This window comes from Allokutzneria sp. A3M-2-11 16 (assembly GCF_024213555.1).
Classification (GTDB): Bacteria; Actinomycetota; Actinomycetes; order Mycobacteriales; family Pseudonocardiaceae; genus Allokutzneria.
Map to the genome: position 1 here is coordinate 113315 of NZ_JANAVO010000006.1, position 56761 is coordinate 170075.

At 69.8% G+C, this 56761-nt stretch carries 53 protein-coding genes (2 of these 53 cut by a window edge); 23 read left to right on the plus strand and 30 right to left on the minus strand.

The genetic code is table 11. The annotated features are described in order from the left end of the window. Together NLX83_RS28325 and NLX83_RS28330 are read left to right on the plus strand one after the other, a co-directional pair. Positions 1–139 carry the end of an EamA family transporter gene (locus NLX83_RS28325; protein WP_254238254.1) on the plus strand. It extends 713 nt beyond the left edge of the window, so 139 of the gene's 852 nt are visible here — the last part of the coding sequence; its start codon lies beyond the left edge, outside the window; the stop codon is at positions 137–139. Positions 140–167: 28 nt separating this feature from the next. Beyond that, on the plus strand, positions 168–1061 hold the full coding sequence (locus NLX83_RS28330; protein ID WP_254238255.1) for a PfkB family carbohydrate kinase: 894 nt from the start codon (positions 168–170) through the stop codon (positions 1059–1061). Here the strand turns inward: NLX83_RS28330 and NLX83_RS28335 are convergent. Both NLX83_RS28335 and NLX83_RS28340 read right to left on the minus strand, forming a co-directional pair. Beyond that, positions 1048–1971 carry an NADP-dependent oxidoreductase gene (locus NLX83_RS28335; RefSeq protein ID WP_254238256.1) on the minus strand — a complete coding sequence of 308 codons (924 nt, stop codon included), beginning with the start codon at positions 1969–1971 and terminating at the stop codon, positions 1048–1050. The genes NLX83_RS28330 and NLX83_RS28335 overlap by 14 nt on opposite strands. A gap of 41 nt (positions 1972–2012) precedes the next feature. Next, positions 2013–2519 (minus strand): hypothetical protein, encoded by a 507-nt coding sequence (locus tag NLX83_RS28340; RefSeq protein ID WP_254238257.1) that lies wholly within the window; start codon positions 2517–2519, stop codon positions 2013–2015. A 142-nt stretch (positions 2520–2661) separates the two neighbouring features. Between NLX83_RS28340 and NLX83_RS28345 the strand changes: the two genes are divergently transcribed. Beyond that, a complete protein-coding gene (locus NLX83_RS28345) occupies positions 2662–3486 on the plus strand; it encodes an SAM-dependent methyltransferase (protein WP_254238258.1) in 825 nt (274 codons plus the stop codon). A 254-nt stretch (positions 3487–3740) separates the two neighbouring features. Then, entirely contained in the window at positions 3741–4943 is a 1203-nt protein-coding gene (locus tag NLX83_RS28350; protein ID WP_254238259.1) for an MFS transporter, read from the plus strand. A gap of 206 nt (positions 4944–5149) precedes the next feature. On the opposite strand, the gene NLX83_RS28355 is transcribed toward NLX83_RS28350, so the two are convergent. After that, the gene (locus NLX83_RS28355; RefSeq protein WP_254238260.1) at positions 5150–5569 is read right to left on the minus strand and encodes a hypothetical protein; all 420 of its coding nucleotides are present in this window, start codon (positions 5567–5569) and stop codon (positions 5150–5152) included. A 228-nt stretch (positions 5570–5797) separates the two neighbouring features. Between NLX83_RS28355 and NLX83_RS28360 the strand changes: the two genes are divergently transcribed. After that, a complete protein-coding gene (locus NLX83_RS28360) occupies positions 5798–6157 on the plus strand; it encodes a YciI family protein (protein ID WP_254238261.1) in 360 nt (119 codons plus the stop codon). Positions 6158–6180: 23 nt separating this feature from the next. Here the strand turns inward: NLX83_RS28360 and NLX83_RS28365 are convergent, their stop codons facing one another. The 4 genes from NLX83_RS28365 to NLX83_RS28380 form a co-directional block, all read right to left on the minus strand. Continuing rightward, positions 6181–7389 carry an RNA polymerase sigma factor gene (locus NLX83_RS28365; RefSeq protein WP_254238262.1) on the minus strand — a complete coding sequence of 403 codons (1209 nt, stop codon included), beginning with the start codon at positions 7387–7389 and terminating at the stop codon, positions 6181–6183. A 140-nt stretch (positions 7390–7529) separates the two neighbouring features. Beyond that, complete coding sequence (locus NLX83_RS28370; RefSeq protein WP_254238263.1) at positions 7530–10811, minus strand: error-prone DNA polymerase; 3282 nt, start codon at positions 10809–10811, stop codon at positions 7530–7532. Positions 10812–10885: 74 nt separating this feature from the next. Then, a complete protein-coding gene (locus NLX83_RS28375; RefSeq protein WP_254238264.1) occupies positions 10886–11047 on the minus strand; it encodes a hypothetical protein in 162 nt (53 codons plus the stop codon). A 724-nt stretch (positions 11048–11771) separates the two neighbouring features. Then, positions 11772–12161, minus strand: a complete 390-nt coding sequence (locus NLX83_RS28380) for a hypothetical protein (protein WP_254238265.1) — start codon at positions 12159–12161, stop codon at positions 11772–11774. Positions 12162–12179: 18 nt separating this feature from the next. On the opposite strand from NLX83_RS28380, the gene NLX83_RS28385 reads away from it, so the two are divergent. Together NLX83_RS28385 and NLX83_RS28390 are read left to right on the plus strand one after the other, a co-directional pair. Further along, complete coding sequence (locus NLX83_RS28385; RefSeq protein WP_254238266.1) at positions 12180–12896, plus strand: helix-turn-helix transcriptional regulator; 717 nt, start codon at positions 12180–12182, stop codon at positions 12894–12896. A 30-nt stretch (positions 12897–12926) separates the two neighbouring features. Then, positions 12927–14207 carry an APC family permease gene (locus NLX83_RS28390; protein ID WP_254238267.1) on the plus strand — a complete coding sequence of 427 codons (1281 nt, stop codon included), beginning with the start codon at positions 12927–12929 and terminating at the stop codon, positions 14205–14207. Here the strand turns inward: NLX83_RS28390 and NLX83_RS28395 are convergent. The 3 genes from NLX83_RS28395 to NLX83_RS28405 form a co-directional block, all read right to left on the minus strand. Beyond that, positions 14198–15598, minus strand: coding sequence for a DNA polymerase Y family protein (locus tag NLX83_RS28395; protein ID WP_308209394.1), 1401 nt, complete (start codon positions 15596–15598; stop codon positions 14198–14200). The genes NLX83_RS28390 and NLX83_RS28395 overlap by 10 nt on opposite strands. Positions 15599–15730: 132 nt before the next feature. Further along, positions 15731–16315, minus strand: a complete 585-nt coding sequence (locus NLX83_RS28400; RefSeq protein WP_254238268.1) for a hypothetical protein — start codon at positions 16313–16315, stop codon at positions 15731–15733. A 236-nt stretch (positions 16316–16551) separates the two neighbouring features. Continuing rightward, complete coding sequence (locus NLX83_RS28405) at positions 16552–19683, minus strand: NACHT domain-containing protein (RefSeq protein WP_254238269.1); 3132 nt, start codon at positions 19681–19683, stop codon at positions 16552–16554. 335 nt (positions 19684–20018) lie between these two features. Between NLX83_RS28405 and NLX83_RS28410 the strand changes: the two genes are divergently transcribed. Next, a complete protein-coding gene (locus NLX83_RS28410) occupies positions 20019–21002 on the plus strand; it encodes a BtrH N-terminal domain-containing protein (RefSeq protein WP_254238270.1) in 984 nt (327 codons plus the stop codon). Positions 21003–21237: 235 nt separating this feature from the next. Here NLX83_RS28410 and NLX83_RS28415 read toward each other — a convergent pair whose 3' ends face one another. Both NLX83_RS28415 and NLX83_RS42020 read right to left on the minus strand, forming a co-directional pair. Further along, positions 21238–21576 (minus strand): DUF5313 family protein, encoded by a 339-nt coding sequence (locus NLX83_RS28415; protein WP_254238271.1) that lies wholly within the window; start codon positions 21574–21576, stop codon positions 21238–21240. Between the two features lie 9 nt (positions 21577–21585). Then, positions 21586–22428, minus strand: a complete 843-nt coding sequence (locus tag NLX83_RS42020) for a helix-turn-helix transcriptional regulator (protein ID WP_254238272.1) — start codon at positions 22426–22428, stop codon at positions 21586–21588. A 79-nt stretch (positions 22429–22507) separates the two neighbouring features. Between NLX83_RS42020 and NLX83_RS28425 the strand changes: the two genes are divergently transcribed. Beyond that, positions 22508–23365 (plus strand): NADP-dependent oxidoreductase, encoded by an 858-nt coding sequence (locus NLX83_RS28425; protein WP_254238273.1) that lies wholly within the window; start codon positions 22508–22510, stop codon positions 23363–23365. Here the strand turns inward: NLX83_RS28425 and NLX83_RS28430 are convergent. Then, positions 23326–24306: an MsnO8 family LLM class oxidoreductase gene (locus tag NLX83_RS28430; protein ID WP_254238274.1), complete on the minus strand. Its 981-nt coding sequence runs from the start codon at positions 24304–24306 to the stop codon at positions 23326–23328. The genes NLX83_RS28425 and NLX83_RS28430 overlap by 40 nt on opposite strands. A 137-nt stretch (positions 24307–24443) precedes the next feature. Here NLX83_RS28430 and NLX83_RS28435 point away from each other — a divergent pair, with 137 nt between their 5' ends. The 3 genes from NLX83_RS28435 (at position 24444) to NLX83_RS28445 (ending at position 27217) form a co-directional block, all read left to right on the plus strand. Beyond that, a complete protein-coding gene (locus NLX83_RS28435) occupies positions 24444–26009 on the plus strand; it encodes a DHA2 family efflux MFS transporter permease subunit (protein ID WP_254238275.1) in 1566 nt (521 codons plus the stop codon). After that, entirely contained in the window at positions 26002–26346 is a 345-nt protein-coding gene (locus NLX83_RS28440) for a YybH family protein (protein ID WP_254238276.1), read from the plus strand. Before NLX83_RS28435 ends, NLX83_RS28440 begins: the two co-directional genes overlap by 8 nt. A gap of 115 nt (positions 26347–26461) precedes the next feature. Then, positions 26462–27217 (plus strand): NPP1 family protein, encoded by a 756-nt coding sequence (locus NLX83_RS28445; RefSeq protein WP_254238277.1) that lies wholly within the window; start codon positions 26462–26464, stop codon positions 27215–27217. Here the strand turns inward: NLX83_RS28445 and NLX83_RS28450 are convergent. After that, positions 27201–28415 carry an MFS transporter gene (locus NLX83_RS28450; RefSeq protein WP_254238278.1) on the minus strand — a complete coding sequence of 405 codons (1215 nt, stop codon included), beginning with the start codon at positions 28413–28415 and terminating at the stop codon, positions 27201–27203. The two genes, NLX83_RS28445 and NLX83_RS28450, sit on opposite strands and share 17 nt — an antisense overlap. Before the next feature lie 44 nt (positions 28416–28459). Between NLX83_RS28450 and NLX83_RS42025 the strand changes: the two genes are divergently transcribed. Continuing rightward, a complete protein-coding gene (locus NLX83_RS42025; RefSeq protein ID WP_254238279.1) occupies positions 28460–29452 on the plus strand; it encodes an ArsR/SmtB family transcription factor in 993 nt (330 codons plus the stop codon). A 176-nt stretch (positions 29453–29628) separates the two neighbouring features. Here NLX83_RS42025 and NLX83_RS28460 read toward each other — a convergent pair whose 3' ends face one another. The 3 genes from NLX83_RS28460 to NLX83_RS28470 form a co-directional block, all read right to left on the minus strand. Next, on the minus strand, positions 29629–29793 hold the full coding sequence (locus NLX83_RS28460; protein ID WP_254238280.1) for a hypothetical protein: 165 nt from the start codon (positions 29791–29793) through the stop codon (positions 29629–29631). Then, entirely contained in the window at positions 29790–30536 is a 747-nt protein-coding gene (locus NLX83_RS28465; protein WP_254238281.1) for a hypothetical protein, read from the minus strand. Before NLX83_RS28465 ends, NLX83_RS28460 begins: the two co-directional genes overlap by 4 nt. A gap of 126 nt (positions 30537–30662) precedes the next feature. Next, on the minus strand, positions 30663–31595 hold the full coding sequence (locus NLX83_RS28470) for an NADP-dependent oxidoreductase (RefSeq protein WP_254238343.1): 933 nt from the start codon (positions 31593–31595) through the stop codon (positions 30663–30665). Between the two features lie 82 nt (positions 31596–31677). Between NLX83_RS28470 and NLX83_RS28475 the strand changes: the two genes are divergently transcribed. Next, positions 31678–32619, plus strand: a complete 942-nt coding sequence (locus NLX83_RS28475; RefSeq protein WP_254238282.1) for a GlxA family transcriptional regulator — start codon at positions 31678–31680, stop codon at positions 32617–32619. Positions 32620–33452: 833 nt separating this feature from the next. Here NLX83_RS28475 and NLX83_RS28480 read toward each other — a convergent pair. From NLX83_RS28480 to NLX83_RS28490, 3 genes are all read right to left on the minus strand, one after another. After that, on the minus strand, positions 33453–33638 hold the full coding sequence (locus NLX83_RS28480) for a hypothetical protein (protein WP_254238283.1): 186 nt from the start codon (positions 33636–33638) through the stop codon (positions 33453–33455). A 147-nt stretch (positions 33639–33785) separates the two neighbouring features. Next, the gene (locus NLX83_RS28485) at positions 33786–36755 is read right to left on the minus strand and encodes an AfsR/SARP family transcriptional regulator (RefSeq protein WP_254238284.1); all 2970 of its coding nucleotides are present in this window, start codon (positions 36753–36755) and stop codon (positions 33786–33788) included. A 171-nt stretch (positions 36756–36926) separates the two neighbouring features. Continuing rightward, a complete protein-coding gene (locus tag NLX83_RS28490; RefSeq protein ID WP_254238285.1) occupies positions 36927–37337 on the minus strand; it encodes a hypothetical protein in 411 nt (136 codons plus the stop codon). A gap of 342 nt (positions 37338–37679) precedes the next feature. On the opposite strand from NLX83_RS28490, the gene NLX83_RS28495 reads away from it, so the two are divergent. Further along, positions 37680–38474, plus strand: coding sequence for a polysaccharide lyase (locus NLX83_RS28495; RefSeq protein ID WP_254238286.1), 795 nt, complete (start codon positions 37680–37682; stop codon positions 38472–38474). Positions 38475–38876: 402 nt separating this feature from the next. Beyond that, positions 38877–39224, plus strand: coding sequence for a histone-like nucleoid-structuring protein Lsr2 (locus NLX83_RS28500; protein ID WP_254238287.1), 348 nt, complete (start codon positions 38877–38879; stop codon positions 39222–39224). A gap of 429 nt (positions 39225–39653) precedes the next feature. Here NLX83_RS28500 and NLX83_RS42315 read toward each other — a convergent pair whose 3' ends face one another. The 3 genes from NLX83_RS42315 to NLX83_RS28510 form a co-directional block, all read right to left on the minus strand. Beyond that, on the minus strand, positions 39654–40178 hold the full coding sequence (locus NLX83_RS42315; protein ID WP_374118822.1) for an ankyrin repeat domain-containing protein: 525 nt from the start codon (positions 40176–40178) through the stop codon (positions 39654–39656). Between the two features lie 446 nt (positions 40179–40624). Next, the gene (locus tag NLX83_RS28505) at positions 40625–41023 is read right to left on the minus strand and encodes a GNAT family N-acetyltransferase (protein ID WP_254238288.1); all 399 of its coding nucleotides are present in this window, start codon (positions 41021–41023) and stop codon (positions 40625–40627) included. After that, positions 41013–41729, minus strand: coding sequence for a GNAT family N-acetyltransferase (locus tag NLX83_RS28510; RefSeq protein ID WP_308209395.1), 717 nt, complete (start codon positions 41727–41729; stop codon positions 41013–41015). The genes NLX83_RS28505 and NLX83_RS28510 overlap by 11 nt, the downstream gene beginning before the upstream one ends. Before the next feature lie 110 nt (positions 41730–41839). Here NLX83_RS28510 and NLX83_RS28515 point away from each other — a divergent pair, with 110 nt between their 5' ends. From NLX83_RS28515 to NLX83_RS28525, 3 genes are read left to right on the plus strand one after another with little or no spacing between them, the layout of a single operon-like run. After that, the gene (locus NLX83_RS28515) at positions 41840–42007 is read left to right on the plus strand and encodes a hypothetical protein (protein WP_254238290.1); all 168 of its coding nucleotides are present in this window, start codon (positions 41840–41842) and stop codon (positions 42005–42007) included. A gap of 20 nt (positions 42008–42027) precedes the next feature. Then, positions 42028–42225 carry a RidA family protein gene (locus NLX83_RS28520; RefSeq protein ID WP_254238344.1) on the plus strand — a complete coding sequence of 66 codons (198 nt, stop codon included), beginning with the start codon at positions 42028–42030 and terminating at the stop codon, positions 42223–42225. A gap of 54 nt (positions 42226–42279) precedes the next feature. Further along, positions 42280–43467: an ROK family protein gene (locus NLX83_RS28525; RefSeq protein ID WP_254238291.1), complete on the plus strand. Its 1188-nt coding sequence runs from the start codon at positions 42280–42282 to the stop codon at positions 43465–43467. On the opposite strand, the gene NLX83_RS28530 is transcribed toward NLX83_RS28525, so the two are convergent. Both NLX83_RS28530 and NLX83_RS28535 read right to left on the minus strand, forming a co-directional pair. After that, positions 43358–44404 carry an ROK family protein gene (locus NLX83_RS28530; protein ID WP_254238292.1) on the minus strand — a complete coding sequence of 349 codons (1047 nt, stop codon included), beginning with the start codon at positions 44402–44404 and terminating at the stop codon, positions 43358–43360. The genes NLX83_RS28525 and NLX83_RS28530 overlap by 110 nt on opposite strands. Then, on the minus strand, positions 44401–45009 hold the full coding sequence (locus NLX83_RS28535; protein ID WP_254238293.1) for an SIS domain-containing protein: 609 nt from the start codon (positions 45007–45009) through the stop codon (positions 44401–44403). The genes NLX83_RS28530 and NLX83_RS28535 overlap by 4 nt, the downstream gene beginning before the upstream one ends. A gap of 94 nt (positions 45010–45103) precedes the next feature. On the opposite strand from NLX83_RS28535, the gene NLX83_RS28540 reads away from it, so the two are divergent. The 3 genes from NLX83_RS28540 (at position 45104) to NLX83_RS28550 (ending at position 49073) form a co-directional block, all read left to right on the plus strand. Then, positions 45104–46786, plus strand: a complete 1683-nt coding sequence (locus tag NLX83_RS28540) for an alpha-amylase family glycosyl hydrolase (RefSeq protein WP_254238294.1) — start codon at positions 45104–45106, stop codon at positions 46784–46786. Between the two features lie 215 nt (positions 46787–47001). Further along, complete coding sequence (locus NLX83_RS28545) at positions 47002–47439, plus strand: hypothetical protein (RefSeq protein ID WP_254238295.1); 438 nt, start codon at positions 47002–47004, stop codon at positions 47437–47439. Between the two features lie 611 nt (positions 47440–48050). Beyond that, positions 48051–49073, plus strand: coding sequence for a CehA/McbA family metallohydrolase (locus NLX83_RS28550; RefSeq protein ID WP_254238296.1), 1023 nt, complete (start codon positions 48051–48053; stop codon positions 49071–49073). Positions 49074–50018: 945 nt separating this feature from the next. Here the strand turns inward: NLX83_RS28550 and NLX83_RS28555 are convergent. After that, positions 50019–53048 (minus strand): NACHT domain-containing protein, encoded by a 3030-nt coding sequence (locus NLX83_RS28555; protein ID WP_254238297.1) that lies wholly within the window; start codon positions 53046–53048, stop codon positions 50019–50021. 112 nt (positions 53049–53160) lie between these two features. Here NLX83_RS28555 and NLX83_RS28560 point away from each other — a divergent pair, with 112 nt between their 5' ends. After that, positions 53161–53367, plus strand: a complete 207-nt coding sequence (locus NLX83_RS28560; RefSeq protein WP_254238298.1) for a hypothetical protein — start codon at positions 53161–53163, stop codon at positions 53365–53367. Here NLX83_RS28560 and NLX83_RS28565 read toward each other — a convergent pair. The 4 genes from NLX83_RS28565 to NLX83_RS28580 form a co-directional block, all read right to left on the minus strand. Further along, positions 53337–53894, minus strand: a complete 558-nt coding sequence (locus NLX83_RS28565; protein ID WP_254238299.1) for a CGNR zinc finger domain-containing protein — start codon at positions 53892–53894, stop codon at positions 53337–53339. The genes NLX83_RS28560 and NLX83_RS28565 overlap by 31 nt on opposite strands. After that, on the minus strand, positions 53891–54469 hold the full coding sequence (locus tag NLX83_RS28570) for a GNAT family N-acetyltransferase (protein ID WP_254238300.1): 579 nt from the start codon (positions 54467–54469) through the stop codon (positions 53891–53893). The genes NLX83_RS28565 and NLX83_RS28570 overlap by 4 nt, the downstream gene beginning before the upstream one ends. Positions 54470–54843: 374 nt before the next feature. Further along, positions 54844–55653, minus strand: a complete 810-nt coding sequence (locus NLX83_RS28575; RefSeq protein WP_254238301.1) for a CPBP family intramembrane glutamic endopeptidase — start codon at positions 55651–55653, stop codon at positions 54844–54846. Between the two features lie 408 nt (positions 55654–56061). Further along, positions 56062–56761: the final stretch of an AAA family ATPase gene (locus NLX83_RS28580; RefSeq protein WP_254238302.1), read on the minus strand. The gene runs 2069 nt beyond the window's last position; the window shows 700 of its 2769 coding nt (coding positions 2070–2769); the start codon falls outside the window, past its right edge — the gene reads right to left on this strand; the stop codon is at positions 56062–56064.

The window sequence follows — 56761 nt, forward strand, 5'->3', positions numbered from 1 at the left end:
GCCGGTCATCGCGCTGGTCACCGGATTCGTTGTGCTGCACCAGGTTCCGAGCCTCACCGCGCTGGCCGGGGTCGGCTTCGTCGTCGTCGCGTGCATCGGTGCGGAGCGCACGGGCGATCGCGCTCCGGCGGTGGTGTGAGGGGTCGCGGCCGGGGTAACCGCCAGGCGTGGACAGTGTCGTTGTGCTCGGCCAGATAGCCCGTGACCTGGTGCTCACCCTGGACGGCCTGCCGGAGCCGGGGAGCGGGGCGCCCGTGACCTCGCGGCGGGAACTGCTCGGCGGGAAGGGCGCCAACCAGGCGGTCGCGCTCGCGCAGCTCGGCGCGGAGGTCGCCCTGGTCGGCGCGGTCGGTGCGGACGAGGTCGGCGAAGACCTGCTGCGCCAAGCCATCGCGGACGGCATCGACGTGTCGGCGGTCGTGCGGCGCGGCGAGGACAGCGCGCTGATCGTCGACGTCCTCGAACCGGACAACAGGTGGCGCTACTTGGAGCACATTCCGCGGGAAACCCTTGTGGCGGAAGAAGATGTGCTCGCGGCGGAGAAGTTGATCTACGATGCGGGAACCGTGCTCGTGCAGTTGCAGCAGCCCGTCGCGACGTGCCTGACGGCGGCTCGGCTGGCGCGGACGGCCGGAGTGCGCGTGGTGCTGGACGGCGCACCACCGACGACCGGGACGCACGGGGCGGAACTGGTCGAGGAAGCGCACGTGATCCGTGCTGATGCCCGTGAAGCGGAGCAGTTGACGGGTTCGCGCCTCGACGACACCGACACCGCGTTCGCCGCCGCGCGAGAGGTGCTGCGGCGAGGGCCGGAACTGGTGGTCCTGGAGGTCTCCGGCCAGGGAAATATGTTTGCCACCAACGAGGACGAGTTTTTCGTGCCGTTGGCGGACGCGCCCGTCGTGGACACCACCGGCGCCGGGGACGCGTTGATCGCGGCGCTCGTGGTCGGCCTGCACCGCGGCGATCCGTTGCCGGAGATCGCCGCCGCCTCGGTGGCCGCCGCCGGGAAGACGGCGGGCCACCCCGGCGGGCGCCCTTCGCTGGCTAGTCGACGGTGAGGACGATCTTGCCGCGGGTGCGCCCCTCCTGGTTGAGCTGCCACGCCCGCGCGGCCTCGGCCAGCGGCAGCGCCTGGTCCACGTGCACGGTCAGCTTCCCGGAGTCGGCCAGGTCGGCCAGTTCGGCGAGACCCGCGCTGTCCGGCCGCACCCACACGTAGTTGCCGCCCTTCGCGAGGACCTGAGCGTCCACAATGGACGCGATGCGGTCCGCCCGCCGCACCAGGGGCAGTGACTCCTCGACCGCGTCCCCGCCGACGAGGTCCAGCACCGCGTCGACCCCGTCCGGGGCGAGTTCGCGGACCCGCTCGACCAGCCCGGCGCCGTAGGTGACCGGCTCGGCGCCGAGCTCGCGGAGGAAGCCGTGGTTGCGCTCGCTCGCGGTGCCGATGACCCTGACGCCCCAGGCGAGCGCGATCTGGGTGGCCAGCGAGCCCACCCCGCCCGCCGCCGCGTGCACGAGCACGGTCTCGCCCGGCCGCACGTCGACGCGGCGCAACGACTGGTGCGCGGTCAGCCCGGCCAGCGGCACCCCGGCCGCCTGCTCCCACGACAGCGCCGAAGGCTTGCGGGCCAGCATCCGCACGTGCGCGGACACGAACTCCGCGTAGGCCCCGAGGTGCACCTCGTCCTTGCGCACGTACCCGAAGACCTCGTCGCCCACCGAGAACTCCCCGGCGTCCAGGCCGACCCGCTCGACGACCCCGGCCACGTCCCACCCCGGGACCACCGGGAACCGCGTCTCCATGAGCCCGTCCAGCGCCCCGGCCGCCAGCTTCCAGTCCACCGGGTTGACCCCGGCCGCCCGGACCCGGACCAGGACCTCACCGGGAGCGACCTTCGGCTCGGGCAGCTCGGCGAGCCGCAGTTGGTCGGGACCGCCGTACTCGGGCAACACGATCGCTCTCATACCGGGTGGAACAGGGGGGCGGCCCGCCTGGTTCCCGGGCCTCAGCCGCGGCGGTAGGCGGTCAGCTGCGCGCGCTCGTCCACGTGGCGCGTCGGCACGCCCAGGAAGATGTCCTTTGTGGACACCGGGCCGAACGCCAGGTTCAGCGTGTCCAGGCTGTAGTACCAGGGACCGCGCCCGGAGTACCTGGCCTGCCGGTAGGTGATCTGCCACCGCACCCACTCGCCGGGGCGCAGCCGCACCGCGGGCGGGCGACGCCGGATCGCACCGGGCATTCCGCGCGGTAGCAACATGATCCGCAGCAGACCATCGGCTTCCCGCAGCTGCACGTCGGCGCGGCTGGGCGGACCGTGCAGCACGGAGAACCGCGGTTCGAAGTCGTGTTCCCATTCCCGTTGCGTCACCGTGTGCACCAGGGGCGGGGTCGTGTCCGGTAGGGTGAAAGCCACCGGGAGGGCATTGCGCCGCGCGGCGTCCTCACCGCTGCGGGACTGCTTGGTCCACGACGTCCGCACCCACTGCGCTGTCACATCGACGGTGGCGTTCACGGTCGCAGCATGCCAGGCCCCGCCGCAGGTGAGCGCGATTTTTTGCGGTCGCGGTGTTCAAGTGCGACCGTGGGAAATGACCTTCCACTGTGCACAATGACCGGCCTCGACCCGTTGTTCCTCAGTTCGCCGGAGCACAATCATGACGACCCCCGAGCCGATTCCCGTGCAGCAGACCGCTGACTGGGTCGCCGCGCGGCGCGCGATGGAGTACGAGGAACCCGAGCCGTTCATGCGCGACCCGCTCGCGGCGCTGCTCGTGCCCGCGGGGGCCAGGGCCGTGATCGTCGGCATGCACGGCAAGGGCATCTCCAGCAACGCCGCCGTCATCCGCGGCAGGCTCGGCGACGAGGCGGTGCTGCGCGCGGTCACCGAGGGTGGCAGGCAGGTAGTCAGCCTCGGCGCGGGCTCCGACACCCGCGCGTTCCGGCTGAACCTGCCCGCGGACCTCGCCTACTTCGAGGTCGACCTGCCCGGCCAGCTCCAGGCGAAGTCCCGCCGCCTGGAGTCGTTCGCCCCGCGGTGCCGTTACGTGATCGTGGAGGCCGACCTCACCGAGAACTGGGTTCCCGCGCTCGTCGACGCCGGGTTCCGCGCGGACCTGCCGACGCTGTGGATCGTCGAGGGACTGCTCCAGCACCTGCCGCTGCCGATGTGCGACTGGGTGCTCGCGGGCCTCAGCGGGGCGTCGGCGCCGGGGTCCCGGTTCATCGGGGACGCCTTCGACGCGGAGTTCTTCACGAACCCGGGCAACGCGCCCGTCGTGGAGCTGGTGCGCTCCATCGGCCGGTCGCTGACCGCGATCGACGATCCCGGCGCGTGGCTCGCCGGGCACGGATGGTCGGCCCAGGTGCACCGGGCGGACCGGCTGGCCGACATGGGCCACCCGCTGCTCGACGAGCCGATCCCGGCGCGCCTGGCCGACGCCCAGCCCGGGTTGAACTACCTGTACGCCTCCTTCGGGTGATCGTCGGCGGTTTCGTGCGTTGTCGTGCAGCAGGCCGAGGTCGCGAAGACCCTCGCCGGGCAGTGCGCGCGGTGCACGACCTCGCCTGCTGACGGCGACGCGGTCCCGCCTGATCGAGCAACGGTCATCGCCTTCTTTGGCAAATCGGGCCGATCGTCGCATTCAAGTAATTGGGCGCTCGGTGCGGGGAGGCTTCAGGTTGTAATCGATCCAGGAGCCTTGGAACAAGGCGTGAAGAGTTGCCGGGAGTTTTCGTGGTGGTGCTTCAACGTGCCCGGGTCCGGCCGCGGCTCGGGCGGCAGTTCCGAGCTCTGGCCACCTGTGAGGTCGTCTCGACGGTGGGCGACCAGCTCGCCAAGATCGGGGTGGCGACGCTGGTCTACGAGCGGACGGGATCGGCGGCGGCAGCGGCTGTGGCCTTCGCGGGCACCTACCTCCCCGCGCTCGTCGCCGGTCCCGTGCTGTCGCCGCTGGCCGACCGCTACCCGAGGCGCGGCGTCATGGTGGTCTGCGCGGTGATCCAGGCCGCGGCGGCCGCGGCCATGGCCCTGCCGGGGCTCGGGGTCGCCGGTATCGCCGCCCTCGTCGTGGTGATCGCGGCCGCGACGGCGCCGTTCCGGGCGGCTCAGGCGGTCGTCGTGGACCAGGCAGTGCCGGAGGAGCGGCGGGCGGTCGCGCAGGGGCGGATCAGCATCGCCCGCGAGATCGGGCAGCTCGCCGGGTTCGGTGTCGCGGCCGTGGTCGTCAGCCTGGCCGGGCCGGTGTGGGCCCTGCTGCTCAACGCCGGGTCGTTCCTGGTCGTCGCGGTGCTGACGGCCGCCCTCGTCGATCGTTTCCCGCCACCCGCGTCCCCGCCGCGAGCCCAGGCCGGGCAGTCGTGGTCGGGCTGGCGGGAGGTGTGGCGGACGCCGAGGCTGCGCCGCCTGAACAGCCTCATGTTCATCGGGGCGCTGGCCGTGGCACCTGAGTCGATCATGGTGCCGCTGGTCGCCGAGTCCGGTGCGCCGTCCTGGTCCGTCGGCGTGCTGATGGCCGCCGACGTGGTCGGGTTCCTGCTGGGGGTGGCGCTGCTGGAGCGCGTCCGGGGCGAGGACACCCGGGTGTGGCTGGTGGGGCCGATGCTGGTGCTGTCGCTGGCACCGCTGGCGCTGTTCGCCTTCCACCCCGGCCCGGTGCTGATGGCGGTGGTGCTGCTGATCGGCGGCGTCGGCGCGGCCTACCTGCCGACCGTGCGGACCCTGGTGCTGCGCGTGGCCGAGCCGGATCGGCAGGCGCGGGCGATCGGCTGGACCCGGACCTCGTTGCGCGCGGGCCAGGGGGTGTCCGTGCTGGCCGTGGGGGTCCTCGCCGACGCCCTCGGTTCCGCAGCCTCGGCGGTGGGCGTGCTCGGCGCTGTCGGCGCAGCGGCCGCGATCGCGTGGACGGTCAAGGCGATCACGGCCGCGCCGCCTCAGTGATCGTGCGCTCAGTATTCGCGGTCGCGCATGCTTTCCTCCTTTCGTCGGCATTTCGATCTCCAGTATGTGTTTGTCGTGCGCCGGAGCGGTGTCACTGAAATGCGCGACGTGGTGGAAACAATTCTTATGCGGCGCAATGGCCACATGTGGTCATTGCGGGATGAAGCCGCGCAGGAGGGCTCCGGTGATGACCGGCTGTGCGCGGCTCATGTCTTCGGCGCTCGTGGTCCCGGACTGTGGGGCGGAAGCGTGAAGACGTCGTCACGAAGGCAGTTGCTCCGGGGGCCGGGCGCCAAGGGAGCCGGTTCGTTGATCACGACCTCCGCGCGCCACCCACCGACCGCCAGCCCGTTGGCGGCGTGATCGGAAAGCCGGTTCTCGGTTGTGTCGCCGAGCAGGCCGGCATCCTCGAGGATGACGTACAACGCGTCCGCGGCGCAGGTCACCATCCCGGCGGCCTCGGCGGCGCTCGTGTTCGGATTGAGTTGGCGGTAGATGCGTCGGGCGGCCGCCAGGAGACCGTCGGCATCGGTCACGGTGAAGTCGCGTCGCAGCCGCAAGGACAGGGACATCCCGTTGACAAGCGGATCGTCCCCCTCCACGAACACACTGTCATCGCCAGGCATGCGCACACGGTATACAGCCCGCCGAATTCATGGTCTGCCGTTCGGTCAGGCCGGAGTACGACAACGGGCCGTCGTCGGTGAGCCGCGGACGATCACGCGATCGGGGTCCTCCGGGCCGACACCTCGGCCGCCGAAACTTCGGCAAGAAACTCGGTGGAAGTTGTCGAGAACCGGTGCCGCCCGTTCGTCACCCGGACGACACAACCCTTCCAACCATGAGGAGCAACCATGAAGTACGCGATGCTGATCTGCGGCGACGACCGCCAGTGGGCCGCGTTGTCCCCGGCTGACGAGGAGGACGTGATGAAGCAGGTCTACGCGTGGTTCGAGCGGTGGCAGCCGACCGGCAAGGTCACCGAAGGCGGCATCGAGCTGCAGCCCCGGGACACGGCCAGGACGGTGCGCGCCGGCGCGAACGGCGAACCGGTGATCACCGACGGGCCGTACCTGGAGCTCAAGGAGGTCGTCGGCTCGGTCCTCGTGCTGGAGTGCGACGACATCGACGAGGCCGTGCGGATCGCGGCCACCTGGCCGCTCGCCCCGGGGGTGAGCGCGGTGGAGGTCCGTCCGGTGATGAGCCGCGAGTAAGGGGCGGCGCCGGGGCGCCGGCCTCACCGTCGGCGCCTCAGCTCACCCACCCGGCGCGACATCAGCTCGCGCTCGGCCGGGTTCGTGGCCAGTTCCAGGGCCCGTTCCGCCGCCGCCAGGGCCTCGGCGGTCCGGTCGAGGGTGGTCAGCAGGTCGGCCCGGGCGGCGTGCCACAGGTGGTAACCGGCCAGCCGGTCCCCGAGCGCGTCGACCTCGTCCAGCGCTGGGGCCGGGCCTACCGCGAACCGCGTGGCCACCGCCCGGTTCAGCAGCACCACTGGCGACGGGTCCAGCGGGTACAGCCGGTCGTAGAGCGCTCGGACGTCGGCCCAGTTGGTGTCCTCGTAAGAGGCGGCCAGCGCGTGCAGCGCGGCGATGCCGGCCCGCGCCTGGTACGGCCCGGGCCGGCCCAGGCGCACCGCCGCCCGCAGCCGCAGCGCCGCACGTTCGATCGCCGCCGCGTCCCACAGCCGCCGGTCCTGCTGGTCGAGCAGCACGATGCGGCCCCACGAGTCGAACCGCGCGGCGGCGCGGGCGTGATGCAGCTCCAGCAACGCGGCAAGGCCGGCGACCTCCGGCTCGCGAGGCAGCAGCGCGGCGAGTTGGCGCGCCAGCTCGACCCCCTCGCGGGCCAGCTCTCGCCGCTGGGCCGACCGGCCACTGGACAGATAGCCCTCGTTGAACACCAGGTAGATCACCGCGAGCACGGCGGGCAACCGATCGGCGTACTCGTGCGGCTGCGGCGGCTCGAACCCGATGCCGCGCTCCCGCAACTGGCGCTTGGCCCGAGACAGCCGCTGCGCCATCGTCGGCAGCGGCACCAGGAACGCGGCGGCGATCTCGGCCGTACTCAGACCGCCGGCGGCGTACAGCGTGAGCGCGACCTGGGTCGGCTCGGCGAGGTCCGGGTGGCAGCACGCGAAAATCATGGCCAGCCGGTCGTCCGCGCACGGTTCCGGCGGTGGTTCCGCGGCCACCCGGGCCGCCTTCTCCCGGCCGACGGCGTCGCGGCGCAGCCGGTCCAGCGCCTTGCGCCAGCCCGTGGTGACCAGCCACCCGGTGGGGCTGTCCGGCACACCCTCGTCGGGCCAGCGCTTGAGCGCCTCGGTCAGCGCGTCCGACAGCGCCTCCTCCGCCCGGTCGAAGTCACCGAGCCGCCGGCTGAGCGCGCCCAGCATGCCGGCCGCGTCGGTCCGCCAGATCCGGTCGACCAGTTCGGCCACGTCGTTCACCGCACCATCGTGCAACACCCGCGGGACCGGGACATCTCCTGCCCCGTCGTGTCACAGAGATCATCGCCAAGGACGCAAAGCGATGAGGCGAGCGAAAATCACGTTCGAACAGCTGCCGCATCGTTCGTGAGATTGCGACATCAGCGGTAGTCACGGGACTCGCCGAGGCCCGCGAGGGCGAGGGGCTGGAGGCGGTCCGCGGTGAGGGTGGCCGCGCCGTCCACCTGCTGCACCACGCCGCGCACCAGGAGCGCCCGCGCGGTCATGGCTTTGCGGTAGCGGGCGATGATCCCCTTGGTGCACACCACGTTGGCCATCCCGGTCTCGTCCTCCACGTTGAGGAAGACCACCCCGCCCGCGGTCTGCGGCCGCTGCCGGTGGGTGACCGCGCCGCCGACGAGCACCCGCGTCCCGTTGTCCACTGTGGACAGTTTGGCGGCGGGCAGCGCGCCGAGCCGGTCGAGGTGGGCGCGGACGAACTCCACCGGGTAGCGCCCCGGCGAGACCCCGGTCGCCCACACGTCGGAGACGGTCTCCTCGAACTCGGTCATGCCGGGCAGCGCCTGCGGGGCCGCGGTCCCGACGGTCGTCCCCGGCAGGTGGGACGGTCGCCGCGCCGCGACCACCCCCGCGGCCCAGAGCGCCTCCCGGCGGCCGATGCCGAAGCAGGCGAACGCGCCCCCGGTGGCCAGGGCCTCCACCTGGGCGGTGCTGAGCCGGACGCGCTCGGCCAGGTCGACCATGTCGGTGAACGGCCCGTGCGCCGCGCGTTCGGCGACGACGGCCTCGGCGAGGTCCTGGCCGATGGTGCGGACCGAGGCGAGGCCGAGCCGCACCGCCGGGGTGGGGTCGTCGGGGCCGAGGGGTTCCAGGGTGGCGTGCGCCAGGCTCGCGTTGATCTCCGGGCGCCGCGCCACCACCCCGTGCCTGCGGGCGTCGGCCACCAGGGACTGCGGTGAGTAGAAGCCCATCGGCTGGGCGCGCAGCAGCGCGGCGCAGAACGCGGCGGGGTAGTAGTGCTTGATCCACGCGCTGGCGTAGACCAGGTGCGCGAAGGAGATCGAGTGCGACTCCGGGAACCCGTAGCCCGCGAAGGCCACGATCTGCGCGTAGATCCGGTTCGCCAGCTTCGTGCCGATCCCGTGCCGGGCCGCGGCGCCCTCCTGGAACCGGGCGCGCATCGCCTCGACCCTGGCGTAGGAGCGCTTCGAGCCGATGGCCTGGCGCAGCTCGTCGGCCTCGGTGGCGGTGAAGCCCGCGACGTCGATGGCCACCTGCATGAGCTGTTCCTGGAACAGCGGCACGCCGTAGGTCCTGCGCAGCGCCCCGCGCATGGACTCGTGCAGCGGGTCCGGGTCCTCCTCGCCCCGGCGGCGGCGGAGGTAGGGGTGCACCGAGCCGCCCTGGATCGGGCCGGGCCGGATCAGCGCGACCTCCACCACGAGATCGTGGAACTCCCTCGGCCGGAGCCGGGGCAGGGTGGCCATCTGCGCCCGGCTCTCCACCTGGAACACGCCGATGGTGTCTGCGCGGCAGAGCATGTCGTAGACCTCGGGGTCGGCCAGGTCCAGCCGCGCCAGGTCGACCTCGACGCCGTGGTGCTCGGCGATCAGGTCCACGGCGTAGTGCAGCGCGGAGAGCATGCCGAGGCCGAGCAGGTCGAACTTGACCAGGTCCATGGCGGCGCAGTCGTCCTTGTCCCACTGCACGACCGTGCGGCCGGGCATCCTGGCCCACTCCACCGGGCAGACCTCGCCGATCGGGGTGCCGGTGAGGATCATGCCGCCGGAGTGGATGCCCAGGTGCCGGGGCCGCCCCTGGAGCTCGGCGGCCAGCTCGCGGACCAGGTCGGGGATCTCCTCGTCGGCCTCGCCCGCGCTCGGGGCGAACCGGTCGGCCTTCTTGCTCCACGCGTCGGCCTGACCGGGGGAGTGGCCCAGGGCCTTGGCGACGTCCCGGATCGCCGAGCGGGCCCGGTAGGTGATCACGTTGGCGACCTGGGCGGCGTGCTCGCGGCCGTAGGTGCCGTAGACGTGCTGGATGACCTCCTCGCGCCGGTCGGACTCGATGTCCAGGTCGATGTCGGGCGGGCCGTCCCGCGCCGTGGAGAGGAACCGTTCGAACAGCAGCTCCCACCGCACCGGGTCGACCTTGGTGACACCGAGGGCGTAGCACACCGCCGAGTTGGCCGCGGAGCCCCGGCCCTGGCAGAAGATGTCCTCCCGGCGGCAGAACTCCACGACGCGGTGCACCACCAGGAAGTAGCCCGCGAGGTCCTTGGCGGAGATCACGGCCAGTTCCCGCTCCAGCTGCGCGTGGGCGTGCGGGGCCTCGGTGAACGTCCCGTAGGCGGTGGTGGCGCCGAGGTGGACGAGCTCGCGGAGGTAGCTGTCCTCGTTGTGGCCCAAAGGAACCGGGTACGGCGGCAGTTCGGGTGCGACCAGCTTGAGGTCGAAGGCGCATTCCCGGCCGAGGGCCGCCGCGGTGCCGACCGCGCCGGGGTGGCGGGCGAACCGCCTGGCCATCTCCGCCCCGGAGCGCAGGTAGGCCATGGGCGCCGCGGGCAGCCAGCCGTCCATCTCCTCCAGCGGGAGCCGCGCCCGGATCGCCGCGACGGTGGCCGCCAGCCTGCCCTGGGCGGGCGTCGCGTAGTGCACGTTGTTGGTGGCCACCACGGGCAGCCGGAACCGCTCGGCGAGGTCGGCGAGCACGTCGTTGACCGTGCTGTCCACCGGCTGCGAGTGGTCGATCAGCTCCACCGCGACGTTGTCCCGCCCGAACAGCGCGATCAACCGGTCCAGCTCCCGCGCCGCCCCGTCGGCCCCCTCCTCCGCCAGCGCCGCCCGCACCGCGCCCTTGCGGCAGCCGGTGAGCACCAGCCACTCACCGCGGCCCGACGCCGCCAGCTCCTCCAGGCGATAGGTCGGTTTTCCTTTCTCCCCTTCGGTTTTCAGGTTGTTCCCGGCATCGCGGAGGTGGGCCGCCGTGACCGCCCCGGCCAGCCGCCGGTACCCCTCCGCCCCGCGCGCCAGGACGAGCAGGTGCCGTCCGCCGGGGTCGGGCACCCCGGGACCGGCCTCGTGCAGGTCGAGGCTCAGCTCGGAGCCGTAGACGGTCCGCAACCCGGTCCCGCGGGCCGCCCCGGCCAGCCGCGCGGCGCCGGGGAAACCGTCGTGGTCGGTGATCGCCAGCGCCTCGATGCCCAGGCGCACCGCCTCCTCGACCAGGTCCTCCGGATCGGAGACGCCGTCGAGGAAGCTGTAGCTGGAATGGCAGTGCAGTTCCGCGTACGGCACAACGGTTTCCGGCCGTCGCGCCGGAGGGCGGGAAGGTGGCTCGGCGGCCCGGCGCGGGTCGGTGGGGTGCCCGGAGAGCAGGCGCTCCAGCGCGCGCCAGGGGATGGCGGGATTGGTGAAGCCCACGGCACCTCCACAGGGGATCGAACATGTGTTCGATTCGGAGTGAAGCTCCTCGCCGCCGAGCAGTCAAGTTGATCTCAGGGCACGAACGTCAGCTCGGGGAACAGCGGGGACGAGCCGTCCAGCAGGCCGGTGTTCTTGCCGCGCAGGTGAAGGTCGAAGAACGCCGCCACATAAGCGCGTTGCGCGGCCACCGAACGCGCGGGGTCGACGGTGCCGATCGCGATCTCGCGTGCCAAACCCCGCCATTCATTGCCCCAAGGGCATCTAGCCTGCGCCCTGCAAGCGACCCCGACGACCGTCCGCCCACCCCCCGCACTCTCCCCAAACATCCCCAGCGCAGCCCAAAATCCCGTTTCGTACTCAAAACGGGTTTTTGGAGCGCTCTTTTTCCCGTTATGAGTACGAAACGGGGTTCTCTAGACGGCGCGCGCGGGGGATGGGGTGTGCGGGCGCGTGGAGTGCATGGGCACAGTTTACTTGGTGTGCGGAGTGCGAGGGACTTGAAGAAGGGCTTGGGCTCTGTGCGGTGCTGAGACGTCTCGTGGCCGCAGCCGCGGTCGTCGCCCTGACTCGGAGCTGGACCGGTGATTCTCGTAGCTGAGCCCGTTAATCGGGTTCTACGACGACGCCAAGCCCGTCACCCTGGAAAGCACCGGCTCGACATCGACTGCATCGCTTCCGGCAGCCGAACTTCTTGCGCGCCAACGACGGCAGGCTTCTGCTGACCTTGTGCGACCGGCATCGGCATCGGCCAGCGGACCACGGCGGCGCTGGGCGAGGACGTCCTCATGCTGGGGTACTGGGAGGCCATGCTCGATCCCACGGCACCGGAGCGGTGGGGCCTACCGCGGCGTCCGCATCGACCAAGAGAGGGCCTATGGCCGTTACGCCGCAACGCTTCCCGAGTACCTCGCCAAGGGGTCCGCGCAGAACTTCGACGAGCGACCGCGCTTCCCGCACCTAGGAATCGTGCACGACTCGCTGGGTCTTCGTGGCGGCAAAGGCTGCTAGCACTCCGAGACCGACGACGTCGATCCAGGCCACCCTGGTCAGCTCGGGGTTCACCGGCCCGCCGATCAGTCCACAGAGGACAAACGAGCCGAAGCTCACCGCGTTCATGGTGATCGCCGCCGCGCGCAGGCGGGGCCGGAACGCGGCGACGGCCAGGGTGGTCCCGACGATGCCGAGCAGGATCGCCCGGTGCCGGAACAGCGTCTCCATATCGGCTCCGGCGATCTCGACGCCGTAGGTGGACCGCGCCAGGTCCAGGGAGATCGCGCCGAGGGAGGGCGCGATGTTGATGAGCGCGGCCACGATGAGCAGCGCCTGGCCGATCCGTTCACGTCGCATTCTGCGATCATCTGTGGCGTGGACACCGCCGCGCTTCCGGAAACGTGCTGTCCGACGCTGTGGTTGCGGCCGGGGCGGGCGGCCTACCTGGGGCCGTCGTTCCGGCTGGACACCCATTCCGGCTCCGTGCACTGCTTCGCGCTCGGTGTGGACGCGCCGTTCGTCCTGCGGTCCGCGGACACCGGGGAACGCCGTGTGCGCAGCGCGCTGATCACCGCGCGCACCCCGCACCACGTCATCGCCGGAGACGGCAGGATGCTGTTCTGCTACCTGGATCGGCTCGGGGAACTGCGCTCCGCCATGACCGAGCGGCACACGTCCGTCGACTTCGGACACCGTGACGAAGATCAGCTCGCCCGTGATCCGCACAAGGCGTTGCGGGACCTCCTCGGCTCGGAGCCCGGGGAGGTCGACGAGCGCATCGCCAAGGCCGTTCTCCTCCTGCACGACCGCAATGCGAGCGCCGCTGACATCGCCGCCGCGGTGAACCTGTCCACATCGCGGTTCCTGCACCTGTTCTCGGCGCAGATGGCGACGAGCTTCCGGCGGTACCGGTTGTGGGCGCGGATGGCGCGCGTCGCCGAGGCGGTGAGCGCGGGGGACAACCTCACCACGGCCGCCGTCGCGGCCGGGTTCGCCTCACCAGGACATTTCAGCGACGCCTTCCGCGCTATGTTCGGGCTGACCGCGAGTGTTTTCCTGGCTTCCGGAACACAGATCATCACCATGGTTTAACCGAGGGGGTGCGGGACTACCCTGCGCTGCATGGCGCCTGAGCTGAAGCGGTCCGTGACAACGCCGTTGCTGTTCCTGTTCATCCTGGGGGACATCCTCGGCGCGGGCGTCTACGTGCTGGTCGGCAAGGTGGCCGGTCTGGCGGGCGGCGCGGTGTGGGCGCCGCTGCTGGCCGCGCTGGTCCTGGCGATGCTGACCGCGGGGTCCTATGTGGAGCTGGCGACGAAGTACCCGCGCGCCGGTGGGTCGGCGCACTACGCGCAGCGCGCGTTCGGGCCGTTCGCCGGGTTCGTGGTGGGTTTCTGCATGCTCGCCGCCGGGGTGGTGTCGGTGGCCGCGCTCGCGCTCGGGTTCGCCGGGGACTACCTGGGCCAGTTCGTCACGCTGCCCACCGTGCTGGTGGCCGCCGTGTTCCTGGCCGCGCTCGCCCTGCTCAACGCCAGGGGGATCAAGGATTCCTTGCGCGCCAACATGATCGCGACGCTGATCGAGGTCGGCGGGCTCGTCCTGGTGATCGTGCTCGGGATCGTGGTGATCGCCAGGGGCGACGCGGACCTCGGGCGGCTCGCGCAGCTGGGCACGGCGGAGCACGGCCCGATGTCGGCGGTGCTGGTCGGGGCGGTGCTCGCGTACTACTCCTTCGTCGGCTTCGAGACCTCGGTCAACGTCGCCGAGGAGACCGTGGACCCGCGCCGGTCCTACCCGCGCGCCCTGTTCGGGGCGCTCGCCTTCGCCGGGGTGATCCACTTGGCGGTCTCGTCGGTGGCGGCCGCGGTGGTGCCGACCGAGGTGCTGGCGGAGTCCAGCGGTCCGCTGCTGGAGGTGGTCCGCGCCGCCGGTGGCGTGCCGACGTGGGTGTTCGGGCTGGTGGCCCTGGTCGCGGTGGCCAACGGGGCGCTGCTGACCGGGATCATGTCCTCGCGGCTGGCTTACGGCATGGCCAAGGACGGCCTGCTGCCCGCGGTGCTGGGCCGGGTCCTTCCCGTGCGGCGGACCCCCTGGGTGGCCATCGCGGTGACCGCGGTGATGTCGTTGCTGCTCGCGTTGACCGGCGACGTGGCGTCGCTGGCGTCGACGCTGGTGTTGTTGCTGCTGGTGGTGTTCCTCGCGGTGAATGTCGCGGTCCTGGTGCTGCGGCGCGACGAGGTCGACCACGAGCACTTCCGCATCCCGGCGGTGATCCCGGTGCTGGGCGTGGGTTCCTGCGTGCTGCTGGCTTCGCAGGTGGAGGGCGAGGTGTGGGTGCGCGGCCTGCTGATCCTCGCGGTCGGCCTGGTGCTGTCGGTCGGCCGGGCGCTGCGTCATTCGTAGATCCCCTCGACCCACCACGCGGAGCCGTCCCCGGCCAGCAGCAGCGCCCGCTCGCCCATCTCGCTGTTCGGCTCCAGCACCACCTGGAGCCGGACCAGCGGCGCCGCGGTCCACGGCCCGGCCCAGCCCAGAATCCGCCGTGGTGAGCCCTTCCCGGCCACTACGGAGTGTGGGGTCGCGGTCAGCTCGTCCCGCTCGTCGACACCCACCTCCGCGCCGCTCTCGTCCAGCACCGCCACCGGGACCGGGCCGGTGGCGAAGCGCTCGGGAGTGGGCGAGGGCACCGCGCCGGGCCACGGCCGTTCGGCGGGCCGCTCCGGGGTGGGCGGATCACCCCAGGGCACCAGCCGCACCCGCTCACCGGGACCGCGTCCGCCGCCGATCACCCCGCGCCACACCGACTCCGGGCCGAGCAGCCCCTGCACCCGCACCAGCGCCCGCCCCGCGCGTTCACCCGCCGAGGTCTCCGCCTCCCCGCTGAGCAGGTCCAGCTGCAATGCGTCGGCGCCGATGACCTCGCGGGGATCGAGGACCAGCTCGGCGATCCCGCCGTCCAGCCCGCCATCGCCCGCCACGCGCAGCCACCCGTCCAGCTGCCAGCGCACCCGGTCGCGGACGCCCTCGGCGGTCAACGGCTCCGCGCACCGCCACACCCGCTCCAGCTCGGTACCGCCCTCGGTGCGCGCGCGGATGCCCAGCCGGACGCAGGCCAGCCCCCGCCGGGCCAGCTCGGCGTGCAGCCGTTCCCCGATCGCCTTGGCGGCGAAGGCGGCGGAGTCCACCCGGGTCACGGGCGGGTCGAACTCCTCCTCGACGGTCAGGTCCGGCGGCGGTCTGCGCCGCGACGGCGCGCGTTCCTCCAGTCCCGCGGCGAGCCGGTGGGCGAGCGCCCCCGCCGTGCCGAAGCGGTTGAGCACATCGGCCGCCGGTAGCTCCGCGAACTCGCCGAGCGTGCGCAAACCCAAGCGCCGCAACAGATCCACCAGTTCGGCGCGTCCGGCGAGGCGCTCGGCGGGCTGGTCCAGCTCGCCGATGCCCAGCGGCGCGAGGAACCCGGGGCCGCCCTCCGGCGGCACGACGAGCCCCCTGCGCGCGGCCAGCGTCGCCGTGAAGAGCCCGTCCGCGACGCCGACCTGGCACTCCACCCCGGCTTCGGCGACCCGGTCGACCAGCAGTTCGGCCACCGCCTCCTCGCCGCCGAAGTACCGGCTCGGCCCGCGCGCGGGAACGGCGACCACCCCGGCGCGGACCACCTCGACGCCCGGCGTCAGCCCCTCCACCGCGGCCGTGACCGGCTCGAACACCCGCGCGTCCCGGTCCGGGTCGTCGGCGACCAGCTCCAGGGCCGGGCACGCCCGCTGGGCCTGCCTGCGCCGCTGCCCCCGCCGCACCCCGGCCGCGCGGGCGGTGGCGGAGCAGGCCAGGACCCTGGTTCGCCGCGACCACCGCGAGCGGGACGTCCGCGGACAGCCCGGCCGTGGTGGCGGCGGCGATCACCGGCCAGTCCGGGCACCAGACCACGATCAGCCGGGCAGGCACAGCTGGACCGAGCGAGGTCGTGCGGCGGCGCCCCGGCCGGTGGCGTGGACCTCGACCTCGCGGTGGGTGAGGTGCCCGTCCCCGGTGCCCGCTCCGTACCAGCGGGCGTTCGCGCAGCGGAGCTCGACGTCCGCGGAAGGCCAGGGCCCCAGGGGAAGCAGCACCGTTCCGCGCTGGCGGACCCGTGCGGCGAGCTTGCGCGTCTGGGCGGCGCCGATCATGGTGGTGCCCGCGAAGGCCACCAGGTCCAGTCCGTCGGCGAGCGCGGCGACCACCTCGCCGAGCTGGGTTCCCGGGCGTGGCACCAACGCCATGCGCTCCACCGCGACCCCGGCCTCGGCGGCGGCCAGCACGCTCAAGCCCGGCAACCCGACGACCGCGGCCCAGGAGCCCTCGGCGGTGGCCGAGGCCAGTATCGCCAACAGCAGCGAGGTCGATCCGCGCAGCGCCACCGTGGCGCCGCGCCGCAACCCCGGCCACGGCAACACTTCCCGCAGCTCCGGCCGTACCGGGAGCGTGCGTCCGGCGAACTCCTCACCGGAGAAGGTGCTGACCCTGGCCAGGGACACCGCCGTCGACCTCCTCCGTGTGCGTGGGCGCGCGAAATTCACGAGCACACCCGCCACGGGGAAGGACGGCGGACGCTCGAACATGTGTTCGACTTGTGCCGCGAGTCAACCCCTTGCCGGTACGGCAAGTCAAGTCAGGGCAGGCCGAAGTGGACTGTCGTGACCAGCGGTTACCGACCGGTCACCCCGTGACTGTGTCCACAGTGGACACAGTGGACCGCGCTCCCGGCCGGATCTCAGAAGCGGCGGCGGCGCCGGGCCCTGCTCAGGAGTTTGCGGTAGCGGGCCGCTTCGCGGTCTCCCGGCGGCAAGTGCTCGGCCGCCCACTCGGTGACCGCCAGCAAGTGCTCTTCCGCCTCCGCCCACCGGCTCGCCCTGCCACAGGCCACGGCCAGTTTGGCGCGGACGTACACGGTGACCGGGTCGTCGGCGCCGAGCTCGGTCCGCGCCCGGTCGTGGAGTTCGGCCAGCTCGGCCAGTTGTCGATCCCAGGGCGCGAAGTCGGTGATCGCGCCGAGATTGCTCCACACCTGCCGCCCCTTGGCCTCCGCGGCTCGGGGGTCGCCCGGTGGCAGACCTGCCTCGGCCATGGCGGCGTGGTGCAGCGCCGCCACGTGATCGCCGCGCTCGTGGAGTTCGGCCGCGCGCAGGTGGGTTCGCACGAGCAGGGGATCCTCGCGCGGCAACCGCTCCGGGCGGGCGGCGAGAATCGCGTCAATGTGGCCGAGTGCGCGCTTGCCGGTCAGCAGGTGGGCCAGCCGCAGGCGGGTGACGACGACATCGCGGTGGCTCGGGCCGAGGCGGGTGAGCTGGTCCCGCAGAAGGCGTTTCAGCCGGGCGAGTTCCCCTTTGCCCCCGGTGGTCGGTTCCGGGTCACCGTCCACTTCGGACGATTCCCAGGCGTCACGGCCACTCGGCTCCTCGGGTGGTTCCGGCCGGGGGGCGGGTGCCGGTGCGGTCCTGGACAGCCAGTCCGCGAGTTCGCCGTGCCGGAAGTGGTACAGGCCGCCTTCGAGCCGGAGCACGTGGCGCTCCCGTGCGTCGTCCAGGAACCGCAGCAGCGCCAAGGGCAGCCGCTTGCGCAGCGCCAGCACCGCCGTCGCGACCAGCCACCAGCTCCACGATCGCAAGGCCAGTTCCCGGAGCACGGCGACGAACAGCCACAGCGCGAACAGGCCGCGCGCGATGTCCGGATGGATCGGCGCGATCTGGGGAGCCAGCAACGGCACGCCCAGGACCGCGGCGGCGAGCACCCGCACGATCGAGGCGCGCAGATCGTCGCGCAGCAGGTTCACCGGGCGCTCGGAGCCGGTCGCCCGCCATTCGTCGGCAGGGCCCGGACCGTGGTGCTCGGTGGCCTCGTCGGCGACGTACCAGATGACCAGGGCGAGCCCGATGGCCGCGCCGCCCAGGGCGGCCTGTCCGGGTGCGCGCTCGAAGGTCAAGGCGAGCATGCCGCCCGCCAGGGCTCCGCCCAGGACGAGGCCGATCACCCGCCGGAGGGGCGGGAAGGCGAGCCGCAGCGCCCCCGGCGCGACCGGGCTGAGGTGGTACCAGGGCAGGGGCGGCTCCCCGCCCCCGCCGGAGTACAGGCCGGTGATCGCTCCGGTGACCGCACCGGCCTTGGCGCCGATTCCCAGGGCGAGCCAGAACAGCGCGCTGGAGCCGTCCCCGAAGGGGAACACGGAACTGGCGACCGCCGCGCTGAGCGCGCCGAGCGCACCACCCGCGGCGGCCGAGAGCAGGGTGCCGGAGCAGACGTCACGGGCGATGTCCTTGCGCGAGCGCTTGACCGCGCCCGATCCCCAGGCGACGCGGTCCCGAGGCCCGAGCAGCGCCCCGGCCAGCCAGCCCGCCGTCACCGCGCCCAGAGCCGATCCGATCGTCACCGCCGTCTCGGCCGCGGACGGAGCCTGGATCCCGTTGAGCGCGCGCACCGAGTTCTCGAACCAGGACTGGAGGATCAGCAGTGGCTGCTGGAAGAAGTCCCCGGTGGTGTACTCCGGGGGATCGGGCGGCAGCGGCCCGAGAAAAGCCCAGGAGAGGTAGTCGGCGACCACGGCGGCGACCAGGCCGACGAGGAGGCCGAACGTGACGGCGAAGCGCCACCGCGGCACCAGCTGGAACAACCGCCACCAGGCGACGCCGTCGCGTCCGGTGTGCGTGGCCAGGAACTCCAGCCAGCCCGCCGCCTGCACGTCTGTCCACTTCGGACGGTCGCCGGGTCGCTGGTACGCGGCGGGCACCAGACCACTGAGCAGACGGCTGGTGATCGACTCCGCGGTCGGGTGCCGAAGGGGGTCGGCCAGCTCCGCGGGGCGGCTGGCCGGGGCTTCGAACACCTTGGCCGCGAGGGTGGCCATCAGCGGGGTGCTCAGCGACGTGGCGACCGGGCCGTCCGCGTCGCGCAGGGCAACGCGGACGGGATGCCATCGCTGCTTGTCCGCCGCGGACGGGAACACGGTGTCCAGCCAGGCGCCGATCGCGTCCGGGGTCAGCGGTTCGAGCGTGATGACCGCGGCGTCGCGCAGCCCGTGATCCGGGTACGCGTCGGTCCTGCTGGTCATGATGACGGCCTGCTTGAGCCACAGCCCGGAGTTCAGTTCCCCGAGCAGCCCGCTCCGCCGCTCCGGCGCCACCTCGTCGAAGCCGTCCAGCAGCAGCACGAACCGGTTCGACCGCAGCAACGCCACGATCAGGCGCATGCCCAACGGGTCCGATCCAGTCGTCACGTCGAGTTCGGGGAACACCCTGCCGACCTGCCGACTCGCCCACTCGGCGAAGGACACACCGCGTGACCACTGGCTCAGGTCGAGCACCAGTGGCACCGGCCCGCCGGAGTCGAGGGCGCCGAGGGCGTAGGTGAGCAGCCAGTCCGTCTTGCCGGACCCGGCCGTGCCGCAGACGACCAGCCTGCCCGAGGGCACCGCCTCGAACGCGTGGACGTAGTCCCGCTCGCGCGTCGCGCCGGAGGGCGAGGTGGCCAGCCAGGTCCCCGGCCTCGAAGCACCGGCCGACCGCCAGAACTGGGGCAGGCGCAGCTCGGGGAACAGCCTGCTGCCGTGCAGCCGCGCCCGGAAGTCGATCGCCGACCTGCCGCGCACCATCTCGATCGCCTGGTTCACCCGGTTCGGTTCGTCCAGCGCCGCGGTCAGCCGCTCGGCCCGCAGGCGGGGGAGGTCCTGCGCGACCAGCAGCAGCGCGGAGACCAGCCACAGCCCGACCGTCACCCAGATGGCGAACGGCTTGATCACGTCGAAGGGCGGGGGAACCGTCTCGCTGGTCATCACGTTGACCGAGATCGCCACCAGGGTGGTGATCCCGGAGGTGATCAGTGTCGCGCCCAGGAGTCTCGGCGGTATTCGCATGGGTTCAGCCACCTCGGTCCACCGGTTCCGACCATTACACCGCACATGATCATCCGAGAACAGCCCGCGGCCGTCGTCCCAGCCCTGAAACCCCCGCCCGCACTCCGCCCACCAAGTAAACTCTCCCCATGCACTCCACCCGTCCGCTCACCCCATCCCCGGCGGGTGCCGTCTAGAGAACCCCGTTTCGTACTCATAACGGGAAAAAGAGCGCTCCAATAACCCGTTTTGAGTACGAAACGGGATTTTGGGCTGCGGTGGGGATGTTTGGGGCGGGCTGGGTCGTCCACTGTGGAGGGTTCGGTGTTGACTCTCCCACCGGGGGAGAGTCCACCATGGCGGGCGTGATGGACATCGACACCCGCGGTCTGCGGCACTGCGAGACGACGGCCCTGGGAGTGCTGCTGCGGCACCAAGGACTCGACCTGTCCGAGCCGATGCTCTTCGGCCTCGGCTCCGGCCTGTCCTTCGTCTACTGGGACAGCAAGAACATGGGTTTCCCCTTCCTCGGGGGACGGGTCAAGCCGTTCGAGCTCACCAGGAACGCGGCCGCCTGCCTCGGGCTGGAGCTCCAGGTGGAGGAGACCGCCTCGGCCCGCAAGGCGTGGGAGAACGTGGCGGCCCCCATCGACGCCGGTCGGCCCGTCGGGTTGCAGCTCGACAGCTACCACCTGGACTACTTCACGTCGAAGGTGCGTTTCGGCGGTCATTTCGTGGCCATGTACGGCTATGACGACCGTGACGCCTACCTGGTGGACACCGACCAGCAGGGCGGAGCGGTGTCCACCAGCCTGAGCGGCCTCGCGCTGGCGAGGGCCGCGCGGGGGCCGATGACCGCCAGGAACCGGTCCTTCACCGTCACCGTTGCGAAGGCCGCTTCGCCCACGCGGAGCCAGATCATTCCCGCCATCACCGCGTGCGCCGACGCTTTCCTCAACCCACCCATCGCCAACCTGGGCCACCGTGGCATCGAGAAGACCGGCAAGCAGGTGCGCACTTGGCTCCAGCGCGCGGACGACCCGCGTCGGGACCTGCCGCAGGCCGCCCTCTTGATGGAGAAGGCGGGCACCGGCGGGGCCCTGTTCCGCAACCTCTACCGCGATTTCCTCGCCGAATGCGCTGACCTGGTCGACAGCGACCACCTGCGCACCGGCCACCGGCTGTACACCGAGGCGGCCGCGCTGTGGACGGAAGTCGCGGTACTGATCACGAAAGCCGGTGAGTCAGGCGATGCGCAGTGCCTCGCGCAGGCGGGCACCGTCCTCGATGACCTCTCGCGAATCGAGCGCGAGGCCATGCAGGCGCTGAGCCGCCTCTAAGCCTTGCCCTGCAAGTCCGCCCGCACTCCGCCCACCAAGTAAACTCTGCCCATGCACTCCACCCGCCCGCTCACCTCATCCTCGGCGGGTGCCGTCTAGAGAACCCCGTTTCGTACTCATAACGGGAAAAAGAGCGCTCCAAAATCCCGACAAGAGTACGAAACGGGGATTTGGGCTGCGGTGGTGATGTTCTGGGGGGAGATCACGATCGGTGGTGCCACGTGCAGGGCACGGGCTAAGCGTCCCGGGACTTCGTCGCGTGGCCGTGCGGGAAGCCGTACTTGGTGAGCCGGTTGTCCGTGCTCTCCGGCGCGTAGGACAGCGAGTAGAACATCCCGACGCTCAGGCCGAGCGCGAGCGCGGGGAACACCACCTCGGGCGGCCCGTCGAGTGCGACACCGAAGACCAGGTACAGCACGCCGAGCACGGGGGAGAGGACGACCAGCACCCGGAGGAAGTGCCGCACCAGCCACGTCCGGCACGTCAGGTCGCGCACCACCCAGTCGCGGTAGCGCATCGGCAGCGTGCCGCCGAACGCGTACCACAGCCAGAGCAGTGGATTCGGTCGCCGCATCCCCCGACCCTATCCCTCGCCGACACCGCCCGGGACGGCTCGGCGGTAACGGCCGGGCGCGACGCCGTGCTCGCGCTTGAACGCTGCGGCGAAGGCGAATTCCGAGCGGTAGCCGACCTCGCCCGCGACCGCGTTCAACGGCGCGTCGGACTCACGGAGCAGCCGCGCGGCGATGGTCATCCGCCACCACGTCAGATAGGTCATCGGCGGTCGCCCGGTCAACGCGGCGAACCGTTGGGCGAACGGAGCGCGCGACAACCCGGCCTCGGCGGCGAGCTTCGCGACTGTCCACGGCCGGGCCGGATCGTGGTGCATCGCCTGCAATGCCGCGCTGACGACGGGGTCGTTGAGCGCGGCGGCCCAACCCGTTGCCGAGCGGGCGGGCTGCTCGGCGAACCAGGCGCGCAGGAGGTAGACCAGCAAGGTGTCCAGCAGCGCGGGAACGAGCGCGTCCGTGCCGAGGTGGGGATGTCGTAGTTCCACGTCGAGAAGCTCGATGGCGGAGCGCAGTTCGTCGCGCGCGGACAGGTGGACGACCTCGGGCAGGTCGAGCAGCATTGGGTGCACGCGCGCGGGAGCGACCTCGTAGGCGCCGCAGAGCGTGACCGTATCTCCTTGCCCGGTAAGCGTGTGCCCTTGCGCGTGCGGCAGGAACACCACGTCGCCCGCGCTCAACACAAGTGGCTCGGTTTCCGGCCGGAGCAGGTGGCACGCGCCGTGCAGGACCACCTGGAACCCGGCCGCACCAGGCACCGGCGCGAACTCCTGACTCCACGGCGCCTGCCAGCCGACGCGCGCCGCCACGGGCTTGCCGGTGCGCATCACCGCGATCACGTCACTGAGCACGTCCACCGCGTCAGAATACGATCGCGTATGAAAGCAGGAGTGTGAAGCATGGATCGTCTCGCAACGGCTGCCTAGCGTTCATCGCATGCAGAGCGCGCGAATCCACCGCCACGGCGATCCCTCCGTCATCCGCGTCGAGGACGTCCCCGTGCCGGAACCCGGGCCCGGCGAGGTGCTCATCCGGGTCGAAGCGACCTCGTTCAATCCCACCGAAACCGCGCTGCGATCGGGTTTTCTGGCCGAGCTGTTCCCGGTGGAGCTGCCCTACGCGCTCGGGTGGGACGTGGCGGGCACCGTCGAGGGCGACCCGGTGATCGGCTGGCTGGACGGCGGGGCGGCGGCGGAGTTCGCGGTCGCGCCCGCAGAACGCCTCATCCCGGCGCCCACCACGATCCCGTTGGCCGAAGCCGCCGCGCTGCCGCTCGCCGGGCTGACCGCGTGGCAGGCGGTCGAGGACATCACGGCGGGCGAGCGTGTGTTGATCAACGGCGCTGGCGGCGGGATCGGCGGCTTCGCCGTGCAGCTCGCCAAGCACATGGGCGCACATGTGATCGCGACGGCGAGCGCGCGCAGCGCGGACGCGGTGCGCGGCCACGGCGCCGACGAGATCATCGACTACACGACCACTCCGCTCGACGCGGCCGGAGAGGTCGACGCCGTGATCAACCTCGTCCCGGTGGCCTCGGAGACCCTGGTTCCCTTGCTGGGCAAGGCAGGGCGGATCATCTCCGCGACCACGCCGGTCCCGGTCCGCGGTCGGCACGTCGTGGCGCGCAACGATCCCGCGCGGCTCGCGGAGCTGGTTCGCTTGGTGGACAAGGGAATTCTGGTGGTCGGTGTGACCGGGACGCGTCCTCTCGCCGACCTCGCCGAGGTCCACCGCGCGAGCGAGGCCGGGCGCGTTCACGGCAAGGTGATCATCAAGCCCGCGAGCCGGCGGTAGGAGTCCAGCACCTCGTCGCGGTCGAACCCGCTCGTGGTGATCATGATCTCGTCGGCGCCCGTGCGGTGGGTCAACTTTTCCAGCTCCGACGCGACTTCCGGTGCCGTGCCGTGGATCTGACCGCTCATGGCGCGCTCGAACAGCTCCCGTTCCCGCGCGGTCATGTCGATGCCCAGCACCTCGTTCGGGTGCACCAACGGCGGGAACACGCCGTGGGTCTGCGAGTAGGCCGTCGACCACGCTTCAGAGACCAGTAGTCGTCGTGCCGCCGCGGTGGTGTCCGCGACCGACACCGCGACTGCCACCACCACGTACGGCGTGGCCGACCACGGCGATGGGCGGAACCGTTCGCGGTAGCGCTCGATCTCGGCTTCCCGCGAGCCCGGGATCACCAAGGGCAAGCCGAGATCGGCCGCCGTGTCCGCCCCGGCGCCCGTGGCGAGGACGAAAGGGGACACGCGCAGGCCCTCGCCGGGGTTCGCACGCACTCCGACCGGAGAGGGGCCGGTGAAGTAACCCAGCAGCTCGGTGACCTGGCCGGGGAAGCCCTCCGCCGCGGCCTTGTCGCGACCGAGGGCGCGGCGGACGCCCGAGGTGAAGCCGACCGAGCGGCCCAGCCCCATGTCGATCCGCCCGGGGAACAGCGACTCCAGCACGCCGAACTGCTCGGCGACCACCAGCGGCTGGTGGTTGGGCAGCATCACCCCGCCCGTGCCGACCCTGATCCGCGTGGTCGACGCGGCCACCGCCGCCGCGAGCACGGTCGGCGCCGACCCCGCGACACCGGGCACGCCGTGGTGCTCGGCCACCCAGAACCGGCGGTAGCCCAGCGCCTCGACCGACCGGGCGAAACGCACGGTCGCGCGCAGCGCGCCGGGACCGTCACCGCCCGCGCGCACCAGCGAACGATCGAGCACGGAAAGCCGGGCGGGAAGCGTCACAACCCTTCCAACGTCGGGAAACGCAACAGATTCCCGAAGTTCACCTTGGGGAAAACCCGTGTCGCCGACGGGCGCGCACCGGTTGACTGTCAGACCGGGATGCCATGCTTCCGCCAGATCCCGATCAAAGGAGAACAGTGTCCGTCGCCAGTGCAGTCGAACCGAGAACCACGCCGCGGGAGAACCCGTGGCGCAGCCTGGTGGTGATCGCGTTCGGCATCATGATGGTCGCCCTGGACAGCACCATCGTCACCGTGGCCAACCCGGCGATCGGCGCCGACCTCGGCGCGACGCTCGCCGAGCTCCAGTGGGTCACCCACGGCTACCTGCTCGGCCTCGCGGTCTGCCTGATCACCGCGGGCAAGCTCGGCGACCTGCTCGGGCACCGCAGGCTCTACCTGATCGGCGTCGTCGGGTTCACCCTGGCCTCGGTGGCCATCGGCCTGTCCTCGGGCACCGGCATGCTGATCGGGGTCCGGGTGGTGCAGGGCATGTTCGGCGCGGCCCTGATGCCCGCCGCGCTGGGCATGCTGCGGATGGCGTTCCCGCCGCACCTGCTCAACCGGGCGCTGGGCGTGTTCTCCGGGCTGATCGGCACCTCGGCCGCGGCCGGTCCGATCGTCGGCGGCCTGCTGGTCTCCTCCTTCGACTGGCAGGCGGCGTTCTTCCTCAACCTGCCGGTGGGCGTGCTCGCGCTGGCGCTCGGCGTGCGCTACCTGCCGAAGAACCGGCCCGCCGACGAGTCGTCCTCGTTCGACCTGCCCGGGGTCGCGCTGCTCACCGTCGCCACCTTCGGCGCCGTGCTGGCGCTGGTGTTCGCCCCCGAGCACGGCTGGACCTCCTCGTCGACCCTGGTCCCCGGCGGGATCGGGCTGGTGTTCGGGGTGGCCTTCGTGCTCTGGCAGCTGCGCGCGCCGCAGCCGCTGATGCCGATGAGCCTGTTCCGCTCGGTGCCGTTGTCGGTGGGCACCGTGGTGTTGCTGATCATGGCGCTGGCGATGTTCGGCGGGATGTTCTTCCTGACCTTCTACGTGCAGGGCGTGCACGGGTTCACCGCGCTGGAGACCGGGCTGCAGCTGCTGCCGCTGACCGCGCTGCTGGCGGTCGGGCCGCCGCTGGCCAGCCGCCTGTTCGACCGGTTCGGCCCGCGCTGGCCGATCCTGGGCGGGCTGCTGTCCGCCGCCACGGCGATGTTCGGCATGGCCACGCTGAGCGTGGACGGCGGCACCGGGCTGCTGTCGCTGTGGCTGACGCTGCTGGGCGCCGGGCTCGGCGTGGTCATCGTCGGCGCCACCGAAGCGGTGATCGGCAACGCGCCGGTCAGCCTCGCCGGGGTGGCCAGCGGCATGCAGCAGACCCTGTTCCAGCTCGGCGGCTCGCTCGGCACCGCGGTCCTGGGCGCCGTCGTGTCCGGTCACGTCGGCGGCAACCTCGCCGACCAGCTCACCGCCGCGGGCGCGCCGACGCCGACCCCCGCCCAGGCGGTCGAATGGCAAACCGTTGTGGCGCAAGGAGGAGCGGTGATCCCCGAGGGCACGGCACCGGCCGTCGCCGAGGCCATCAGGCACGCCAGCAACGTCACGTTCGTCGACGGCATGTCGCTGGCGTTCCTGGTCGCGGGCGTGGCGCTGACCCTGGCCGCGGCGATCTCCGCGCTGCTCAGGCGCGGCGTGCCCGCAGGGGAGCCCGTCGTCCATGTCTGAGCGCGAGCGGGCCCGCGAACCCGAGGACCTCGGCAGGCTCTTCGTCGAGCGCGCCAACGCCGGTGACGTCGAAGGGCTGGTCGCGCTGTACGAGCCCGACGCGGTGCTCGCCGTCCCCGGCGGGCAGGTCCAGGGCTCGTCGCTCATCCGCGAGTTCTACGCGGGCCTGCTCGCCGATGGCGGGCAGTTCGCCCCGGGCGTCGCGCAATCCGCGCTGCGCAAGGGAAATCTCGCGCTGACCTCCACTGTCCTGGCCAACGGCAAAGCCACCGCGGAGGTCGCCCGCCGCCAGCCCGACGGCACCTGGCGCTGGCTCATCGACCAACCTGCCCTCTAGCGGGGCGGGAGTTCGCGGAAGATTCGCCGAAAGGGGGTTTAACCCGGGCCGTTCCGGGCGGCATTGTCGGGGAGACCGCCGCTTCCCTGCCGTCACCGAGCCCGGAGGTCCAGGCATGCACGAACGTAGGAGATCGCGGTTGAGCGCGCTGGCGCTGGCCGTCGCGCTGGTCGCGGCACTGCCGGGAACGGCGCACGCGGAGCCGCCAAGGGCGCTTCCCGGGGCGGCGACGGCCGACGAACTCCGGTGGCAGCCGGCGTTCGACTACGACGGCGACGGCTGCTACCCGACACCGGCGATCGGGCCCGACGGGATGCTGAACCCGGGGCTGAAGCCGAGCGGGGCGCTGAACGGGAACTGCCGCGACGCCGCCGACCTGGACAACACCAACACCTATTCACGGGCCAAGTGCAACAACGGCTGGTGCGCCTACATGTACGACCTCTACTTCGAGAAGGACCAGGCGGTGCCGCTGATCGAGAGCGGTCACCGGCACGACATCGAGCACGTCGTGGTGTGGGTGCGGAACAACTCGGCGCAGTACGTCTCCACGTCCGCGCACGGGAACTACACGACCAGGCCCGCGAACCAGGTGGCCTGGGAGGGATCGCACGCGAAGATCGTTTATCACAAGGACGGGGTGCTCACGCACGCCTTCCGGCACGCGAGCGCGACCGAGCCGCCGGAGAACCACAAGGGCGCCTGGCAGTACCCGCCGCTGGTCGGCTGGAACCACTACCCGCCCGGCATCCGCGACCGGTTCGCGCAGGCCGACTTCGGCAGCGCGAACCTCGGGTTGAAGGACAGCTCGTTCGGCGGGCAGCTGGAGCGGGCCAAGCCCTCCGGTATCCCGTTCAACCCGCACGGCTGACGTTGTGCGGTAGCTGACGGACGGCGGCGGAGCCCAGGGGGAGCAGCACGGCGATCGTGTAACCGACGCCCGCGCCCAGCGCCACCGCGGCGCCCCCGAAGGCGTCCGCCGCCGGTCCGACAGCGAGCTGGCCGAACGGGATCGCGATGTAGGACAACAGCGCGTCGTAGGCGGAGACGCGCGAAAGCGACTCCGTGGGCACGTGTTCCTGCAACGAGGTCTCCCAGCTGATGGCGACCGCGGACGAGCCGAGCCCGGCGACGAAGGCGGACACGACCAGCCAGGTGATCCCCGCCCCGGAACCGAGCACGATCAACGGCAGCCCGCCCAGCGCGCCCAGGACCGAACCCCACCGCAGCAGGTACCGCGTCGCGAAGCGGAACATCAGCGCGCTCATCACGAGCATGCCGACGCCGCGCGCGCTGAGGACGAGCCCCCACGCTGCCTCGCTGCTGATCTGCCGGGTCAGCTCCGGGCCGAGGATCTGCCACGTGCCGGTGTTCACCAGGTTCACCACGCAGAACGCGAGGGCGACCTGCCACACCCACGGGATGCCGCGGAAGGTCCTCCAGCCGTCGCGGATGTCGGCGAGGATGCCCGCGCGCTCGGCCGGGGGCGTGGTGGCCAGGCGCGGGAGCCGGGTGAGGCAGGCCGCCGCGACGAGGAAGCTCAGCGCGTCGAAGGCGATCGCGGGACCGCCGCCCACCGCGACCACCAGCACGCCGGAGAGGGCGGGGCCGATGATCTTCGTGGCGTTGCGCGCCGTGCCGAGCAGCGCGTTGGCCTGGCGCAACCGGTTGGCGGCGACGAGTTCCGGCACGATGCCGCGCAACGCGGGCGTGGTGAAGGCCATCAGCACGCCGTTGGCGAAGGAGAGCGCGGCCAGCGCGGTCAGGTCGTAGGCGTCGGCCAGCAGCAGCGCGGCGACTCCGCTCTGGGTGAGCCCGCAGCCGAGGTTGGCCACCACCAGCACCGCGCGGCGCGGCAGGCGGTCGGCCACCGCGCCGCCCACCAGCAGGAAGCCGAGCATCGGCACCATGTGCGCGGCGAGCACGACGCCGAGGTCGCCGGTGCGCCCGGAGGCGTCCAGGACCGCGAAGGCGAGCGCGACCGGGGCCATCGAGCTGCCGAGCAGCGAGACGAGCTGCCCGGCGAAGAACCAGTGGAACCCGGACCGGGTGAGCAAGGGGGAAGGCATCGGGCGAGTCTGCGGAGCCCCCGCACGGCGCACTATTGTTTCGCGTGGAGGCGAAAGCAATGGCATTGCTGCGGTTGAGCGCGCTGGCGCTGTCCCGGTCGAGGTTCGCGCTGTCGCCGCTCGCGGAGACGGTGGGCTCGCTGCTCGCGCTGAGCAAGCCCTGCGAGGACCCGTGGCTGGCCGACTGGCACGCCCGCCACCGGGCCGCGCTCACCGCACGCCTTGAAGGGAATCCGTTCGCGGCGGGCCTGGTCCGCCTGCTCGGCTCCACGAAGTGGCTGCCCGACCACATCGTCATCCCGCCGCGCGGCGGGATGCGCACCGCGCTCGCCGACGAGCTGGTCGAGGTCGCGGCGGCCGAGGACGATCACGTGGTCGCCCAGCTGACGGTCTCGGTGCGGCGGAGCTGGCGGCGGCACGACCTGAAGTGGTTGTCCGGCAAGGGTTTCGCGGCCAGGACCGCCGAGCTGCTTGACGCGGTGTGGCACGCGCACGTGCTCCCGGACTGGCCGCGCCGCAAGGCGTTGCTGGAGCGCGATGTCACCTACCGCGCGGGATTGCTGGCCGCCTACGGGTGGCCGCGCGCCGTCGAGCGGATGAGCAGGCGCAGCGCGTGGGTCGGCGTCGACGCGATCCGCTTCAGCGACCAGGAGGCGCCGGACCGCGTGGTCGGCGACGAGGGCATGCTCTTCGTGCCGATCAGCGCCTCGCGTGGCTCGTGGCTGTGCGAGGCGCCGCCGGATCGGCACGGGTTGGTCTACCCCGCGCGTGGCCGCGCCGAGCCGGGACGCGAGCGGGTCGACGGCGCGCTGGACCGGCTGATCGGCGAGAACCGGGCGACGATCCTGCGCGAGCTGGAGGAACCCGCGACCAGCAGCGAACTCGCCGCGCAGCTCGGCCTGTCCCTGGGGACGATCGGTGGCCACCTGGCAGTGCTGCGCGACGCGGACCTGATCATCGGCGAACGCGTCGGCCGCCGCGTGGTCTACCGCCGCACCGAAGCGGGCGATGTCCTCACCGCGACCGACCACACCTAGCGCCCCACCACTAAACCTGTCCCGCGCAGTGGTTGTGGCGTCTTCAAGTACACCGCACCCCCGCCCAGCGCGTCTCAAACCGCCACGAACCCTCGTTGCTGCCGGGGGTTAGTCGCTGTTAGCGATCGCTGGAGCGGGGGTTGGGTGTACTTGAAGACCGCCGAACTCGGCTGCCGTCAGGCGAAGGCGTGCACAGTGCCGCGCAGTGCGGCCGTGCCGTTCTCGCAGAACTGCTCGTAGGTCGCGGCGAACGCCTTGACCTTGCCCTCGGCGTCGGTGACCAGTTCGGTGATCGTGAAAGAGCCGCCGAGCTGGTTGCAGCCACGTCCGTTGCCGCTCACGCTGAGCCCGGGGGAGCCGTCGTTGAACGGGTACCGCTTGGCGCCGTGTAGGTGCCCACGGCCAGCTTCTGGCCCTGCGCCGGAGCGAGCTCGACGCGCCAGTCGTCCCGCTGCCCGGACACCCCGAACGAGAGGGCGCCGTCAACGGAACCACCGACCGTGAACACGGTGTTCGCGCCGCGGTAGCTCTTGCTCTTGCCGCCGCCGATGTAGTCACCGGGCGCGCTGACGAACTCGTAGGACAGCGGGAACGCCTGGTAGCGCACGGTTCCCTTGAGCGCGGGGCTGTTCGGCCCCTCGCAGTTCTGGGTGAAGGTCGCCTCCAGCACCGTCACCGCGCCCGAGGCGTCGGTCTCGATCTGGTCGATCGCGAACTCACCCCAGACCTGGTTGCAGCCGCGCCCGGTGCCACCGACGTCCAGGCCGGGAGCCCGGCCCGTGCGGAACGACGCGCGCTCGGCGTCGCGGTAGACGCCGGGGTGCAGCCGCTGCCCGCGCGGGGCGGCGAGGTCGACGTGCCACCACTCCTTGCCATCGGCGGAGTCCACCCGCAGCGTCAGGCCCTCCGCGTTCCCGGACAGCCCGACCTTGTCCTTGGGCGCCCGGTAGGAGCGCGTCGCCCCACCGCCGATGTAGTCCCCCTTCTCGCTGACGAACTCGTAGGAGCTGACCGGGGTCCGCTCCGCGGCCTTCGGTGCGGCCCCCGCCGCCCCGTTCATCACGAGTCCCGCGAGCAAGGTCAATCCAACCAGGACAGTGCCGTTACGGCGCATGCCCGTTTCCCCTCTCATCGTTGCCGGTCCACACCGGCCGCGAGGACGCTATATCGGGGGACCGACAACGCGGAGGGGCATTTAAGCAATCGTGAATCAGCGGACGACCAACACCAATTTTCCTGATGTACGACCGGTTTCGCCCAGCTCGTGCGCCTTCGCGGCCTCGGCGAGCGGGAAGCTGCCCGCGACCACCGGGCGCAGCTCGCCCTTCTCGATCAGCTCGGCGATCGCGGTCATCCCGGCGTGGTCGGCCTCGACGAGCATGGGCACCGCGCGCACGCCGACGCGCTCGGCCTCGGCGATGAGATCTTCCTGTCCCACGGGCAGGATGGTGACGAGGATGCCGCCCTCGCGGAGCGTACGCAGCGACCGCATCGCGGTCTCACCGGCGAGCGAGTCGAGCACCACGTCCACGTCCCGGACCGCCTCGGCGAAGTCGGTCTCGCGGTAGTCGATCACCTCGTCCGCGCCGAGCTCGCGGAGGAACTCGTGCTTGCCCGCGCTGGCGGTGCCGATCACGTGGGCGCCGAGCGACTTCGCGATCTGCACGGCGAAGTGCCCGACCCCTCCGGCTGCGGCGTGGATCAGGACGCGCTGGCCGGGGCGCAGCCGGGCGGTGTCCACCAGCGCCTGCCACGCGGTGAGCGCGGCGAGCGGGACGGCGGCGGCCTGGACGTGGTCGAGGTTGGCGGGCTTGGCGGCGAAGGCCCGCGCGGGACCGGTGACGTACTCGGCGAAGGAGCCCGCCCCGTGCGGGTAGGGCAGCATGCCGAACACCTCGTCGCCCGGCTTGAACAGGGTGACGCCGACGCCGACCGCCTCGACCACGCCGGAGACGTCCCAGCCGAGGACGAACGGCGGTTCGCCGAGCCAGAGGCCGTTGGCGCGGTGCTTCCAGTCGGTCGGGTTCAGGCCCGCGGCGTGCACGCGCACCAGCAGCTGGCTCTGCGCTGGGGTCGGCTTGGGCAGTTCGATCTCGGTCAGCACTTCAGGGCCGCCAAGGGTGTTCTGGCTGATCGCGCGCATCTTCTCGCTCATGGGCACCATGCTGTCGCCGCGGCGTCCTTCGGAAAATGGCATGATTGCCACTCTTCGATAGGATCGTGCCATGCATCAGGTCGCAGTGCTGGCGTTGGACGGCGTCTACCCGTTCGAACTGGGGATTCCCCGGCGGATCTTCGGCGCGCTGCCAGAGCACTACGCGATCCGCACGTGCACCGTCGACGGACGTCCGGTGCGCACCGACGCGGACTTCACGGTCGCCGTCGAGCACGGCCCGGAAGCGTTGGAGTCAGCCGACACCGTCGTGATCCCGCCGTTCGACCTGACGGTGGTCACCGGCGGCCTGCCCGAGCCCGTCGCGGCCGCGCTCGCACGTATCCGTCCCGGCACGCGCATCGTGTCGATCTGCACAGGGGCTTTCCTGCTCGCCGCGATGGGACTGCTCGACGGGCGGCCCGCCACGACGCATTGGTGCCAGAGCGCGCTTTTCCGCACCATGTTCCCGGCTGTGCGGCTGGACCAGGACGTGCTGTTCGTCGACGACGGCGACGTGCTGACCTCCGCGGGCGCCGCGTCCGGGGTGGACGTGTGCCTGCACGTCGTGCGGCGCGACCTCGGCAGCCAGATCGCCAACAGCGTCGCCCGCAGGTGCGTGGTCCCGCCGCTGCGGGACGGCGGCCAGGCGCAGTTCATCGACCAGCCGGTGCCGGACCCCGCGATGACGAGCACGGCCGCCACGCGGCAGTGGGCACTGGAGCGGCTGCACCTGCCGTTGACTCAGTCCGATCTCGCGGGACACGCGCGGATGAGCCTGCGCACCTTCGCCCGCCGGTTCCGCGACGAGGTCGGGGTGAGCCCCGGCCGGTGGCTGATCCAGCAACGCGTCGCGCGGGCGCGCGAGCTACTGGAGGCCAGTGATCTCTCGGTGGAGCAGATCGCCGGGCAGGTCGGCTTCGCGACCGGGACCTCGCTGAGACAGCACCTGCGCGACGCGCTCGGGGTCTCGCCCGTCGCGTACCGGCGGACCTTCCGGACCGAGATGGTGTAACAACGGTGCAGGACCAGGTCACTCGCCTCGGTCACGAACTCGATGATGGCCTCGACCCACCAGAGCTGCTCCGGCAGCACACCGGAGACGACCGGGCCGATCGCCATGGCGACCTGCCTGATGTTCTCAGCGAGTTTCCTTCCCATATAGATACGTCGAACCGGGAGCGCCGGGATCGACATCAGACGGGGCGGAGTGGCGAGAATCTTGGTGACTTCGCTGCTCTTCGCCGGGCACGTCGGGGCGATGGCCTCGGTCTCCGATGAGCTGGTCCGGCGCGGCCCTCGGCCAAGCAAGCCGAGGGCCTCCCGGCGATGTTGGAGTCGGTGCGGGGCTGGCGGTGGTGGGTTGTGTTTTCGCAGTCCGCGTGGGTCGTGGTTGTTGGGCTCCCAATGGCCCCGTGTTCGCCCGCCTTCGAGATGTCCTGGGGGAACGTGCCAGGCCTGCTTCACGTGGTGGGAGGCCTGTTCCACTGATTGCTGATGTGGACGTCGGTGTCGAGGCGTTCGAGAGCTGCCAGCTCCTGGCTCGGGCCGGGTTCACCTTCTTCTGGCATGAGTCCGAGCATGCGCTGAACCGCTCGGGCTGGCCCGCGGCGTTGCCGGGCATGCCTTCGGCGTAACCGCAACAGACAGGTGGAGAGACGCGGGGGTCGGTGAGAGTGGAGAGGAGCCGACATCGATCGAGAAGCGGCGCAGACTGCCCTCCTAGCGGGTGACAGCGAAGGTGTGGACGAGCTGGGTCTGGTGGTGACGGATCCGGGTCCCGGCGTCTAGCAACGCCGCGACGACAGAGAAGTGGTTGGGATCGGCGGTGATCGCCTCGGTGCGGATTCAGTCGTCATAGCGCTCAGGGTGTTGCCACACCACGCGACCGGTGGTGGTGAGGATGTCGGCGCCCGTGTCGAACGAGGTGGTCCCCTGGATGCCTGCTGACCCACAAATGGTGTCGGCCCGCTCGGCCTTAAGGATGTCGGTAAAGGGGCTGTCGACGGGGACGGCCGAGAGGGTGCAGGTCACGGAACAGGGCGCGCAGGGTGACCGCGGGGCTCCACCAACTCCCTTGCCATGGACCAGAAGTACGTCACCGAGTTCCCCAACATCGACTCCGCCGATGTGCGGAACCGCCCTGTAGGTAGCGCCGCGAGGCGGTGGGTTCGCTCGACCTCAGCCAGGACCGGGTGCCAGCTCCGCCAGCTGGGCCTGAAGCTGCTCGCGCCGGCGATGATGCGCTGGGCCGATCGCGTCCAATGCCTGATGGAGAAACGCCTTCGCCTCGTCAGGGCGTTCCCGCGCCACGGCCTCTCGCGCCAGCCCGGCCAACGCTTTCGTCACCGTCAGCGTCCTGCCGTTGTCGGTGGCCGACCGAAGGATCCGGATTAACTCACTCCGGCCGTCGGCTGTTTCGCCTGCGGCCATCAAGCTGTCGGCGAGCCGCAGCCGGGCGATCTCCTCGGAGTTCGTGGAGTGGTTCTCGATGGCACAACGCACCGCCGCACGGTGGGCTGCGACGGCTTCCGGGATGCGGCCGAGGTGCCGGTAGGCGGTGCCGAGGAAGCACAGGGAGAACGTCTCGGTGTAGCGGGCCCCGGTGTGGCGCGCCGCTTTCCGAGCGGCGTCCACTGCGGTGACCGCGTCGGTGTAGTGACCGCGGGCCAGTTCGCACTCGGCGATGCCGTTGAGGATGTCGGCTAGGCCACCGGTCACTCCCAGCTCCCTCTTGACGTCGAGTGCTTCCCGATAGTGTGCCAGGGCCGTGTCGAAGTCCAGATCGTTGCCGGCCAGCAGCGCGTAGATGGTGTGCACACCGGCCAGTGACCTGGGCTCGTCGGCCTCGCGTGCCAAGGCGAGCGCCCGCTCAAGCTGGGGTTGCCAGGCGGTGCCTGGATCGTGCCGGGTCTGGCTGTAGACGAGTGCGGCCAGGATCTGTGCGGCCAGGCCGGGCTCCTCGCCCGTGTCGACTCCGTGGTAGCCCTGCCGCAGGTGGTCGATGCTCTCCTGGACGTCACCGTGGACAAGGGTGAAGCGCCCCAGCACGTATCGGAAACGTGCCTCCCCTTCGGCTGATCCGCCCCTCTTTGCCGCCCGCAGACCCGCTGTCAGGAGACGATCCCGCTCCGGCAGGTCGCCGAACAGGTGAAGGTGCCAGACCGAGCACAGGGCCAGCCGCCATCCGAGTTCGTCATCGCCCGCCCCGAGGATGTCCTGACTGACCGCGAGAACGTTGCGGCCCTCCGCGGTGAGCCAGGCTGAGGCCTTCTCGGCGCCGGACAGGTCCGGGGCGAGATCACTTCGCGTGCTGCGCGCGGAGACGAAGTACGACTGAGCCGCGAGCTGGTCCATCACCGTGCTCATCGCGACGAGGAGGTGTTCGGCCAGCCGTGCGCGGGCCGCAGCCCTGGTGCCTGGCGGGTCCACCGTGTCTAGCAGGGTGACGGCGTACTCGCGGAGCAGGTCGTGAAGCCGGTAGCGCCCCGGCACCGCCTGCTCGACCAGGCTGGCGTCGAGCAGCTTCTCCAGCAGCGGCTCGACCGAGGAGACGCCCAGGTCGGCGAGCACGGCTGCGGCTCGGATGTCCACATCGCGTCCTGGGTTGGCGCCGAGGTGTCTGAGCAGGCGCTGTTGGTCGCTGGGCAGCTGCTCGTAGGAGGCGGTGAAAGCTCCTTCGACGCTGCGGTCGTCGAGGCTCAGCTCCGCCAGTCTGCATGTGTGGTCGGCCAGCCTCACCGCGAGGTCGGCCACCGTCCAGCTCGGCCGATGCCGCAACCGTGCTCCGGCGATCCGCAGCGCCAGCGGCAGGTAGGCGCACGATCGCGCCAGATCACGCGTCGCCGCCTGTTGTTCCTGTGCGCGCCGCACGCCGACGATCTGGGTCAGCAGATCCACCGCATCGTGCTCGTCGAGGGCGCCGAGGTCGATGTGGACAGTGGACTGGACGCTGACGAGCCGCCGCCTGCTGGTGATCAGCACCGCGCAGGTGGGCGATCCCGGAACGATCTGGTTCACGACGGCGCCGTCTCCGGCGTTGTCCAGAATGATCAGCCATCGACCGAGCGCGATCTCCGAACGCCACAGGCAGAGTCGCTGGTCGGTGCCGCGAGGGAGCGGACGGGAGGAAATCTCGGTGCTGGTGAGCAGGTGGTCGAGAACAGCCTCCAGCGTCAGGGCCTCACGGCCGGGGGTGTGCCCGTGCAGATCGATGAAGATCTGCCCGGCCGGGTACTGGCCGGCGAGGCTTCGTGCGGCGTGGACGGCCAGCGCGGTCTTGCCGGTCCCGGCCATACCGCTGATGGTGACGACTGCCGGGGCGCCACGCCCCGTGGCGGTCACGGCGGCGCGGATCTCACCGAGCTGCGCGTTGCGCCCCACGAACAGCGCGTCCTGGTAGGGCAGCTCATTGCGGCCAGCGCCATCGCTGTGCCGAAGCACCGCCAGGTGGATCTTCTGGAGTTCGAGGCCGGGTTCGGTGCCGAAGGCCTCCAGCAAGCGGTGCCTGGCGTCCGCATAGACCGCCATCGCTTCCGATTGGCGGCCGGCGCGGAACAGCGCCCGGACCAGCTGGCCGATCAGCCGCTCGTCGAAGGGGCGCAGCGCGAGCAGCGAGCTCAGCTCCGGAATCACCGCCGTGTGCCTGCCCCTGACCAGATCGATGTCGACCTGGTCGGCGACGACCCGGATTCGCAGCTCTTCCAGCCGGGTCTTCTCGGCCTCCAGACCAGGCAGGCCACCCAGCACGCCACCGCGGAACAGCGACAGTGCCCGCGCGTACCGCTGGGCGGCCTGATCCGGGTGGCTCGCCTCCTCGGCGAGACGAACCAGTCGGGTGAACTCCTCCAGATCGAGATGACCTTCACCAAGGCGAAGGCGGTAGCCGTCGCGACGCCGCTCGATCAACCCAGGATCGGGCAGGAGTGCGCGAATCCGGTAGACGTAGGTCGGGATGATCCTGCTTCCGGACTCGGGCCAGACATCGCCCCAGACAGCCTTGAGTAGGTCTTCCGAGGCCACGACCTCGTTGGCGCGCAACGCGAGCGCGGCCAGCACCGCCTGCTGGCGAACAGGACCGCAGTCGATCGGCCGCCCCGCGGCGGTCACCACGAACGGCCCGAGTACCCCGAAGTGCAGCGCTTCGGTCATGCGGGGCATTGTGCCCGATCACCTGCTCTCACAACCGCCAGGCACCAGCAGGCTGATGACCGTGTGCGCCAAGACTTTCCGCAGCGACGGGAACGGTGACGACGGCGGCCTCGTGACGGAAACCTCGTTCGAACCGAGTCCCGGTACAACCTCGTCTGCGATCCCGGCTTCCTATTGGTGACCTGGGATCGCGCGTGGAACAACAGGGGCGCGCGCACGGCCGGAGTGGACAGCGAGACCGCCCGCTACATCGAGACTGTGCGTGGGTTGGAGGGGCTCCTCCGCTGCGGGTCGTTCTCGACGGGCTACCGGCACATCCTCGGGTGGCACGTTCTCCTGCGGGTAGCCGTACGTCTGGTAGTTCTTGTAGTTGTGGTCTCGACACGTCGCGACCGCGCGGTACTTGCCCGTCCCGCCCGTGCACCAGGCTTGCACGCCCTGCTGAGTCTTGCCCACCACCACGGAGTGGCAGTTCGTCGGCTCCGCGTTCGCCGCGACCGCACCGAAAGCGAGCAGTGATGCCGCGGGGGCGGTGCTCGCCGCGACCGAGCCGGCCAGGCGACCGACGGAAATCTTCTTCATGCCCGCTCCTTCATGTTATGTATCGATTCAACACTGAATCGGTGAATTGAGGCTAGAGCGGAGAGTGGGGTCGGTCAACGAGCGCGGCGATATGAGATTGGGGAACACAAGTACCGATTCTCTTCCTCCTTTTGGGGGACGCGTGTCATCGAGATGTCATGATCGTCAGGGTGGCTTGATGTAATGGGGTCTGCGGGGGACTTGGGTGAACTTGACGGCGGGGCGGGTGTGTGTTCACAATCGGCCCGTATATCGCGTCCTGAGTCGGCCGGCTGGGTGTGGTCGGTTCGCTGTTTCATCGTTTCGTTCTTGCTCGTTGTTCGTGTTCGAGGTGCCAAACCGGTGTTGTCGTTCGTCCTCAATAAGGAGAATCCGTTCATGTCGAGAACTCTGATGACGGTGTTCGCCACGACCGGCCTGCTGCTGGGCTCCTCCGGTCCGGCTCTCGCCGTGCCCCTGGTGCCTGTGGGCAACAAAGTGGTCTTCACTGGCAACTACGACACGGGGAACTTCGGCCAGTGGAGCACCTGTCAGTGGCGCGGCTACAACAGCTCCTGCAAGGACTGGAAGCAGGGGCCCTACATGGCCAAGATCGCCGACGGCGGCCCCGGTCACGCCACGGCCGCGCGCTTCGAGGTACGCGACGGCGACGTGCCACCTTTCGGTGGTGGGGAACGATCGGAGGTATCGGCGGGCGGTTCCGCCGGCGCGGGGGTGAAGGCGGGCGATGAGCGGTGGTATGAGTTCTCGCTGCGCTTTGATGCGAGTTTCACCAACCCGCGAGGTGGCTGGTTCATCCCGATGCAGTGGCACTCCGGCAGCGGGTCGCCGCCCCTGGCACTGGAAGTAGACAATAACGGCACGCTGCACTTCGCCAACAACCGCGTCAACAAGCGCACGGAGATTGGCCCGATCCAGAAGGGCAGGTGGGTCGACTACGTGCTGCACGTCAAGTTCTCCCCAGGCTCACAGGCCCTCGCCGAATCCTGGGTCAACGGCGTCAAACAGCCCGGAGTACACCGCGTACCCAACATGGCCGGTGACAGCAACTACCTGAAGATGGGCATCTACCGCGACGGAGGAAACAGCGACACCGCCATCCTCTGGCACGACGGCCTACGCATCACCGCACCCTAAACCAGTGCGGTCGGGACCCGGGTGGGATTCGAGCGCGCCCGAAAAGCCTGCGGCAATCTTTATTTCGATACTTAACCGCCAACCTTTCGAGTGACGGCACTGGGGTCTGATGGTCAACCGGTCGCGAGATCATGCGGCATCCCTCGTCAACTATTGAACATTCCCTGCGATTGATCACTATCGCTTCCGCCTCCGATGTGGCTGGAGCGCGATCTTGCGAGATGTGGAACTGGGGACACCATGATTGCGCACGATGAGTTGGCTCTAAGATGGGGCGCGTAGAGGTATCGGTTCGGTTCATTCCTCTGACGCGAGGTGGAGGTTCGTGTTGCGTGCGTCGCCGTTTTGCTACTCTCCTCGCCGAGGACGCACCTAATACCTATTGCAGGGGGAGAATCCCGCATGGCTCAGCGCACTATCGTCCAGCTCATTGACGACCTCGACGGCACGGCGGCAGAGGACATTTCACGTATCGAGTTCGGCGCCGATGGCGTGACCTACGAGATCGACCTGAACGAGGACAACGCCGCGAAGCTCAGGGATGCGCTAGCCCCGTTCGCCGCCGCCGCGCGTCGTATCGGCGGGCGGTCCAAGCGGGGACCGAGCTCGCGTGGGGCGAATGCTGGGCGGAGCAAGGACGAGACCCGGGCGATCCGGGAATGGGCCAAGGCCAACGGCCACGAGATCTCCGACCGTGGCCGCATCCCCAGCGGCATCATCGAAGCCTACGAAACTGCCGGTACGGCTTGACCAGCGAAACGTGTCTGTCACCCTCGCGCCCTGATCGCAGGTGCGAGGGTGGCGGACTTCGCCACTACCCGCCGCTCTGTGTGCGAGGAGTTCGCCGCCTCGGCTTGACCAGCTGCTTGATTGCAGGGGAGGGGCCCGGCTCGATTGAGAATATGGCTCGGGGAATTCACTTGGCGAGAGTGAACGATTACAGACTCAGAGATCCATTGATATCTCTCACCTGAGCCAGCGTTCCGTCAGTGGGGCCCTCGACCGAGTTTGTCACGCTCGCCCGATTTTCACTACTCGGGCAACGCTGGCAGTATCTAATCGAACCGGATGGCAGCGGTCTGCCGTTCCCTGGTCGTCTCGTGCCCATTCCCACAGCTGAGGTCGCATCGTGCGGTCCTTTGGTGAGTACGAAGCCACTGCACGAGGTCGTCGGCGCCTTCACGGACGGCTGCGTCGAGCGGGGTGAGGTTTTTCCAGTGGGGGAGCCAGTTCACGTCGGCGCCGCGAGCGAACAGGTATTCCGCGCAGCGTTGCCGTCCGCCGTGGCATGCGCCCCAGAACGCCCACGTGATCTCCTCCGGAGCGGGTGTCGTGGTGGCGAAGCGGGCGTCGATTTCCTCGTGCAGCCCGAGGGTGGCGAGGTCGACGAGCGAGGTGCGGGCCCCCTCGTTCGACCAGGCGCGAGGCCACGTTCCACTGCTTGAACCCGCGGGCGTCGGCCAGCGGGGGGCCGCCGCCGAGGACCGCGCCCGGTGTCTCGATGTCGGCTCCGGCGTCGAGGAGGGCGTCGAGCGCCGCGACGTCGTCGCTGCTGGCCGCCCAGTGCAACGGCGTTTCCTCGTGCGGGCCCCGGAAACGGGCGTTGACGTCCGCTCCCGCTTCGACCAGAGCCTGGATGCTCTCCGCGACACGCGGGAAGTGACCAGGCCAGTCGGTGGCGACGTGCGGCAGGGACCGGGACATGCCCGCGGTGCGTCATCTCCGAGCCTGACCGTGGCCAACCATGGATTCGCGGCCAGCTGTGCGCGTAGCGCGGCGATGTCTCCGGAATGGATGGCAGCACAGACGGCGACCGCCGCGGGATGCTCGGTTCTGAGGGTCTTCATCACGGACAACTCCTTTCGGCTTCACTGCCCATCATGGAATGCGCAGCCGGAGTGGACGAAGTCGACGAGCACCCGGGTGGGAGCGGTGAGAGCGCTGATCTGGTGGCAGAACTGTGAGCGCTCATGGCAGGGGGATTTTCGGAGGACGCCCTCACGACGATCTGCCGGTCGGCCAGGAAGGGGTGAGGAGGTGGTAGTGAGCGGCGTCTTCGAAGCCCTCATCACCGGAGGTGAAGGAGACCGGGTCGGTGAACACGTGGACGAAGCCGACGCGCTCGGCGGCGTAACGGGAGGCGGTGTTGCTCAGGGCGAGGCGTCGTTTGCCCGGCCCTCCTCAGAGCGTGGACGGAATGCCCATGTCACTACGACTTGTAGCGCCTCGGTGAGGACTCCGCGGCCTCGCGAGTCCGGATGCACCGCGTAGTCCACTTTGGCCTCGGTCACGTTGCTTCCTACCAGGTCGAACAGTTGAATATGGCCGACCATGCGGTCGGTGGTACGGTCGGCGATGCACCAGTTGATTTTCTCGCCCCGAGCTTCACCCTCACGTTGGCGCATGATCACGGCTGCGCCGTCGGGCAGGAGACGGACCTCCTGTAGCCGGCCGTTGAAGTGACGAGTGCGGGGATCGAGCATGATCTCGCCGTAGCGGTGCGTGTCGGAATCCTCGACCAGGCGCAATCGCAATTCGTCAGAGGTCATCAACGGGGGGATGTGCCAGGGGTGCCGGGGCCTCGCGCGGATCGTCGGGGCGCAGCGAGCCGATCCATATGTCACGACGCTCGCCACGCTGGCTGCCCAAGGACGTGACCATGCCGTCGAAGGTGAAGCCAGTCGACCAGGCGACCCTGCGCGCGGCCCAGTTGCCAACAGCGGCTCGCCAGAGCACCAGTTCCGCACCGTACTCGCTGAATCCCCAGTCAACCAAGAGCCGGACCGCTCTGCGGCACACCCCGCGGCCACGAACCTGAGGATGCACGCCGAAGATAATCTCGCGCACGCCGTCATGTCGGTGGAGCAGGCCGACGGAGCCGGAGAAAAGCCGAGTACCGTCAGCATGCGGCGCCTCGATAGCGAATAGCGCCTGAGTGCCGTCAGCCCACGCCGACGGCGTCCTCACAGAGATGAAGTCCACAGCGTCGTCACGAGCGTAGGGCGTGGGACCGACGTCCAGCGGATCGTATCCAGGTCCCGACATTGCGCGACAACACCCTCCACATCGGACAGTCGGTGGGCGCGCAGGGGTGACCACGCCGTCGGTGAGCGTCGGAACGTTGACGAGAGGCGGCCCTGTCCTGCTCAGAGGAAGGCAGCGCCTTCCCGAGGTCGACGCGCACGCGCCGAGGAGGGGCGAGCCAGCGGTGAAGCTGCTGCTTGGGGCGCCCCCCCACCCTCCAGTCGAACGCATGTTCGAGAATAGAAGTAAAGTTGGTCGCGCGGTTCAGTCACAAGTCCCGCATGGGACCCGTCCCTCGGGGAAGCAGGGACGGGTCATTTTTCGTTCCCGCGAGACAGTCGATGGAGTTCGTGCCCCACAATCCGACCGAACGCGTCTACGCGGCTACCGATGACTACGTGCACGCCGTGGAGGTCCGAGGCGCCGAGCAGTTGCTGTTCGTCGTCGGCACCATGGGCCTGGGCCCGGCTGGGAAACCTGGGCCAACCTGGAGGAGCAGCTTGACCTGATCTGGTCGAACATCCGCGCCATCCGCGCCTCGGCTGACATGACCGTCGACAACATCGTGCGCCTGACCAGCTACCTGCGAGACCCCGCTTACGTCGAGGCCGACGCTGCCGCCCGAACGGCCGCACTCGGTGGCAGGCGCGTACCGACAACCGCGATCGTCGCGACCACCTTGGACAGCGACTGGCTTGTCGAGATCGAGGCCATCGCCGCGGGGTGACAATCCGGTCGCGTCAAGTGCTGAGGACGGGCGTGGCGTGGATAGTCTCTGGGCGTGAGATCGGCTCGGACCAGTGCCATGTTGCGACAGGACAATTCGGCTCGTGCGCTGGGGCTGGTGCACGCCTTCGGTGAGGCGAGCCGGGCTCAGCTGGCCTCGTGGCTGGGGGTCACCCGCACGACCGCGAAGGCTGTCGCGGAGGGCTTGGTGGCCGCGGGTCTGGTGGTGGAGGAGGAGCGGGCCGAGGCGTTGGGGCGTGGACGGCCGTCACCGGTGGTGCGGCCGGCACCCGGTGGTCCTGTGGTCATGGCGGTTGAACTCGCGGTCAGCCATGTCACGGTGGCGGTCGTCGGGTTGGGGACTCACCTGGTGACGGTCCAGCGCGAGCGGTTGCCGTCGTCCCCGGCGCCGGACACCGTGATCGGGCTCATCGGTGACCTGGCCGGGTCGGCCGCGCGCGCCTCTGGCCCTCTGGCGGGGGTCGGGGTGAGCTTCTACGGGGCGGTGCGGCCGGACGGTTTCGTGTTGCACGCGCCGAGTCTGCGGTGGCGGGAGTTGCCGCTGGCCGACCTGATCAGTCGCGCCGTGGGTGGTGGTGTCCCGGTCCGGGTGGGCAACGACGCGGATCTGGCCGCGATGGCGGAAGCCAGGCGGGCGGGTGATGCGCGGCCACGGGATCTGCTGTACCTGATCGCGGAACGCGGCTTGGGCGCGGGCTTGGTGAACAACGGGGTTCTGGTCGGCGGAGCCACCGGGAGCTTCGGCGAGGTCGGCCACATGGTCGTCAACCCCGACGGGGTTCGGTGCCCGTGCGGGCGAATCGGTTGCTGGGAAACGGAAGTGGACGCCCGGTCGTTGCTGCGCCGGGCCGGGCGGCGGGCACGGGGCGATCTCCAGCACGCGGTCGCCGGTGTGCTCGCCGACGCCGGTACCGGTGATGACCGGGCCCGCGTCGCCCTGGCCGAGTACACCCGGTGGCTGGGGCTGGGCCTGGTCAACATGGTGAACATCTTCGATCCGCCGAGAGTGGTCGTCGGCGGAGTCCTCGCGCGGGTGCTGCCCGCCATTGCCGGGGAGCTCAGCACGGTAGTGGCCCAACAGGGGCTGGTGCGGCGGGAATCCCCGCTGCCGATCACGGCCGCGCGGCTGGGCGAGCACTCGGCGTTGATCGGTGCGGCCGATCTGGCTTTCGCTGATCTGCTGGCCGCGCCGCTGGGGACGGTGCGGGCGTCCGCTCGCTGAGCGCGGCGTCCCTGGCGAACTCCACGGCGCCACGCAAGGCGCTGTCGGCGCCCAACCGGGCTCGGCGGATCGACGGCTGGCACAGGCTGTTGTCCCGGGCCGCCCGCCGCAGCGGTCGCCAGAAGACGGCTCCGGCCTGTGCCACGCCACCACCGATGACGATCAGATCCGGATCCAGCACCAGGCCGATCGTGGCGATGGCACCCCCCACCAGCGCACCGGCGTCAGCGAGGACAGCGCTCGCCACGGGGTCGCCGCGACGAGCGGCGCGATCAACGTCTCGGGCGCTGACGGGTGAGCCGGCGCGAAGACAGCTCGCCTCCCCTGGACGGGCCCGCATGCGCGCGACGGCGCGGCGTGCGATGGCGGGTCCGGAGGCCAGAGCCTCCAGGTGACCGCGGCCACCGCAGGAACACCGGGCCGACCCGCCGACCGGCAGATGACCGACCTCGCCCGCCAACTGGTGCCGGCCTGGGTGCGGACGGCCGCCGATGATGACGGCGCCGCCGATGCCCGTGCTGACGGTCAGGTAGGCCAAGGTGTGCCGCGACTGGGTTCCGAACGCGCGGAGGTACTCGGCGCGGCCGGCCGCGTTGGCGTCGTTGACCACCACCGCCGGGGCCGTGAAGTGGTCGGCCAGGACCGCGGCCAGGTCGATTCCCTCCCACCCGGGGACGTGGCGGGAGCTGACCCGGCCGGAGGGGGTGTCCCAGACCTGGCCGCCGAAGCTGACGCCGATTCCCTCCGGTGGCCCGCCGCTCACTCGTCGGGCGGCCGCGAGCAGGAGCTCCAGCGCGTCCGCGGCGGTGCGGGGAGTGGCCAGCCGCTCGACGCGGCGGTACCGGGCCCTGCCGTCGCGGCCGAGCACCGCCGAGGCGACCGCGATCTTGGTGCCGCCGATGTCGAACGCCAGCAGGGGTGTGCCCGCGTCGCTCACGTACCGCTCGACTCGGCGATCCGTTCCCGAAGGCTGACCGCCAGGGCGTGGTTGAAGATGACGTGGAAGTCCTCGATCTGCTCCATCAACTCCGCGGGGGCGCGCAGCGCGTAGTCCGCCAGGTCCAGCATCGGCGCGGAAGTGGCCCGCGCACCGGTGAACGCGACGGTGGTCGCGCCAACGGTCCGGGCGTAGCGCAGGGCCCGGAGCACGTTGTCGCTGGTCCCTGATCCGCTTACCGCCAGGACCACGTCGTTGTCGGTAAGCACGGGCTTGAGCTGCTCGACGTAGACCTCAGCGAAGTCGAGGTCGTTGGCCAGCGCGGTCAGCAACGCGCCGTTGTCGCTCAAGCCCACCACCCGCAGTCGGCGCCCGCCCCGGACCCGGGCGCCTCGCCCCAGGTCCGCAGCGGTGTTCTTGCCCAGATCGCAGGCCAGGTGGGAGGCCAGAGCGGCGCTACCCCCATTGCCCACCGCGTAGACGACACCACCCCGCCGCCATAACTCCATCAGACAGTCGCCCACTCGACGCAACTCGTCCAGGCACACGCGGTCGATGGCCACGCGAACCTCGGTCAGGTACCGGTCCAGAGCCGGCATGCTCATCGCTACCCCGCGTCCCTTGTGGTGTTCCCAGGCCACCGATTAAGTTAGTGGCATGGACTTAATCGAAGCTAGGTCAGCCGACGGTGAGCTGTCAATGTCGCCGTGGTGGCGCGACGGCGTGCTGTACCAGGTGTACCCGTTGAGCTTCAAGGACTCCAACGCCGACGGTCACGGCGATCTGCTCGGCGTCGTGTCCACATTGGACTACTTGTGCTGGCTCGGGGTCGACGGCATCTGGCTCAACCCGTTCTTCCGATCACCGATGGTCGATTTCGGATACGACATCAGCGACCACTGCGCCGTCGACGGCCGGTTCGGCGACCAGGCCGACGTGGAGGTGCTCATCCGCGAGGCGCACGCCCGCGGCCTGCGAATCGTCCTCGACCTGGTGCTCAACCACACTTCCGACGAGCACCCCTGGTTCGCCGAATCCCGGTCCTCGCGTCGTTCCCCGCGACGTGACTGGTACGTGTGGCGGCCACCGGCGGCGGACGGCGGCCCGCCCAACAACTGGAAGTCCGCCTTTGGCGGCCCCGCGTGGACTTTCGATCCGCACAGCGGCGAGTACTACCTGCACACCTTCCACCGGCGACAGCCCGACCTCAACTGGCGCAACCCGGCGATTGAACGGGCCATGTGGGAGGTGGTCCGGTTCTGGCTCGACGCCGGTGTCGACGGCTTCCGGCTCGATGCCATCCACCACATCGGCAAACACCCGCAGCTGCCGGACAATCCGCCGCGCGAGCCGTCGGCACGACCCGACACGGCTTATCGCCTGCTCGGCGAGTTCGACTCGGTGCTCCACCGGTACGACAAGAACGATCCGTTGGTCCACGACGTGCTTCGCCGCTTCCGGAACCTACTGGACACCCACCGACCCGCCTCGGCCGATGCCGTCCTGACCGAACCCGGGCACCGGTTGTCCGTCGGAGAAGTGCACCTGTTCGACTGGCCGGACTGGCCACAGCACTGGGCCGGCTACTACGGCGCCGAACTCGACGAACTGCACATGCCGCTGAACCTCCTGCTGGTCAGCGCGCCCTGGTCGGCAGAGGCGATCCGATCGGCCATCAGCACGGTCGAATCCTGCCTTCCGCGATCGGCGTGGCCGAACTGGGCCCTGGGCAACCACGACGAAAGCCGCGTCGCTTCCCGCTACGGCCAGCCACAGGCACGCGCGGGGATGCTGCTGCTGTTGACCCTGCGTGGCACGCCGCTGATCTATTACGGCGACGAACTCGGCCTACCCGACACTCCCCTGGCGGCCGGTCAGATCCGCGACCCCTGGGGGCACCGGCAACCCGCGCTCGGTCGTGACCCGCAACGCTGCCCGATGCCCTGGACCTCCGATCCCCACGGCGGGTTCTGCCCACCCGGCATCCAGCCCTGGCTCCCGGCGCACCCAGCCGCGCCGGAGCTGAGCGTGGCCAACCAGCGCGACCGGCCGGACTCCATGCTCACCCTCACCCGGCGGCTGATCGCCCTGCGCAGACACCGGCCGGAACTGACCAGCGGCTCGCTGGACTGGGTCGAGGCCGGCGCGGCCACCGACGTGCTCGTCTACCGCCGGACCCACCGGGACAACCGGAGCTACGTCCTGGTCAACTTCGGTGCTCAACCCGCGACCGTGCGGCTCCCGGAGACCATCACCGTCGCGGTATCCACCGTCGCCCGCTCTGCGGCGTCGCAGGGGCGCCGCGCCCAAGTGCAGTTGGAACCGTTCGAGGCGGTCCTCGGACTGTCCATCACATCCCCAGCCGCCAACGACGGAACGTGAAGGGGATTACAAATCGGCAAGAGTTCCTGAACAAGGCGGTCGAGACGGCACCGACGCTGCTGTCGGCGTCCGCCAAGTCGCTCTGACATCTCAGCCGCCATCGCGACGCCTCGGACGGTGGACCGATCCGGGGCAGCGTTGCGCCGTCAACTCATCACGCATCCGCCGTTCCCACCGATCGAGATCATCGAGGGTCAGAGCACCTGGCCGCTGCCGTGCGCGAACAGCCGGTCATCGTGGTGGCTGGGTCGAACGGCTGCTCGGCCGCCGTCCGCTTCGGGCTGGCTTTCCCGCACCTCGTCGAGAAACTGTTGCTGGCCTGGCCTGCAACTGCCGGAGATTCAGCTGCGGACTTTCGCACTAGCGGCGGCTTGGCCGCTTTCGGTGCCTCGGACCAGATCATCTGCTCGCTGCTGGACGGCCATACGCTGCGAGGTGTCACCGACGGCGAGTTGGCCACCCTCGTCATGCAGATCGGTGTGCTCGCCTCGGTCCCGGAGAATCCCTTCCACCAACGGCACACCGTTGACTTGCTCCTGCGACTGCTGTCCGGCAGCGAGGAACTTCCGGGCAGCCCAGAACCGCCCAGCCCAGGCTTTGCCGTCTACTTGGACCGGCTCCTCGACGCGGTCACCGAGTTCGCCTGCCGTTGAAGTCCAGACCCATTCGGACAGTTCCGATATCTGACGTCGCCAGAGGCGGTCTTCCAGAACGAGCTCATCAGCTCCTACCACGCATACCTGGCCACCCGCCGGGCCAAGCGCCCCGCCGAGGAGTACCGCGAACCAACACCCTCGGAGTGGAGCGAGTTCCAACGGCACTTCGCGCTCCGCAAGGTCGAACTTGGCACATGCGGACGTCCCTATGCCACACCCTGCCCCCACGAGCATGCCTGCATCCGATGCCCGATACTGCGAGTCTCACCCACCCCGCGACAACGTCTGACCGAGATCATCACCAACCTCGGCGAGCGCATCACAGAGGCCCGCGAGAACCACTGGCTCGTTGAACTCCAAGGACTCCAAACCAGTCTCGAACACGCACGCCAGAAACTCATCTCTCTTGACCGCGACACCATCACTCCGGGAGCACGCTCAGTCCACTTAGGACTCCCGGGTATGAAATCGACCGCTTCGGGAACCATGTCACTGCACACGAATTAAGAACTCAGGACAGTAGGCCGGAACGGGCATCGTCAGGTGACGTCAGCCTGGTTCGCGTGGTCGGCTGTCCCAGGGGGCAGCGATCTCATTAGTCTGCTGTCGTGGGCGATGGTGAGGGGATCACGGAGGCGCGGCAGGTGACGATGCCCGTCCCTTCAACGCGGGTGGCCAGCCGTGGCTGGTACCGGGGCGACTGCCACGTGCACTCCGCGCAGTCGCACGCCGCGGACCAGACACCGGCGCAACTGACCGCGGAGGCGCGCGCTCTCGGGCTTGACTTCATCACCGTGACCGAGCACAACACGGCGGCTGCGCACGGAAGGTGGGCAGCCGCCGCCGGAAACGACCTGCTGGTGATCCTCGGGCAAGAGGTGACCACCCGGACCGGACACTGGGTGGCGCTAGGGCTCGCTCGAGGGCAGGAGGTCGAGTGGCGCTACGGCGTCCGCGACGACGTGCTGGACCGGCATCTCGCGCCAGTCCGCGAGGCCGGTGGTCTGTGCGTGGCCGCTCACCCACACGCCCCGTACCCCACTGGCGTGCTGATGTACCCCTTTGACGCCTTCGATCTGGTCGAAGTGTGGAACGGGTTGTGGCGTTCGGACCGGCCGTGGAACGCCGACAACGAGGCGGCGCTAGCCGAGTGGGGCCGTGGCCTTGCCGCAGGCGTACATCGCGGCCGATGGCAGCCCGCGATCGGCAGCAGCGACGCGCACCTGGCGGGCCAGCTCGGCCGCCCGCACACCGTGGTGCTCGCCGACGAGCTGAGCACCGTCGCGGTGCTGGCCGGTCTGCGTGCCGGCCGCAGCTGGCTTGCGGACTCGGCGGCCGTCGAGCTCTCGTTCGAGGTCGTGGCCGGCGATCGCAGCGCCGGCATCGGCGACCGCGTGCACGCCCTCGGCGAGCCGGTCGTGGCACGCCTTGACGTCCTCGGCGTACCGTCCGGCTTGGTGGGCTTCCACACTGAGCAAGGGGTCGCTCATCAGCAACCGTTGCCCGCCCACGGGTCCGAGACGGTCGAGTGGCGCTTCTCGGGCGCGGACACCGGTTTCGTGCGGGTGCAGGTGCGATACAGCGACGGGTCGATGGCCGCGATCACCAACCCCGCGCTCGTGTCGCCCTGACACACGGCACAGCTTCGCCGATCCCGACAGGGCGTGCGAGGCTCGACGGAGGCCCCGTCGAATCTGCAAAGTAGGTCCGGATGACGTCGCCCCTGGCTGTCTGGGCCTACCTTGCGGACCACAGGTCAACAGCATGGCTTTGTAGGCCAGGAGTGACCGCGAAAGTCGGTCAGCGACGACCGCGCCCGTGTTCGGCGAAGGTCGGTGTCGACGAGAAGTGACCGCATGGTGCGGGCTCGTCACGTGCGTGCGTCGACCGGGGCCGGAGTGGGCCCGGCGTTCGGCGTGACACCACCACGGTCGGTAGGTGCGGTCACGTCTCACCGAATATTGATCACGTGCATGATCGACAAGAGCGGCCAGAACCCGTGGACATCCGCGGTCAGCTCCCACCGACACAGCCACGGAGTCGTCGCAGTGAGGCGCCGTGTCGCTCTCACCAGTGCTGACGTCAGATCAATCGACCTACGCTCCGCTGATGGACCTGGACGAAGCAGGACTGCCAGGTCGACCGGCAGTCGCTGGCGGACTTCTTGTGGGGTCGTGCCGCCGTTTCAACGAAAGCACGCCGACCGCGTGAACTCTGCGTGGGAGCGTTACCTCAGCCGGTTCACCGGCACCGCGGGTGCCCACAGGCGAGGCCTGGTCCTCGGCGAAATGCGCAGTGTTCGAGTCGACTGCCCACGGCGAGCACGTACGGCTGGCACTCCAGCGAGCACGACCGTATGTCACCACGCAGCTGATGGACCGGGTGTACCGGTCCTACCCGATCGCATCAGGATCGGATCACGAAACTCCCCGGGCATGCCCGACCGGCCCCACGTGCTCAGGACAGCCCAGCAGGTCGGTGAGCGCAGTAAGGCCGACCTTTCTCCACGAGCACGTTCTGCTCGGACGTCACGGCGGGTCATTCAGCTTTGCGGAGGCCTTGCCGTGACTGAGGCTCTAGGTGCGACGGACGTCGCCCTTCAGGCCCTCGATGCCGGTGTAGGTGATGTCGCGGTCCAGCACGACGTGCGAGAGATCCAGGACGGATAACGGGCTGAGGTCATTGTTGAATTTGACACCGGTGCTGATGGCGAGCGTGCTCAGCTTGGTCAGTCGCCTGAGTGGAGCGATCTCGTCGAACTCCGAGACCTGGATCCACAGGTGCTCGATCGACGTCATTTGGGCCACCGTCACCAGGTTCAACGGGCTGAAATTGCCCAGAATGAGGCCTTTCGCTGATCGGAATACTCGTGCTGCGTGCTCCAGTCCGGCGCCCTCAGGTTGGAAGAGGAATAGCGCTATAACCCCATTCAGCTCTGGTAAGCCGGACAGCGCTTCATCCCGATAGTTAGTCAGCCCGACGTCCATCAGCGCGGGAAGGTTCGCAAGTGGCGAAAGGTCTTCCGTCGCCTGGAGGCCCTGCAGCCAGAGCCGTGCGAGTCGCCGGTGTTCAGTAAGCAAGCGGAGGTCGTGCGGCACATCGCCTCGCAGCTTCACCATCAGTGTTTCCACCGCGGGCAGCCCGGCGAAGACCTCAAGCCCTTCCGCTTCCTCGTGCACGTCCATCTCGATGTGGAGCGATGTCAGCGCGCGGAGGTGCCGGACGTAGGGCAGGTGGATGCGCGATCGCACCACCCACTGTCCGTTGTGCAGCGGTGAGTTCGCGAGCACGACTTCGGCGAAGCGCTCGGGGTCGAAGTAGTGCCAGGCCGTTTCCAGCTGGTGGTGGACTTCGGGTCGTCGATCTTGTGCGTAGGAGGCAAGCAGGGGCAATGCGTCTGTGGTACCGGCCAGTGCGGCGGCGCGGACGGTTGCCGCCGCTTTCGCGGTGGAGAGATCTTCCAGGCTGTCGGGCAGGTATCGGAGGATGCGGTGGCCGATGGACATCAACGAACGGGTCTCTTTCATTCTGCGAGGCGGGATCAACTTCTCCCGGACGATCGCGTCGACACGGGCGCTGACCTCCGGTGCGATGTCGCGCACCGTCTCCAGACAGGCCGCCGCCAGTAGACGGAGGTGGCGTGCCTTGGTCGGTTGTTCCTCGGCTCGGTCCAGGATGCCGGTCAGCAGCTGCGTCGCTTGGGTGGTGGTGGCGTGACCTGCGGCCATGACGAAGGTTTCCCACCAGGTGTCTTGGTGGGCGTGGGCGATCAAGGTGCCGAGGTGGTGCTGCTGGATGGCTTCCTCGGCGGCGAGGTACTCCAGGAACGTCCGGTGCACGAAGTCGACCCGGCCCGGCACGGGGTCGCGTAAGACGCAGCTGCGTTCGAGCAGGTGCTTGAAGATCACCATCGCGTCGATGTCGGCGTTCGGTATGCCGGTGAGTTTGCGGGTGATGTGCCCGAGTGCTTCGGAGGCTGGGAGTTCGACCTTGTTCGCGAGCGTCAGCCGCCAGGCCAGGTCGCGCAGGAGGACGCGTTTCTCGGTATCGCTGAGCAGTGCGGGGATTCCGCGTTCGGCATCGCGCAGGTGCAGCAGCATGGCGAAGGCTTTGGCGTACAAGTCCATCCGGTTGCGCGGCAGCTCCGAGCGGTGGCTCAGGTTCAGTGCGCACAGCATCGCGCACAGCAGCGGACTCGCGGCGAGCTGACGCAGATGCGGACGTTCCAACTGGCTGCGCAGCCGGTGCTCGGCGTCGGCGACCTCCGCGCCGGAGAGCTCGGCTGCGTGGTGCCATCGCTGGACGAACTCCAGGATGTTGCTGGGGTTCATCGGCTCCAACGTGACGGCCCTGAACTCTTCCTCGGCCAGCCACCGGCTGTCGGCGGCGGCGGTGCGCGCGGTGACCACCACGCGGGTGTCGGGGAACGCTGTCAGCAAATCGCCTAGCCACGTCTTCACCACTCGTCGCCGGGCTGCGGGTACCTCGTCGACGCCGTCGACGAGCACCATCGCGCGTCCGGCCTGGAGCAGCCGGTGCACCCAGCCTTCCGGCATGATCTCGGCGATCATCGGCGCGCTCTGGGCGACAAAGTGCTGCGGCGCCGGCAGGTCACCTTCGGCGAAGGTGCGTAGGAGGATGACGAAGGGCACGCAGTCGTTCCACTTCGCCAGCGCCCCGCTCAGCTGCGCTCGTGCCGCGCGGACCGCAAGCCAGTGCAGCAACGTGGTCTTGCCCGATCCCGCATCGCCGCGCAGCAGAACCCGAGCCTCGCTGCCGATCGCGGCCTCGACCGGTATGCCGTCGGTGTCACCGGAGCCCTGCGCCTGTGGGTCGAACCATCTCTCCGGCTGTAGCCGCCTGCGCTTGGTGCGCTCAATGCTGCCCGAGACGCTCAGGCTCAGGTAAGCCACGGTCAACGCCAGCCTCGGCTGCTCATCGCCCGGCAAACCCAGCAGGTCCAACCGGTCGAGCTTGGTGGCGAGCTTCGCCAGGTATTCCACCCGGAAGTCCTCATCACGGTCCACACCGCGCGGCGCGTAGAGGCTGGTGGTCGGCACCCGGGACAGCAGCAAGTCGAGCTGCTCGGACTGGGCGGTCAAGCGGGCCAGCACTTCGACCAGTGCGGCGGGCTGGAATGACGGGAGGTACCGGACCACCTGGACCAGGTGGCGGCAGGCCTGGTCCAGTGCGAGTTCGTGCAACTCCTCGGCTCTGGGGGTGAGCAATGCGGCGCGTTTCGGGAACTGGGTGCGTATCCGCTGGGCCAGCACCTCGGCGTCGGCATCAGCGGAGAGCAGGGCTGAGTCGGAGAGGTCCACGTCCTCCAGCACGTCGACCACCGCGAGGACTGCGGCTTCGGCCTCGTTCGCAGGCAGGTCACTGAAACGTTGCTCCAGCACGGGTGCGAGCTGTTCGGCTACCTGCTGGCCGATGCGGTCGACCAGGTTCTCCAGCTTGCGCCGCTGCAACACGCCCTTCAGCTCCGCCTGCGCCAGCTCCGCCAGCGACGCGCCGCGCTCGAACCGTGCCTTTCGTCGCTGCAACCAGGACTTCGCCGCGTGCGTCGCGACCTTCGTGCCTAGCTTGAGCGCTTCGGTTTCCAACCCGGTGATGGCGGCTCTCCTCCAGTCGACCGTTCCAGAGGTGATCGCACAGCAATCGCGTCCCTGTCGAGCCACGTTGACCGAGCGGTTGACGGGCAGGTGCCTAGGGGAGGTGGCAGCCGCCTCCGACACCATGGGCAGCCCGTTGGTTGCGCCGCAGGTGGGCTTCATTTGTCGCTGCCACGCGGAGCCCCGCTCAGCTCCCGAGGACGTGCTGCGCGCGGTCTCCGCGACCGGCGCTCTCTTCGCCGAGCTGGCCCGGGATGTGGCGTGCCGCACCGGTTTCACCTATACCGAGGCGGCTGAGCAGGCTTTCTGATCACGTGAGCGGAAGCGCGCTGCTTTGGCCTGGTTGCCGCAGGTTTTCATGCTGCACCAGCGTCGGCGGTGGCCGCGGGAGGTGTCCATGAAGAACCAGCCGCAGCCGTCGCACGACCGCACCGGCCACGGTGGCGGGCTTAGCGCGAACCTGATCGCGTGCAGCGCGATGACGGCGAGTGCCCCCTTCCCGGTGAGCGCTCTCGCGGAGCCGTCCGCTCCCACAGAAACGTCGTCGCGCCGCACCGTCTCAAGGAGACCGCCGAACGCGTCGGGAGGTAGTTCACGGCCAGCCGTCTGCGCGTCGAAGATTTCCCAGAGGCGTTCGCGGAGCATGCGCGCGTCGTCCACTGTGGCTGCGGCGCTGGGAAAACCGGCGCGGTGGAGCCATGCGGCGAGGGCTTCGGGGCTGTCGAAGAGGTCGGCGCCCATCTCCGGTGTGCGGCGGTAGACGGTGTTGGCGAAGTCGAGTGCGAGGTCACCGGCGATGAAGTGGTCGTCGGTCCACACCGTGCTCGCTGTGTTCATCGGAGCGCGTACCTGAGTACCGGGCGGTCGCTTCGCGGGCGGGCGACCTCGGTGAAGCCGGCGGCCAGAAACGCGCTCGCGATGCCGGTCATCGCGGTGTCCGCGCCCGCCTTGCGCCCGTCGGCCGGCTCCACCGGGTACGCCTCGACCGTGTTGGCTTCGGCGGTCTGGGCGAGGTGCTCGCATACCGCGCTGATCAGCTTCGAGAACAGGCCTTCGCCGCGTCGCCCCTTCTTGACGAACAGGCAGGTCAAGCTGACCACCGGCTCGTCGTCCACGGGCTTGAGCAGCGGGGAGCGGCGCATGCGCGGATACTCCGAGCGATCACCGAACCCGCACCAGGCGACCGGCTCGTCGTCCAGGTAGGCCACCACTCCCGGAGGCGTCTCGCGCTTGGCGAGTTCGCACATCGCCGCCCGGTTGCCGTCGCCCTTGCCCTCCATCCACTCCTGGATGCTGAGGCGCCAGTGCATGCACCAGCAGCCGCGCGCTCCCCCGCCGGCGCCCATGACGGTTTCGAAGTCCTCCCAGGTGTCCGGCGTCAGCGGCCGAACCTCCAGCTGCGAGATGCCCATGGGGTGCTCCTTCCTCGATCGCACACCCCTGGGATAACCGTTTCAACCCGCTTTAACAGTTACCCCCGCCACTCCCGCTGACCGGTCACTTCTCACCGACATTGATCACGGCTAGATCGACACGTGCGGTCAGAACTTGTGAACACCCGCGATCAGTTCCCACCAACACACCCACGCCGGAGGCCGATGCGGGTCACACTCGGACTCCCGTCAGCGCCACCACCGGGACAACGAACACCCGGTTTCCGATCACTCCGTCGATATTTGTTGCCGACAACGTGGTGTGCCACCACCCCGTTTCGTACTCACAACGAGATTGCCACGTGTACGAGATCTCCGCTATGAGCACGAAACAGGCAAAACGCCTAGGGAATTCACTCGACCGTGCGTCGCTGTCGGAGCATGATGACGACGGCGGTGCCGACGATCAGTACGGCCGAGGTCACCAGGCTCGCCTCCAGCCCAAAACCACCCCCGGTAAGCAGGTCGTTCGACCCCTCGGCCGGACGAGTGTGCAACAAGCTGGTCCGCACCTCGGTGCCCGATACCAAGACCCCGAACACGTTGCCCTGAGTCCAGTTCCACACGGCGTGCATCGCGCACACGCCCCACAGCCCACCCTCGTACAACGCCCACGCGGCGGTGAACAAGCCGAACAGGAACAAGTTGAGCACCGCCAGTGGCTTCACTCCGCTCGGGTTGGTCAGATGCATCGCCACGAAGAGCAGCGACTGCACGATCACCGCGGCAAGCAGCCCCCACTTCCGGTACAGGGCCTGCAGCACGAAGCCACGGCACAGGATTTCCTCCGCCGACCCCTGTACCGCGAACCCGACGAAGGCCAGCAGCACTCCGCCGATCAGTGCGGAGTTGACCAGGTGCCCGTTGCCCCACACCTCGAAGCGCATCTGACCCGTGGTCACGGTGATCAGCACGACCAGCACGAACATGGCGAAGCCGACACAAGCGCCGACGAGGGCGTTCTTCGGTGAAGTCTGAAAGCCGACCGTTCTGAAAGATCGACGCTCCCGCAGCCGGATCCAGAAGTAAACGGCCGCCACCGCAGAACCGAAAGGAACGAGTAGGCCGAACAATTGGCCGCTCAGTGCCGCCGAGTCCGGACCGGCTTGCCCGAAAAGGGGCAAGCCGAGTAGGTAGCCGACGGCTCCGCCGACCACCACCATGGCAGTCAGGATAACCAAAATCGACCGTACAGGACCGGTCGGTCGCTGTGCCTGCTCCATTCCGTCGACCAACTGGACCTTGGTGTCGACAAGCGTCGACCGAGACGAATCCGTCACCTTGAGCGTCTTTCTTTTCGCGGTTAACCAGCGGGAAGCCGTGAGGGGGCGAACGCTACTGGCGCCACTGAGCGAGAAGAACCCCCTTTTAGGCTCCGTCGAACAGCCTCGATGTTTGACGGAGCAAATTCCCGGGCGGGCCCCTAGTCCCCACGGCCGACGGCGGCCTTTTTGCATAAATTTGAAGCGAGGAAATCAGAGCCCGAGAACCGGCCCCATGAGGTAGCTGAGACCAGATCCGCGCTGCTACCGAGTCGAGCGCAGGAGCCTGGCGGCCGGTGAGTGCTCCTGCTAGCTCGCCGTAGGGTGTAGGCGCACCGGGAGGTCGGTGCGCCTGCGCACGTCGAGCTTGCGGTAGGCGCGGGTGAGGTGCTGCTCGACGGTGCTGACGGTGATGTAGAGCTTCCTGGCGATTTCCCTGTTGGTGTGCCCCATCGCGGCCAAGCCCGCGACACGGCGCTCGGCATCACTGAGCGCGGTGAGGTCCTCATCTCCCTCGGCGACGTCGGCGACCGTCTCGTCGATGTCGGAGTCGGACCAGGTCAGCGCGAGCCGGGCGCGCAGCGAGTCCGCGTGGCACTCCTTGGCGACGTACCAGGCCCGGCGCACCGTCATCCGAGCGCGGTCGGAGTCGCCGATCGCGTGCAGCGCCTCGCCGAGGTCGGCCAGGGTGTGCGCCAGTTCGAGCTGGTCTCCGCAGTCGAGCAGCTGCTCCATCGACCTGCGCAGCAGCTGCGGGCGGTGCCGCAGTTCCCCGGCGGCGGCCAAGACTCGCAGGGTGATGCCGTGCGTGCGGCCGCGGCGCGCTCCGGGCCGCTCCAGCTGCTCCTCGGTGAGCTTGCGGGCCTGCTGGTCCCGGCCTAGCCGCAGGTGCACGCGGGCGGCGTCGCTGCGCCACGGCACCAGCGCGGGCAGGTCCATGTCCCATTCGACCATCAGCTCGCCGCAGCGCAGCAGGTCGGTCAGCGCCGCCTGCAACCGGTCGGTCTCC

What these genes read in the sequence shown, in the direction of transcription:
- NLX83_RS28335 (WP_254238256.1), bottom strand. Translation starts at nt 1,971, where the DNA reads ATGAGAGCGATCGTGTTGCCCGAGTACGGCGGTCCCGACCAACTGCGG.
- NLX83_RS28345 (WP_254238258.1), top strand. Translation starts at nt 2,662, where the DNA reads ATGACGACCCCCGAGCCGATTCCCGTGCAGCAGACCGCTGACTGGGTC.
- NLX83_RS28355 (WP_254238260.1), bottom strand. Translation starts at nt 5,569, where the DNA reads ATGCCTGGCGATGACAGTGTGTTCGTGGAGGGGGACGATCCGCTTGTC.
- NLX83_RS28360 (WP_254238261.1), top strand. Translation starts at nt 5,798, where the DNA reads ATGAAGTACGCGATGCTGATCTGCGGCGACGACCGCCAGTGGGCCGCG.
- NLX83_RS28380 (WP_254238265.1), bottom strand. Translation starts at nt 12,161, where the DNA reads ATGCGACGTGAACGGATCGGCCAGGCGCTGCTCATCGTGGCCGCGCTC.
- NLX83_RS28390 (WP_254238267.1), top strand. Translation starts at nt 12,927, where the DNA reads ATGGCGCCTGAGCTGAAGCGGTCCGTGACAACGCCGTTGCTGTTCCTG.
- NLX83_RS28405 (WP_254238269.1), bottom strand. Translation starts at nt 19,683, where the DNA reads ATGCGAATACCGCCGAGACTCCTGGGCGCGACACTGATCACCTCCGGG.
- NLX83_RS28410 (WP_254238270.1), top strand. Translation starts at nt 20,019, where the DNA reads ATGGCGGGCGTGATGGACATCGACACCCGCGGTCTGCGGCACTGCGAG.
- NLX83_RS28415 (WP_254238271.1), bottom strand. Translation starts at nt 21,576, where the DNA reads ATGCGGCGACCGAATCCACTGCTCTGGCTGTGGTACGCGTTCGGCGGC.
- NLX83_RS28425 (WP_254238273.1), top strand. Translation starts at nt 22,508, where the DNA reads ATGCAGAGCGCGCGAATCCACCGCCACGGCGATCCCTCCGTCATCCGC.
- NLX83_RS28440 (WP_254238276.1), top strand. Translation starts at nt 26,002, where the DNA reads ATGTCTGAGCGCGAGCGGGCCCGCGAACCCGAGGACCTCGGCAGGCTC.
- NLX83_RS28445 (WP_254238277.1), top strand. Translation starts at nt 26,462, where the DNA reads ATGCACGAACGTAGGAGATCGCGGTTGAGCGCGCTGGCGCTGGCCGTC.
- NLX83_RS28450 (WP_254238278.1), bottom strand. Translation starts at nt 28,415, where the DNA reads ATGCCTTCCCCCTTGCTCACCCGGTCCGGGTTCCACTGGTTCTTCGCC.
- NLX83_RS28470 (WP_254238343.1), bottom strand. Translation starts at nt 31,595, where the DNA reads ATGCGCGCGATCAGCCAGAACACCCTTGGCGGCCCTGAAGTGCTGACC.
- NLX83_RS28475 (WP_254238282.1), top strand. Translation starts at nt 31,678, where the DNA reads ATGCATCAGGTCGCAGTGCTGGCGTTGGACGGCGTCTACCCGTTCGAA.
- NLX83_RS28485 (WP_254238284.1), bottom strand. Translation starts at nt 36,755, where the DNA reads ATGACCGAAGCGCTGCACTTCGGGGTACTCGGGCCGTTCGTGGTGACC.
- NLX83_RS28490 (WP_254238285.1), bottom strand. Translation starts at nt 37,337, where the DNA reads ATGAAGAAGATTTCCGTCGGTCGCCTGGCCGGCTCGGTCGCGGCGAGC.
- NLX83_RS28500 (WP_254238287.1), top strand. Translation starts at nt 38,877, where the DNA reads ATGGCTCAGCGCACTATCGTCCAGCTCATTGACGACCTCGACGGCACG.
- NLX83_RS42315 (WP_374118822.1), bottom strand. Translation starts at nt 40,178, where the DNA reads ATGTCCCGGTCCCTGCCGCACGTCGCCACCGACTGGCCTGGTCACTTC.
- NLX83_RS28505 (WP_254238288.1), bottom strand. Translation starts at nt 41,023, where the DNA reads ATGACCTCTGACGAATTGCGATTGCGCCTGGTCGAGGATTCCGACACG.
- NLX83_RS28510 (WP_308209395.1), bottom strand. Translation starts at nt 41,729, where the DNA reads ATGCGTTCGACTGGAGGGTGGGGGGGCGCCCCAAGCAGCAGCTTCACC.
- NLX83_RS28515 (WP_254238290.1), top strand. Translation starts at nt 41,840, where the DNA reads ATGGAGTTCGTGCCCCACAATCCGACCGAACGCGTCTACGCGGCTACC.
- NLX83_RS28535 (WP_254238293.1), bottom strand. Translation starts at nt 45,009, where the DNA reads ATGAGCATGCCGGCTCTGGACCGGTACCTGACCGAGGTTCGCGTGGCC.
- NLX83_RS28540 (WP_254238294.1), top strand. Translation starts at nt 45,104, where the DNA reads ATGTCGCCGTGGTGGCGCGACGGCGTGCTGTACCAGGTGTACCCGTTG.
- NLX83_RS28565 (WP_254238299.1), bottom strand. Translation starts at nt 53,894, where the DNA reads ATGAACACAGCGAGCACGGTGTGGACCGACGACCACTTCATCGCCGGT.
- NLX83_RS28570 (WP_254238300.1), bottom strand. Translation starts at nt 54,469, where the DNA reads ATGGGCATCTCGCAGCTGGAGGTTCGGCCGCTGACGCCGGACACCTGG.
- NLX83_RS28575 (WP_254238301.1), bottom strand. Translation starts at nt 55,653, where the DNA reads ATGGTGGTGGTCGGCGGAGCCGTCGGCTACCTACTCGGCTTGCCCCTT.